Here is a 55,344-nt window from a genome sequence, read left to right as displayed (position 1 = left end):
GCGCCGCGGCCTGCGATTCCCGTATGTTTTAGTTACACAGACCTGTGTAGTTAGTCTATACATGGGGCAAGCTGTCAAGCGAAGAGGATCACGGCCGGCGCATGGCATCCCCGCCTCCCAAACAGACCATGAAAGAGCGGATCCTCGAGACCGCCGACATGCTGTTCTATCTGCAGGGTATTCGCGCTGTCGGCGTCGACACCATCGCGGCCGAGATCGGCATCAGCAAACGCACACTCTACAATCATTACCCGTCGAAGGACGCGCTGATCGCGGCCTATCTCGAACGCCGCTTCGTGCTGCCGCGCCCGTCCGACAAGCCGCCCGCCGAGCAGATCCTCGCCACCTTCGATTCGCTGGAGCGGCGCTTCGCGAGCAAAGATTTCCGCGGCTGCCCGTTCGTGAATGCGGTGGCCGAGCTCGCGCCCGAAGACCCGTCGGTCCGCAAGATCGCGATCCGCTTCAAGGAAAGCCGTCGCGTCTGGTTTCGCGACCTGTTGGAGCGGCTGAACGTCGCCGACGCGGACGGGCTTGCAACGCAGCTTGCGCTCTTGGTCGACGGTTCGATTGCGCAGGATCTGGTCCGCAACGACCCCGCAATGGCGCGCGCTGCCCGAGAAGCCGCGCGCGTGCTGCTTGCGAATGCCGGCGTGAAAGTCGGCGAAAGCGGCGGCGCGGACAAGCCACGGGACCCGGCCAGGAAGCGTGGCCGCTGAATCCGGTTGCGTCCCGATCTCACCTTTGGTTGTTAGCGTTGACGGCGCGGCGACGTCCCCAACGGGATATTCCGCCAGGCGAGATTTCCGACCGCAACACGGCGCGCAACGCAACGACGGAGCGACCATGGAAGATCTGAAGGTGACGGCCAGCGGCTATGACTTCGCGCCGGCGCGCGCGGCCATGCAGCGTTATATCGACAACGATCTCCTGTCGGGCATCTCGTCTGCGGTCATGGTCGGCCGCGAGCTCGTCGATGTCAGCTGCGTCGGGTGGGCCGACAAGGAAGCGCAGATTCCGCTGCGGACCGATCACATCTTCCGCGTCTTCTCCAACACCAAGCTGATCACCTCCTGCGCGGCGCTGTTGCTGTTCGAGGAAGGCCGTTTTCAGCTCGACGATCCCATCGAGAAATTCATCCCGCAGCTCCGCAACCGCAAGGTCCTGCTGAAGGGCGCGACGTCGATCGATCAAACCGAGCCAGCGAGAAGCTCGATCACCATCCGTCAATTGCTGAGCCACTGCTCCGGTCTGAGCTACGGGTTCTTTGACCCCGGCACCGTCATCTTCAACGCCCTCAACGAGCGCGGGGTTCACAATCCCAATACGACCTTGGCTGACATGGTGGATGTTTTGGCCGACCTGCCACTGATCTATCACCCGGGCACGTCGTGGGAGTATTCTCTCGCCATCGACGTGGTCGCGCGGCTGGTGGAAGTCATCAGCGGCCAGACATTCGACAAGTTCATCCAGGCGCGCATCCTCGATCCGCTCGGCATGGTCGATACCGGCTTTGTCGTTCCGGAAAAGGATCACGGCCGGCTCGTCGCCTATTACGCCGGCGCCGACCTGATGGAGCCGATGAAGCCGGGCCTCACCCGCACCGACAATGCACCCTTCCCCGGCGCCTATCTGCGCCCGATCGCCAGGCTCAATGGCGGCGGTGGCCTGGTTTCGACGCTGCCCGATATGGTCGCGCTGATCCGGAGCCTGCTGCCCGGCGGACCGACGCTGCTCAAGCCGGAGACGATTGCGTTGATGATGACCAACCAGTTGCCCGACGGACAATGGATCCGCTTCGCCATGATGGGCGAGCAGCCCGGCAAGGCGCACGGACTGGCCGGCGGCCTGATCCTCAACCCTTCGCCGATCGATCATCCCGACGCCGCCGGCGAGTTTTATTGGGGCGGCGTCGCCGGCACGCAATGGTGGATTTCGCCGAAGGCCAACGTCGCCGGCGTGATGATGGCGCAGCGCCAGATGGCGTTCGTCCATCCGTTCTCGTTCGAGTTCAAGCGGATGGCCTATGACGCGGTGAAGCGCGGGCGGTAGGAAGGTTTTGTAGCCCGGATGGAGCGAAGCGCAATCCGGGGCATCGGGCCGCTTGCATGGGCTTCCCGGATTGCGCTTCGCTCCATCCGGGCTACGCGATTCGATTACGCCGCGGCCGAAACCACCCGGTTGCGGCCGTCGTGCTTGGCGCGGTAGAGCGCGGTATCGGCGCGTTTGAGCACGTCGGTGACCGGCTCGCCCTTGCGCTCCAGCGTGGTGAGCCCGATCGAGATCGTGACCTCGATCCGCTTGGCGCCCTTGTTGATGGTGAAGGTCTCGCCCGCGATCGAACGGCGCAGCCGCTCGGCGACCATGCCGGCGACGCGGAGATCGGTTTCCGGCATCACGATCACGAACTCCTCGCCGCCGTAGCGGCAGGCGAGATCGATGCCACGGATCGACTTGCGGATGCGGACGGCGAATTCGCGGAGCACGTCGTCGCCGGCGTCGTGGCCATAGGTGTCGTTGATCGATTTGAAGTAGTCGATATCGAGGATCATCAGCGCCAGCGGCTTGCCGCGCACCGAAGCCTGCTCGGCAAGCGTCGCCAGATGGCTTTCCATGTAGCGGCGGTTATTTAGCCCGGTCAGCGCGTCCGTGATCGCCATTTCGATCGAGTTCTGCACGTTGTCGCGCAGGTGGTCGGTGTAGCGGCGGCGGCGGATCTGGGTGCGGGCGCGCGCCAGCAATTCGTTCTTGTCGACGGGCCGCAGCAGATAGTCGTTGACCCCGATCTCGAGCCCGCGCATCAGCCGCGTGTTGTTGTCGGCATCGGAGATCGCAAGGATCGGCACCTGCCGCGTCCGCTCCAGCGAGCGCGCCTGGCTGCACAGCCTTAAGCCGTCGTAATTGTCGAGGCTGAGCGAGACGATCAGGAGGTCGTAATTGCCCTCGGCGGCGTGGAACAGCGCTTCCGACGGATTGGTCTCGACGTCGACCGTGTGCTCGGCCGAGAGGATCGGCGCCAGCTTCTCGTAGGATGACGGCCGGTCGTCGACCAAGAGGATGCGGCCGCCTATGCCCTTGTCGGCGATCGCACTGCGCTCGGGCGCCTGCATGCCGATCTCGAGCGAGGTGATGGCGCGCATGCGCAGTTCGTCGGTCATCATCTTCAGCCGCGTCAGCGAGCGCACCCGCGCAATCAGCACGACGTCGGACACCGGCTTGGTCAGGAAATCATCGGCACCGGCCTCGAGACCGCGCACGCGGTCGGACGGGCTGTCGAGTGCCGTGACGATCACGACGGGGATGAAATGGGTGGCCGGATTGGACTTCAGGCGGCGGCAGACCTCGAAGCCGTCCATATCGGGCATCATCACATCGAGCAGGATGATGTCGCATTCGGCGCGCGCGCAAATCTCCAGCGCCTCGGTACCGTTGGAAGCGGTCAGCACGTCGAAATATTCGGCCGACAGGCGGGCTTCCAAAAGCTTGACGTTCGCCGGGACGTCATCGACGACGAGAATACGCGCGGACATCGAAACACTACTCCCCTATCCGATAAAGCGTCGGACAGTCTCAATGAATTTGCCGACCGAGATCGGCTTGGACAAATATGCTTCACACCCGCCCTCGCGGATGCGCTCTTCATCGCCCTTCATGGCGAAGGCCGTGACCGCGACCACCGGGATCGCGCGCAAATCGGGATCGTCCTTGATCCAGCGCGTGACTTCGAGGCCGGACACCTGGGGCAATTGGATGTCCATCAGGACGAGATCGGGACGCAGCTTGCGGACGAGATCGAGCGCCTCGAAACCGTTGCTGGTTCCAGAGGTCTGATAGCCATGCGCTTCCAAGAGATCGCGAAAGAGCTTCATGTTGAGCTCGTTGTCCTCCACGATCAGGACGGTTTTGGCCATCCCGTCCCTCCCAAATCCAGGAAACGGCCCGACTTGCGGTGCATCAGGCACCGCGCTCGGGGCGCGTCAAAATGTGAATTCAAACTAGCGCCAGAATCGCTCTAACCCGTTAAACCCGAACGCCAACTTCCCCAGTGTGGTTTCCGTTGCTTGAACACGCTTGGAAGACTCGGGCATGATGGGTTCTCAATAGAGACCATAAGTTAACGGAAAGGCAAACCGGCGCGTTGAAAAAGCCTGTTCACAACCCCCGGGAAGTCGCTGAAATCGTTGCGATTCAGGCGCTGAGGTTCATTGCCGGCGACCCTGAACGACTTGGCCTTTTCCTGGCCGAGACGGGAATCGGGCCGGAGACCTTGCGCACCGCCGCATCCGACCCTCAATTTCTCGCGAGCGTGCTCGATTTCGTGATGCGCGACGACGCCACGGTGAACGCATTCGCCGCCGCCTCCGAGCTGCATCCGACCAACATCGCCGCCGCCCATCAGGTGTTGGGCGACCGGAAATGGGAGCGCGACGTGCCGTGACGACGGCAGCGCCAGGTTTCGACGGCCCCCTCGGTTTCTGCCGGGACTGTCTCGGCGATCTCAACATCAACGCGAAGCGCTGCAGCCATTGCGGCTCGCCGCGGCTGGTGCGTCACCGCACCCTGCCCGCGCTTTCGCTGGCGCATATCGACTGCGACGCGTTCTACGCAACCGTCGAGAAGCGCGACAACCCCGATATCGCCGACCGGCCAGTGATCATCGGCGGCGGCAAGCGCGGCGTCGTGTCGGCGGCCTGCTACATCGCCCGCACCTATGGCGTCCGCTCGGCGATGCCGATGTTCAAGGCGCTGGAACTCTGTCCGCACGCGACCGTGATCGGCCCCGACATGGCGAAATATGTCCGGGTCGGGCGCGAGGTGCGCCACGCCATGCAGGCGCTGACGCCGCTGGTCGAGCCGCTGTCGATCGACGAGGCCTTCCTCGATCTTGCGGGCACCCAGCGCGTGCACGGCATGATCCCGGCCAAGGTGCTGGCGAAATTCGCGCAGGACGTCGAGCGCAACATCGGCATCACAGTGTCGGTCGGGCTGTCCTGCAACAAGTTCCTCGCCAAAATCGCCTCCGACCTCGACAAGCCGCGGGGATTTGCCGCGCTCGACCAGGACGAAGCCCGCGCGATGCTCGCCGACAAGCCGGTCGGCTTCATCTACGGTGTCGGCCCTGCGACCCAGGAGAAGCTCGTGCAGCGAGGCTTCCGCACCATCGCCGACTTGCAGCGCGCCGACGAAAACGAATTGATGAAGCAGTTCGGCGGCGAAGGTCGACGGCTGTGGCGGCTGGCGCGCGGTATCGACGATCGCCGCGTGGTGGCTGATCGCGGCGCCAAGACGATCTCGAGCGAGACCACATTCGAAACCGACATCCGCGATTTCGCAACTCTGGAAAAGCTGCTCTGGAAGCTGTCGGAAAAGGTCTCGGCGCGGCTGAAGACCAGCGAACTCTCGGGCTGCACCATCACGTTGAAGCTGAAGACCGCGGACTTCCGCCAGCGCACCCGCTCGCAGTCGATCCAGACGCCGACCCAGCTTGCGGCCAAGATATTCGCGGTATCGCGCGAAATGCTGGTGAAGGAGATCGACGGCACCGCCTTCCGCCTGATGGGGACCGGCGTCAGCGCATTGCGACCGGGCGCACAGGCCAATGATTCCGACATGCTCGACCGCCGCTCGGCCCACGCCGAGCGCGCGATGGACAATCTGCGAAAGAAGTTCGGCAATGCCGCGGTGATCCGGGGCATTGCCTATGAGGGGCCGGAGAAGCCAGAACAGCCTTGATCGTCATGGCCGGGCTTGACAGCCGAACAGACGTCAATCGACCACGGCCACCGCCTCGATCTCGATCAGCCATTCCGGAGCCGCGAGTGCAGTGACGCCGACCAGCGTGCTCGCCGGCGGCTCCACGCCCTCGAAGAAGGCCGAGCGTGCCTTGCCGACGATGGGACGCAGCTCCGGCTTGTAGCCGACAACGTAGGTGGTGATCTTCACGATATCGCGGTAGCTCGCACCTGCCGCCTTCAGCGCCAGGCCGATATTCTGCATCACCTGCGTCGTCTGCGCGGCGAGATCGCCGACGCCGACCACCCGGCCCTCCTCGTCGGTGGACACCTGTCCGGCGATGTAGATCGTGCGCGCGCCCTGGGCGACGACGACATGGGAATAAGCCGGATTATGGTGCAGGCCGCTTGGGCGAAGTTGTTGGAGCTTGCTCATCTTGGTGCCTCCCTGACATGCAGTATGGGCGGGAAGCGTAGCCGGGTCCGACGTTCGAACCAAGGGTTCCGTCATTGCGAGCCAACGGGTCGCGCGAATGCGCGCCCGATGACAGGCTCCGCGAAGCAATCCATGCTTCAGCGCATGCGGGGCGATGGATTGCTTCGTCGCTTCTGCGCAAAATTGCTTTGCAATTTTGTCGCGAGCTCCTCGCAATGACGGGGACAGAGTGGCGTCACCCTCACTTGCAGGGCTTGGAATCCTTGACGTCGAACTTGCCCATCGCGCCCGAGATCACAAAATCGTTGTAATCGAGCACCAGCGCGCGGGAGACGCCGTTTTCGTAGAGTTCGAACGACATCGCATAGACCGGGGTCTGCTCGCCGTCCTTGGCCTTGGCGTCGCGGTCGTAATAGCTGACCGTCACCGGCCAGCGCGTCATCGCCTTCATCACGTCGCTCGACGTCGACGGGTCGGGTAAAGTCGGCGTGCGGTCGCCCGGGATCGGCTGACCGATCACCGACAGCGTGTTGTAGACCTTCTCGCCATTGTCCGAGCCGTCATAGACCGTCAGCTCGAGCACCGATTTGCCCTCGCGGGCGGCTGCGATGATGTGCTGGATCTGCTCGGTCGGAAACACGACCTTGCCGTCGAGCTCGAAGGTCTTCTTCACCGGCTCCTTCAGCTTGACGGTGATGTGATCGCCGACCCGCTCGGCGAGGCCATCGACCGGCGCGGCGTCGCTGTCGTTCATCCGGGTGTCGATCTTGAACCGGTAGCTCTTGCCGGCGGCATCCTCCCAGGACGACGAGCGGAGGTCGGAGAGCGTGACCTTGCCCTCGCCGCTGTCGAGCTCCGACACCTGGCGGAATTCGGACGTATAGCCTTCGCAGGCATTGCCGGTGAAATTGTAGAGGATGCGCCCGCGTGCATTGCTGATCGAGTTGCCGCCGCGCGACTTGACAAGGCTGAGCTCGTAGAGCGCCTGGTGCGCGAGAAACGGCCCGCCAGCGGCCGCGAAGGCGGGGGCGCTGGCCAATCCGGATCCTGCGGCAACGGCAATCAACACCAGGGCACGCGACGGAATCCGGTACGGCAGGACCATATTTCTTCCTCAGCCAGGGGTCGATCCAGGGGGACGATTCGGCACAATAGTGACCGCTCTATTGCGCCGCAACTGGGGCAAGTTTCACAAAAAGGTAACGGACGCGTGCGGGAATGCCGCTCTTTTCGGCCGTTTTCCGCGCGCCCTAGCCGGAATCGCCGCGCCGACGCCCTCGCTTGCAACCGGCGACACGATGCGCGAAACAAAGCCTGGCCTGAGCGCGTTTCAGGCCTGACGTAAATCCAACGGGGACACGAACATGGCGGGTACGGTCGAACAGAAGCTGGCAGCACAGGGCATCACGCTGCCCGAACCCGCCTCCCCGGTCGCGAACTATGTCGGCTTCGTCCGTACCGGTAACCTCTTGTTCGTGTCCGGCCAGATCTGCTTCAACGCCGAAGGCAAGCTGATCGCCAAGGGCAAGCTCGGCGCCGGCGTCACCATCGAGCAAGGCACCGCGGCCGCGCGCGGCTGCGCGATCAATCTGCTGGCGCAGATCAAGGCCGCGCTCGGCGATCTCGACAAGGTGGTGCGCGTGGTCCGGCTCGGCGGCTTCATCAATTCGACGCCCGACTTCCTCGATGGGCCCAAGGTCCTGAACGGCGCCTCCGACCTGATGGTCGCAGCCTTCGGCGACAAGGGCCGCCACGCCCGCACCACCGTCGGCGTCGCTTCGCTGCCCGCGGATGCGGCGGTGGAAGTCGAAGGCGTGTTCGAAGTTTCCTGATCCAAGCGATGCGCGCCCCTGATTGGCTGACCAAGCGGCCGGTCGCCCACCGCGGCCTGCACGACGCCGCACGCGGCGTGATCGAGAACATGCCGGGTGCCGCCTACGCTGCGATCGCGGGCAATTTCGCGATCGAGTGCGATATCCAGCTCACCGCCGACGGCGAGGCCATGGTGCATCACGACGATGCGCTCGGCCGGCTCACCGAGGGCTCGGGCACGCTGCTCACCAAGACCGCGGCCGAGCTGAAAGCGGTGAAATTCAAGGACACGCCGGAGCAGATGATGACGCTCGGCGATCTCTGCACGCTGGTCGCCGGCCGCGTGCCGCTGGTCGTCGAGGTGAAGAGCCATTTCGACGGCGACCGCAAGCTGGTGCGGCGGATGGCGGAGGTGCTCGCCTCCTATTCCGGCCCCGTTGTCGGCATGTCCTTCGACCCCGACCAGGTGTTGGCGCTGCGCGAGGTCATGCCCAAGCTGCCGCGCGGCATCGTCGCCCAGCGCACCTATGACGACGGCCATTGGACCAAGCTGACGCAGGCGCAGCGCGACAGCATGCTGTATTTGCGCCACGGCTTCCGCACCGAGCCGCATTTCGTCGCCTATTGGGTCAACCAGTTGCCGGCGCCGGCGCCCTGGATCGCCCGCAACGTGTTCGGCTGCCCGCTTCTGACCTGGACCGTGCGCACCGCGGAACAGCGCGAGCGCGCGGCGCGCTACGCCGACCAGATGATTTTCGAGGGGTTTGTTCCGGGAACCTGACATGCCCCTTGCAGCCTTGAAGTCGTCGCTGCGATGCACGATCTTGGGTTGGTCGCCACGCGCGATGGCTGATCGCAAGGTGGGACTGGTTTCAATTCTCGATGGCGTCTTCCGAAATCACGCTCGAAGCTGTTCCTTCCATCAGCGACATTCCCGCCGCTGAATGGGATGCGTGCGCCAACCCGCAGGTCAATCCCGGCAGCCTGGACAACCTCGACACACTGGCAGGCGATTGTCAGACGATATCAAGATCGGACTATAACCCATTCGTTTCTCACGCCTTTTTCGCTGCGGCCGAAACCTCCAATTCTGCCTGCGCGCGGACCGGCTGGGGCGCACGACACTTGGTGGCGAAGGTCGAGACGCAGATCGTCGGGGTCGTGCCCTGCTATCTGAAATCGCACTCGCAGGGCGAATACGTGTTCGACCGCGGCTGGGCCGAGGCCTATCACCGCGCCGGCGGCAGCTACTATCCGAAGCTGCAGGTCTCGGTCCCCTTCACGCCCGCGACCGGGCCGCGCCTCCTGATCCGCGGCGGCGTCGACCGCGACCGGATCGGCTCGGCGCTGGCGAGCGGCCTGCGGGCGCTCTGCAACGCGACCGAGGCCTCCTCGGTGCATGTGACGTTCGCCCGCGAAGACGAAGCAAAATTCCTCGGCGAACATGGCTTCCTGCAACGGACCGACCAGCAGTTCCACTGGCGCAATGAGGGCTACACAACCTTCGACGACTTCCTCTCCACCCTGAACTCGCGCCACCGCAAGGCGATCAAGCGCGAGCGCCGCGAGGCCGTCTCAGACGGGGTCACCATCCATTGGCTGACCGGCGCCGATATCACCGAGGACGCCTGGGACGCGTTCTTCGAGTTTTACATGGAGACCGGCTCGCGCAAATGGGGCCGGCCGTATCTGACGCGAAAATTCTTCTCGCTGATCGGCGAGAGCATGAGCCGCGACGTGTTGCTGGTCATGGCCAAGCGCAACGGGCGCTGGATCGCCGGCGCGATCAACTTCATCGGCTCGGACACGCTGTTCGGCCGCAATTGGGGCGCGATCGAGCATCACCCGTTCCTGCATTTCGAGGTGTGCTACTACCAGGCGATCGATTTCGCGATCCAGCGCGGGCTCAAGGTGGTCGAGGCCGGCGCGCAGGGCGAGCACAAGCTCGCGCGCGGCTACCTGCCGCAGACCACCTATTCGGCGCACTTCATCGCCGATCCGGCGCTGCGCCGCGCGATCGACGACTACCTCAAGCGCGAACGCGCCTATGTCGCCGAGGTCGGCCGCGAGCTCACTGACGCCGGTCCGTTCCGCAAGAGCGCCGACGAGGCTTGACCTCTCGGACGCGAGCGAGGAATGAGAGTTACAGAACTGAGGGAGCCGACGTCATGCCCGCCGCCTACGACAAGAACAACATCTTCGCAAAGATCCTGCGCGGCGAGCTGCCTTGCCACAAGGTCTATGAGGACGAGCACGTCTTCGCCTTCCTCGACATCATGCCGCGCTCGCCCGGCCACACGCTGGTGATTCCAAAGGCCCCTGCCCGCAACATCCTCGACATCAAGCCCGACGATTACGCCCATGTCGCGCGCGGCGCCCACAAGATCGCTGCCGCTGCGATGAAGGCTTTTGAAGCCGACGGCATCACCGTGCAGCAGTTCAACGAGCACGCCGGCGGACAGGTCGTGTTCCACCTCCACATGCACGTGATGCCGCGCTTCGACGGAGTCATGCTGCTGCCGCCGGCCAGCCGCAAGGAAGACGGCAGAGTGCTGGAGGAGAATGCGGCAAAGCTGATGGCGGCGCTGCGGTAGGCGCATCACCTCGTAGCCCGGATGGAGCGAAGCGTAATCCGGGACTTGTGCCGCATGCGAGACCGGCCCCGGATTTCGCTTCGCTCCATCCGGGCTACTCTCAGTCTCACTCCGTCTCGAAATCCCCCGGCTGGGGCGCGGCGAGCGGGGTGAACTCGCAGCGGTCGGGCTTGACGTCGAGCAGCGGCGTCTCGTCGAGGCAGTCGAGGCCGCGCACCAGGATCACGTTGCCCTCGACGCCGACCAGCTTCACGATCGCGGTCCCGATCGGATTGGGCCGCACCGGCGAGCGCAGCGAGAAGGTGCCGCGGGTGTTGCCGTTGTTCTTCGGGCTTTGCAGCACGATGTCGCGGCGCGACTGGTGCAGCCAGTACAGCACTTCGAGATTTGAGTAGAAGTCCACACCCTTGATCGCGGCGACCCAGGGCTCGAAGATCTCGAGCCGGCACACCGGCCCGTCATGCCGTCCCTGCCGTGGCGTCGCCAGCCGCGAGGTCCAGGGCGTGCGGATGCGACCGATGAAAACGAGACCGGCGTCGCGCGCCGCCGGCATGTCGACGGCGACCTCGCCCTCGCGCAGTTCCATTTCACGTACCATGTGTCAGTCCAACGATATGTTCAGCGCCTTGATCACGTCGGCCCATCGCGCGCGATCGGCCGCAACGAATGTGTCGATCTCGGCCAGGCTCTTCGGACGCAGCGGCGGAAAGCCGATCCTCTCCAGCGAAGCGCGAAACGCCTGGTCGTTCAAGCCCCGGTCGAGGCTCGCCTTGATCTTGTCGGCGACGTCGTCGGGCACTCTCGACGGCGCTGCGATACCATACCAGACGCTGACCGCATAATCGGGATAACCGCTCTCGGCGATCGTCGGCAGGTCGGGCAGATCGGGGATGCGCTGCGCCGAGCTGACGCCGAGCGCGCGTAGCAGGCCCGACCTGACCGGCGGCAGCGCGGTGCCGAGCGTGTCGAACATCAGCTGGATATTGCCGGACAGCAAATCGCCGAGCGCGGGACCTGCGCCCTTGTAGGGCACATGGACCAGATCGACGCCGGCCATCTGCCTGAACATTTCGCCCGCGAGATGGGTGGTGCCGCCGGTGCCGGCCGATCCGAAATTCAGCTTGCCGGGATTGTTGCGGGCGTAGGCCACGAACTCGGCGATGGTCTTGGCCGGCACCGATGGGTGCACCTCCATGATCACGGGCGCATCGGTGATCAGCGCCAGCATCCGGAAATCCTTCGCCGGTTCGTAGGGCAACTTCTTGTAGAGCTGCGGATTAAGCACGAAGATCGAGGCCGCCGTCACGAACAGCGTGTAGCCGTCGGGTTCGGACCGCGCGACCGCCTCGGCGCCGATCGCGCCCTGCGCGCCGGCCTTGTTCTCGACGATGACCGGCTGCTTGAGGTCACGCCCGAGATATTCACCGACGAGCCGGCCGAGCACGTCGGTCGGGCCGCCGGCGGCATAGGGCACGACCAGCTTGATCGGGCGCGTCGGATAGTCGGCGGCGCGCGCTTGCGGCCCGACGGCCAGCATCGCGACAAGACCGACAATGAAAGCCGATAGCGCCCGCCAGTTCATGCCGTTTCCCCATTCTTGTTCTTGGAGAGCGAGAGTAGCGGATTAGACGGCGACCGCAATCAGCCGAGCCAGTATTTGCCCGCGATCATGACTATTTCGCCCGCGATCACCCCAGCGAAGATCGACTTCCTCGACAGCACGAAGACCGCAAAGCCCGCGACGACGGCGCCGTAGCGCAGCCAGTCCGGTACACTCGCGAGCGCCCCCGGCGGCTGCACCACGATCTGTGCGATGACGCCGGCGAGGATCGCGGTCGCGACCGCCCTCACCCAGACCAGGAGCTCGGAGCCCTCGTCGATGCCGCCGCCGAACCACAGGCCGAGCATGCGCCATATCTGATTGGGGATAACGCCTGCGACGAACAGGATGACGAGCGCGTGCCAATCGCCGATGAAGGTGCTCATGCAGCCGCCCTCACCCTGTGCACGCCGTAGGCGATGGTGCCGGCGACAACACCGCTGACCAGGATATCGACGCCGCTGTTCAGCATGGCCGCCACCGGGAACAGCAGCAGCCCGAGCACCAGCGCGATAACGTCGGCGAGCTCCCGGCAGTTGCGCGCGGTCGAGAGCAGGAAGGCCAGCGGCGTCAGCATCAGGATGCCCGCCGCCAGCAATTGCGAAAGGTTGGCAGCAAGCGTGTAGCCGATCGTATTGGCGACCAGGCACACCGACACCAACCCGCAGCCAAGCCCGTGGATGAAGGCGATCCGCCTATCGCGCGGCACATGCGGCAGGAAGCGGAAGCACTCGACCCACAGCGTTACGGCCGTCAAATGCGCCACCAGGATCAGTTGCCGCCGCTTGGTGGTCTCGGTGCGCATCATCGGCAGCACCGACACCACCATCGGAAACAACCTGATCGCGCTGACCGTGACCGCGATCGCCGATTGCAGGATGGTGGCGCCGGAGCCGAGCGTCGTGATCACGATGATCTGCGCCGGCCCGGCCCAGACGAACACGGTGCTCGCGAGCGTCCAGCCGAGCGAGAAGCCGGAATCATGCGCCAGCGCGCCGATGCCGAGATAGGTCGCAAAGAGCACCATCGTCAGCACGGTTGAGCCGACCGACCGCGCGCCCCACAGGAAGGCGCGGAAGGACGTCTGCCATTGCGGAGAATCGAGCGGAGGAAGCGCCACGGGATGCCGGGGTGAGTTTGAACGCTGGCGGCTTAGGGCGCGCGGAACGCAGGGTCAAGCAAGGTGGCGCACAGGACGGGTATGCGCCTTGGTAGCCCCATCGTCATTGCGAGCGAAGCGAAGCAATCCATTCCTCCGCTCGCGTGGGCAGATGGATTGCTTCGTCGCTTCAGCGCAAAATTGCTTTGCAATTTTGTCGCGAGCTCCTCGCAATGACGCGGAGATAATTGGTAGCCCGGATGGAGCGAAGCGCAATCCGGGGCAGCTCTCACCAGTTGCAAGAGTGGCCCCGGATTTCGCTTCGCTTCATCCGGGCTACGGGATCTACGAAGTCACACCCTGTTCTTCAGCACAAAGCACGCCCCACCCGCCTTGCGGATGCGGTTGCAGAGACCATCGGCCTCGGGGCGCGTGTCGGCGCCGATGCGCACCTGATAGAAGGTCGCGCTGCCGCGGCTGCGCAGCCGCGAGGACAGCAGGCTCGGATCCTGGTCGCCGATCACGGCCGAGAGGCGCTTGATGGCGCGGGCATACATTGCGAGCGCCTTGTCGCGGCTGAAGCCGGCGGCGAGCTGCACGCCCCAGAGCTTGGCCGCCGAGAGCGTGATGTGCTGCTCGAGCTGGGTGACGAACGGATTGGGCGCGCGCTTCAACAGCGCCATCAGCTCGCGGCAGCTCGAGGTCGGCGTGCGCGCAAGGCTCTTGCCGGTGCGGCCGGCGGCGGCCCAGTCGTCGACGCTCGAGCCGGTGATCGCAAACACGTACGCGCGGGTCTCCTGCGGCATGGTGCCGGTGCCGGCAAGCCACTCCTGGATCCGGCGCGGCCCGGCATTATAGGCCGCGGCGGCGAGGCCCAGATTGCCGAACTGGCTGCGCAGCTCGCTCAAGAACTCGGCCGATTTCGGCAGCGCCTGCACCGGATTGAAGGGATCGAGCAGCCCGCGCTCGCTGGCGGTATAGGGCATGAACTGCGCAATCCCCTGCGCGCGCTGGCCGCTGCGGGTGACGGGCCCGACCGCGTCGGCCTGGAAGCGGCTTTCCTGCCAGATCACGCGGGCAAAGAATTCGAGCGGCAGGTCGTTGGCCCGCGCCGCCGACTCGATCATCAGGCACATCGCCTCGCGGGTATCGCTCTCGCGGGCGCTGTCGGCGGGTTTCTCCTGTGATATCCAGAGCTCCTCGACGCTCGGACGGGCGATCCCGGTCCCCGCCGACGGCGCCTCCGCCGCGCCGACGCCTGATAGCGACGACAGCATCGCAAGCATGCCCAATCCGGCGCAAAGGCCTGTTCGCATTGCAAGTCTGTTCCCGCGCGGCGCGGCTTGACACCGCAGGCGCCTAGTCTAGCTATTGCTGATAATGATGGCGCGCATAAGGGAGCGCAAAATGGCCGCACCGTCCGACGATCAACTCGGCTTCGCGCCCGACGACGACGCGCCGATCGGCTACATGAAGCGCACCCGCGACTACTATGCGGCGATCGGCTACACCACGCCCTACCGCTGGGCGCACCACACCTCGGCGCCGTTCCAGCCGCTGAAGAAGCCGCTCGCCCAATCCCGGATCGCGATCATCACGACCGCGGCCCCGTTCGATCCCGCCAAGGGTGACCAGGGCCCGGGTGCGAAATATAACGGCGGCGCCAAGTTCTATTCGGTCTATGACGGCGACACGTCAAAGCCGCACGATTTGCGGATTTCCCACATCGCCTATGACCGCGTGCACACCTCGGCGACCGACAGCGGCACCTGGTTCCCGCTGGCGCAGCTCAAACGGCTCGCCGCGGAGGGCCGGATCGGCGACGTCGCGCCGCACTTCTTCGGCGCACCGACCAACCGCAGCCACCGCGTCACCATCGAGACCGATGCGCCTGACATCCTCGCGCGATGTCGCGCCGACAATGTCGATGCCGCGGTGCTGGTTCCGAACTGCCCGGTGTGTCACCAGACCGTCAGCCTGGTGGCGCGGCATCTCGAGGCGAACGGCATCCCCAACGTCGTGATGGGCTGCGCCAAGGACATCGTCGAGCACGCCGCCGTGCCGCGCTTCCTGTTCTCCGATTTCCCGCTGGGCAATTCCGCAGGCAAGCCGCACGACGTCGCCTCGCAGGCCTTGACGCTGGAGCTCGCGCTGCGCGTTCTGGAATCGGCACCGGGACCGCAAACCACGGTGCACTCGCCGCTGCGCTGGAGTGACGATCATTCCTGGAAGCGCGACTACAGCAACGCCGAGGCACTCAGCGCCGACGAGCTGGCGCGGCTGCGCCGCGAGTTCGACGCCCAGAAGGAGATCGCCAAGGGCTTGCGCGTCGCCTAGGGAGCACTCGGCGTCGCGACGGCGGCGAGCATGCCGGTCTGCGGGTGACAGTTGAGATATTCGAAGAACTGCTCGTCCGCGGCGGCGACCGTGACCTCGTGATACAGCCTTAGCTTGGCGCTCGGCCCGAGCGTCGACAGATATTTCATCGCCGCGCCGAAGATTCTGACATGGGTCGGATGCGATTCCGCCCAGCGCTCGAGCGCAGCGAGGCTCCTCCACCAGCTCTGGCCGTAGGATTTTTCGATGTCGCGGCCGTCGGCGTCGACGACGCGCATGTAGCGGTTGGCGTAGCAGCCGATCGGCCCGCCGTCGTCGCGCAGGAAGTCCATGCCCTCGCGCAGCACCGGCTCGACATCGTCGAGATACATCTTGCGCTCCGACGCCTCGGTGTCGCTCCAGTCCTGCCCGGAGCGGATCAGGCAGAGATTGTCATGCGCGACGACACGGATGCGCGCGCCGTCTCTGACAGCGCGCGGCTCGCCGCTTGGTGCCATGTCACTGGTTTGCGACAGCGGAATCCGGTCGCGCATGCCGCCCCAATAGGCGTGCTCCTGCACCTCCCCGCTCATCGCTTCGGCGAGGATGGCGACGCCTTCCGGCCGGTCGAGCGAGGAGAACAGCGTCTCATAGCGCTCGACATGCGGCCGCAGCACCTCGATGAAGCAACCGACGCCACTCCCCTCTCCGCCGCCGGTCCAGGCCTCGCGCGCCTGATCAAACCAGGCATCGAAGCGCGACGCACTGTCCCAATAGGCAACCGACACCACGTTGGTAAAGCCGGCCTGATCGACATATCGCGCCCGGTCCCAATGCAAGGGGCCATTGTCGGCCGCAAAGCGCGCGGCGATCTGCGCCAGCGCCTCGGCCACTGCCGCGGTCGGCTCGCCGCGATACTGCACCCCGAAATAGGCCATGATCACGCGGGTGACCGCGGGCTTATGGCGCGCGACGAACGACGGATAAGGCGGTTTGTAATCGTCCGGCACGCGCCGATGACGGGACCGCGCGGTCTGCAAATGGGCTGGGATGGCGGATTCCATGGCAGTCGCCTCCGGTTGGATGTCGTCTGTTGCTGATCAGCTTGCGGCCGCATCGACCTCCTCGCCCGCGAACGTGTCGAGCGGCAGCGCAAAATGCTCGACGCGCTTCGAGGGCTTCTTGTTGAGCAGGAGCCGCGTGACGTCGGGCCGCGAATAGTGCCCGGCCGGATCGGCGGCATTCTTCGCGATCCCGATCGCGCCGAGATCAATGTCGGCGACCAGGAGGCCCTCCTGGTCGGGCGGAAGCTTTTCCGCGATCGAGCTGCCGTCGGGGCCGAAGATCGCGGCATGGCCGCCGCCGACATGCAGCAGCGCGTGCTTGTCGTCGCGGTCGCAGAGCTCGTCGATCATTGCCTGCGAGACGGTGGCGCAGGGCGCGAGCACGAAGCACGAGCCCTCGACGGCATAGACGCGCGAGGCCGCATTGTTGACCTCCCAGCCGAGCGCCGGCGCGAACGGATCGTACAGCGAGAAGCTCGGCCAGGCCGCGACATGCACCTGCTCGTTCTGGGCGTACATCGCGTATTTCGACAGCGGCTGCAGATGCTCCCAGCAGCACAGCGCGCCGAGCCGGCCGATGCCGGGACGGTCATGCACCGCAAGGTCGCTGCCATCGCCCTCGCCATAGACGGTGCGCTCCGCATGGGTCGGCCGCAGCTTGCGCCGCTTCGCAATGGTCTCGCCGTCGGGGCTAACAAGCCATTGCGCGAGGTAGAGGCTGCCACCGTCGCGCTCGGACAGGCCGAGCACCGCGGTGATGCCGGCCTTCTTCACCGCGAGCCGCAAGCGTTCCGCCTGCGCGCTGTCATAGCTGAGCGAATTGTCGAAATAGCGTTGCACGAAGCCGCGGCCGATCGCCCAGGCCGGCGAATCCAGCCAGATGTACCAGGGATAGCCGGGGATGAAGGCCTCGGGGAAGGCGATCAGCTTGGCGCCCTTGGCGGCGGCCTCCTCGATCAGCGCGATGGTCTTGCTGACCGACGCCTCGAGGTCGAGCCAGGCCGGCGCCGCCTGCACCACCGCGACGCGATATTTCGGATGTTGAATGCCCATGATGTTCCCTCCTCGCCGCCGGCCGCGCGGCCGTTTCAGCACTTGATCGGCCCGGTCGGCCTCTGACATCATGCTGCCCCGGAACCGGCGGCGCCGTTCGACCAGGACGGAAGGAAAATTCGACTGCCGGACCACACGCGCCCGCTGCCATCCGGTACGAACCTTGCTTTTGGCTTCAGTCGCTCAATGACCCGCGTGGCTCACGTTTTGACCCGTGGAGGGAGGAAGTCATGCCGGCCCTGTTCACAACGGACAACGCGCCCACGCATCGGCGCCTCGCGCTCTGGCAAGACATCGTCTGCGACGTCTTTGTGCAGCTCGACTGCAGGTCCGACCTCGGCTCCGCCTTCCACGGCGCCATCACCTCGTCGCAACTTGGCCCGGCGAAGTGCTCGACCGTCTCGTCGAGCCGGCAGCGCGTGTTCCGCACGCCGTCGCGGATTTCACGTGCGAGCGAGGACTTCATCCTGATCGCGCTCGGCCGGCAGGGCGTCGGCGCCGTGCTGCAGGACGGCCGCGAGACCGTGATCCAGCCGGGCGAGTTCGCGTTCTACGACACGACGCGGCCCTATGAGCTGCGCTTCAACGACGACTTCGCCCAGACCATCTTCCAGGTGCCGCGCGAGGTGCTGCACCGGCGCTTTGCCGGCACCCAGAGCCTCACAGCGACAGCGTTCACGCCGGACCGCCCGGTGGAGCGGCTCGCCTGGCAGTTCATCGCGGGGCTCGCCGACATTGCCGACCGGCTCGATCAGGACACGGCGATCCGCCTCACCGATCAGGCCGCCGACCTCGTCGCGATGGCCATGAGCGAACGGCTCGGCACCAGCGCCCTGCCGTCCTCGACCCACCGCTCGGCGCTGTTGTACCGGCTGAAGGCGCATGTCGCGGCGCATCTCGCCAATCCCGACCTCGGCCTGGCCGAGACCGCCGCCGCGCTCGGCATCTCGCCGCGCTACGTCAACAGCCTGTTCGCCGACGAAGCGACCTCGTTCCAGCGCTTCGTGCTGGCGCAGCGGCTCGAGCACTGCAAGCGCGACCTCGCCTCGCCCGCGCACGCCCACCGCCATATCGGTGAAATCGCCTTCGCCTGGGGCTTCAACGATCTGTCGCATTTCGGCCGGGTGTTCCGCGAGCATTACGGCCTGTCGCCGCGGGATTGGCGGCACAGCCGGCTGCCGAACTGATTGCGGCGCTTGCGCACTGCGAAAACTGACCGGAAATCCGCACCGTCCCGACGGCGATCGGTTTACGTTAACGGCAACAGCCTCTGCCGGTGACCTTCTTTTCGCGCCACATCCCGATACAGTCGGTTCCGTTCATTTGGAGGAATTTCCGATGCAGGACCGGCGCCACGACGCGCGCGACAAGGTGCTCTATGGCGGCGTCGCCGAGATCAAGGAGCGCGGCTCGACGATGGATTGCGTCGTGCGCAACATCAGCGAGCACGGCGCCTGCGTGGAAATCGCCCCGACGGCAAAGCTGCCTCCCGAGATGAACCTGACCATCGCGCGCAAGGGCCGCTCGTTCCTCGCGCGGCTGATCTGGCGCCAAGCTAACAAGGTCGGGCTCGCCTTCCGCATCATGACCTCGGACACGCCGGTCAGCGACCTCGACGAGCGGCTGCGCCAGAGCGAGATCAAGAAGCGCCAGCTGCAGCGCCGGATCAAGGAATTGCTCGGCGAAGGCTGAACGCTACCTCGCCGCCGTCAGGCATGGGTCGCCGTCCAGGCCTCGGACTCGCGCGCGAGCACGAAGCCCTCGATCTGAGGGGCGCCCAAGCGCGCTTCGATCCGCCTGATGTCGGGTTTGCGCGCGAGCAGCGCAGCCAGCAAGCCGCCGGTTTCCCGCAACGCCCCCGCTATTCCGCGCTCCGCCAATGGCGACGCCCTGACGTAGCGCCTCGCGATGGTGAGAAAGTCCTCCGGCATCACCCCGGCGACGTCCTCGACGACGCCGGTCGGCGCACCGACGCCGAACGCGTTGGCCTGATAGTCCTGCAGAAACCAGTACAATTGGGAGATCACGAACTCGGATAGCCCGAGCGATACGGCAGCCTTCAGAAACATTGCCAGCGGCACGTCCTGGTACCTCACGGCACGGCCGAGTGCCGCGCCCATCAGTTCGGCGATGTCGCCGGGCGCCAGCAGCCGGGGGCCGGTCGGCCGGTACGCCTTGCCGATATGCGGCGCCGGCTCGGCCAGGCAAGCCACAATGACCCGCGCGATGTCCTCGTTGGACGGCGGCGCGTTCGAGCCGTGCCCCAGCGGCAGGCCGAACAGCCCGAACTGGGCCGCCTGCCCGATCACGGCGAAGTAATTGTCCGCGAACCAGCCCGGTTGCACTGTGACGATGCCGATATCCGGCATCCACGACAGCATATGGTTGGTCAGCCATTTCTCGCGTGCATGCACCGCGGGATGGCTTGCATCGGCCACCCATTGGCTGAGCTGCACCACGGCCTCGAGCCGGGCCTCCCGCGCAGCCGCCGCAAACAGCACCGCGCGCCGCAGCGTGCCGGGTTCGAGCGGTGGACAGAAATAGGCGCGCTTTACGCCCGTCATGGCCTGTTCGAGGTCGCGCAGACTCTCCAGCGAGCCCACGACGATTTCGACGCCCCTGCCCCGCAACAGCGCCGCGCGCGCGTCGTCCCGGCGGACCAGCGCACGCACCGGAAAGCCCTTCTCCGCGAGCCCGAGCGCGGTCGGCATGCCGGTCTTGCCCGTCGCTCCGGTGACCAGGATCTTCGGCTTCAGCATTGCATCGCTCCGGACTATCTGGGGCGCCTTTCTCATTCACTATTGCTGCTCACGTAACTCGTGCAATTACCCGGCGGGTAATTGGACCCGCCCGCCGGCAGGAACAGGATCGCGGGCATGACGGAACGCAAGCGACGGCAACCGCTGCAGGCAGATCACGTCGGCGCACGCTTGAGCGAATGGCGGGCGCGGCGACGAGAGAGCCAGCTCAGCCTCGCGATCAGCGCCAATATTTCGCAGCGCCATCTCAGCTTTGTGGAGTCCGGCCGCACGCTGCCGAGCCGCGACATGTTGATCCGGCTCTGCGATGCGCTGGATATCCCCTTACGCGCGCGCAACGAGCTGCTGGCGTCGGCCGGCTATGCTGCGCTTTATCCGGAACGATCGCTCGATGTTGCGGAAATGGCGAGCGTGCGCGAGGCGCTCACGCGCATCATCACCCACCACGAGCCCTATCCATCGTTCGTGGTCGATCGGCAATGGCGCGTCGTCATGCACAATGACGGCGCGGCGCGGCTGGTCGCCGCCTGCTTCGACGAAGCCACGCTGGGCGCGCTGTCGGCTGACGGCGCGCTCAACTTCATGCGCATGATGTTCGAGCCGTCGCAGATGCGCCCGAGAATCCTGAACTGGCCGGCGGTGGCGTCGCGCCTGCTGGTCCGACTTCGCAACGAAGCACGCGGCGATCCGCGGTCGCCCTCCGCGTCGCTGCTCAGGGAGTTCGGACCATCCGCGGGCTGCGACCTCGCGGCTGACGATCACGAGCGCGCCGAACTTCCGATCATCCCGCTGCAGCTCAAGGTCCATGGAACCGTTCTGCACCTGTTCAATACGATCACGACGTTCGGCACGCCGCAGGACGTCGGGCTGCAGGAACTGCGGATCGAGCTGTCCTATCCGATGAATCCGCAAACGCGGGATTTCCTGGCCGGCCGCGTCTGACGCCGGCGCCAACGAAAAAGGCCGGCTCTTCAGCCGGCCTTTTCCATTTCGGTAATTCGTCAGCCCGTCAGGCCTTCACCAGCGGCCCGCGCGACGCGGGGCCCTTGGAGCCGCCGCCGTTCGAGCCACCGGATTTCGGCGGCTTGCGCTTGCGGGCGCCGGGCAGCTTCTCCGGCTTCGGCGTGACCGGCCCCTCGACGAACTCGAAGCCGATCTTGTCCTTGCCGGTCGCCTCGTCCTTGACCAGCACGACGCGGACGTGGCCGCCGCCCTTGAGCTGGCCGAACAGCACCTCATCCGCCAGCGGCTTCTTGATGTGCTCCTGGATGATGCGCGCCATCGGACGCGCGCCCATCTGCTCGTCATAGCCGTGCTCGATCAGCCAGGCCTTGGCGGGCTCGGACAGCTCGATCGTGACGTCGCGGTCGGCGAGTTGCGCCTCGAGCTGCAGCACGAACTTCTCGACCACCATGCCGATCACGTCGGCATTGAGGTGGGCGAAGGAGACGATCGCGTCCAGCCGGTTGCGGAACTCCGGCGCGAACTGCCGGTTGATCGCCTCGTGGTCGTCGCCTTCCCGCTTCGAGCGGGTGAAGCCGAACGCCTGGCGCGCAAGATCGGCGGCGCCCGCATTCGTGGTCATGATCAGGATCACGTTGCGGAAGTTGACCTGCTTGCCGTTGTGGTCGGTGAGCCGGCCGTGATCCATGATCTGCAGCAGCACGTTGTAGAGATCCGGATGCGCCTTCTCGATCTCGTCGAGCAGCACAACGCAATGCGGATGCTGGTCCACGCCATCGGTGAGCAGGCCGCCCTGGTCGAAGCCGACATAGCCGGGAGGCGCGCCGATCAGGCGCGACACGGTGTGCCGCTCCATGTATTCGGACATGTCGAAGCGCAGCAGCTCGACGCCGAGCGATGCGGCAAGCTGCTTGGCGACCTCGGTCTTGCCGACGCCGGTCGGACCCGAGAACAGATAGCTGCCGATCGGCTTCTCCGGCTCGCGCAAGCCGGCCCGCGAGAGCTTGATCGATGCAGCCAGCGCTTCGATCGCCTTGTCCTGGCCGAACACCGTGCGCTTGAGGGTCTGCTCGAGATGCTTCAGCACCTCGGCATCGTCCTTCGACACGCTCTTCGGCGGGATCCGCGCCATGGTCGCGATCGTGGTCTCGATCTCCTTGATGCCGATCGTCTTCTTGCGCTTGCTCTCGGCGACGAGCATCTGCGCCGCGCCGGACTCGTCGATCACGTCGATCGCCTTGTCGGGCAGCTTGCGGTCGTGGATGTAGCGCGAGGAGAGCTGCACGGCAGCCTCGATCGCCTCATTGGTGTATTTCAGGCGATGGTAGTCCTCGAAATAGGGCTTCAGGCCCTTGAGGATCGCGATCGCGTCTTCCACCGTCGGCTCGTTGATGTCGATCTTCTGGAAGCGCCGCACCAAAGCGCGGTCCTTCTCGAAATGCTGGCGATATTCCTTGTAGGTCGTCGAGCCCATGCAGCGGATGTTGCCTGCGGCGAGCGCGGGCTTCAGCAGATTGGACGCGTCCATCGCGCCGCCGGAGGTGGCGCCCGCCCCGATCACGGTGTGGATCTCGTCGATGAACAGGATGGCGTTGGGATGCGCCTCCAACTCCTTCAGCACCTGCTTCAACCGCTCTTCGAAATCGCCGCGATAGCGGGTGCCCGCAAGCAGCGTGCCCATGTCGAGCGAGAACACGGTCGCCGCGGCCAGAACTTCCGGCACCTCGCTGTCGACGATGCGCTTGGCGAGGCCCTCGGCGATCGCGGTCTTGCCGACACCGGCGTCGCCGACGAACAGCGGGTTGTTCTTCTGCCGGCGGCACAGCACCTGGATCGCGCGGTTGATCTCGGCGTTGCGGCCGATCACCGGATCGATCTTGCCGTCACGCGCCTTCTTGTTGAGGTTGACGCAATAGGTCTCGAGCGCCTCGCCCTTCTTCTTGGAGTCCTCGTTGCCCTTGGTCTCGGTCTCCTCGTCGACGCCGCGCACCGGCCGCGCCTCGGAGACGCCGGGGCGCTTGGCGATGCCATGGCTGATGTAGTTGACGGCGTCGTAACGCGTCATGTCCTGCTCCTGCAAGAAATACGCGGCGTGGCTCTCGCGCTCGGCGAAGATCGCGATCAGCACATTGGCACCGGTCACCTCCTCGCGACCGGACGATTGCACATGGATCACCGCGCGCTGGATCACGCGCTGGAACCCGGCCGTCGGCTTCGCGTCGTCGGCGCCGTCGGTCACCAGGTTTTCGAATTCGGTCTCGAGATAGTTGACGAGGCTGGTCCTCAGCTTGTCGAGATCGACGCTGCAGGCCCGCATCACCGCCGCCGCATCCGAGTCATCGATCAGCGACAGCAGAAGGTGTTCAAGCGTCGCGTATTGATGGTGGCGCTCGTTAGCAATCGCCAGCGCACGATGCAGGGATTGTTCAAGGCTTTGGGAAAAAGTTGGCATTCGCGTCCTCTATGGCCCCCGGCCATCATGATCGCCATTACCCGGTCAGGCAACAGCAACCTTCGTCATCCCCTGTCATATAGTGACGTCGGATCGTGGCGAAAGACCGGCCCTTAAATGCTGGTTTTCCTCTAAATTTCCGGCGCCACGCCGCGACGTCACGCAACCCTCCCCGCAATCATGCGGGGATGCCGTTCGTCTCCGTCGCGAACATCGATGCAAGACCCGTTCCGCGGATACGCCGGGCCGACCGTGACTTGCGAACTACTTCTTTTCCATCACGCATTGCAGCGGATGCTGGTGCTTGCGGGCGAAATCCATCACCTGCGTCACCTTGGTCTCGGCGATCTCGTAGGTGAACACGCCGCACTCCCCGATCCCATGATGGTGGACGTGGAGCATGATCTTGGTCGCCGCCTCGGCGTCCTTGTTGAAGAACTTCTCCAGCACGTGAACGACGAACTCCATCGGGGTGTAGTCGTCGTTCAGGATCAGGACCCGGTAGAGGTTCGGACGCTTGGTCTTCGGCTTGACCTTGGTGATGACTGAGGTCGACGGGCCGCCGGTCCCGCCATTGCGGTTCTCGTCGTTGCTCAGTCGGGGAGCTGGGGCGGTCGAACCCGCCGGCTTGGAGGAAACCGGCTCGGACGAAAGTGATGTGGACGTGGATCGCAACATGGCTCAGGCGTTCAAATTCCCCAGGGGAAACCGGTTGGCGCATCAGGGCCGTTTCGCGATTGCCACAGCAGTCATCGCGGAACTTCCAGCAACGCTCTCCAGATTGCCGCTCCCGGACCGATCCAGCGGCTGGATCGGCCACCCAAATATGGGCCCGACCAAGGCCTGCCGCAAGCGCAGAAGCCTCGCGCGGAGCTGGCCCCGCCTCACCCCGAATCCCGGCGCGGCAACCTCGGCAAGGTTAATCATTTCTGCCTGATTTGACAAAGGACAGGGGCATTCAATTTAGAGGGCATTCAGGATAGCGCGCGCTTTGCCTTCCTTTTGATCCCTTGCCCGGGTTTTTGCGGGGGTTTCCGCAGACCGATTCATCGTCTGTTTAGTCGCCCTCGTCGAGATGGCCGCGCAATCCATCTCGCCGAGAGCGCAAATGCTTGGCTCAGCCATTTCCAATCGCATCCGCACGGCTGTCCGCCGGTTTTCCAGGGCGACCGACGGCAATGTCGCGGTGATCTACACCCTCGCTATCCTGCCGATCCTCGCCTTCATGGGTGCGGCGGTCGACTATACCCGCGCCAACAGCGCCCGCTCCTCGATGCAGGCGGCCCTCGATTCCGCCGCGCTGATGCTGTCCAAGGACCTAACCATGGGCAACATCACGTCCTCGCAGATCCCGGCCAAGGCACAGGCCTATTTCAACGGGCTGTTCACCAACAAGGACGGCCAGGGCATTACCGTCACGGCCACCTACACGACCCCCACCGCGAGCACCGCGGCGACCATTCTCCTGAGCGGGTCCGGCTACATCAACACCTATTTCATGAAGTTTGCCAATTTCCTGCCGTCTGGCGGCAATTTCGACACGCTGAATTTCGGCACCTCGACGACCACCACCTGGGGCAATGTCAAGATGCGCGTCGCCCTCGCTCACGACAACACGGGATCGATGGCCCAGGACGGCAAGATTACCGCGCTGCGAAACGCGGTGGCCGGGAGCGGCGGCCTGATCGACCAGCTCAGCGCGCTCAGCAAGAACAACGGTGACGTCTATATTTCCGTCATCCCGTTCGCAAAGGACGTCAATGTCGGCTCCAGCAACTCCGGCCAGAGCTGGATCGACTGGACCGACTGGCTAAATCCGCCCACGACCCAGCCCAACAACGGCCAGAGTCAGGCGACGCTTCCCATCAACTGGCATGCCGTGGGACCTGGCGCGAAGTGCCCGTTCAACAACAGCATTGGCAACACCAATGGTAGCGCAAACGGTGGCTTCGTTTGCAAAACCGGTCCCACCGCAAGCAACAGTTCGACCACCTCAACGATTCCGTCGACGACGATTACGGTCAACGGCGCAACCGTCAAAAATCCCATTTGCCCGACCGCCGATTACAACACCCAGGCAAAGTACAACGGCTGCTGGAGCAGCGAACCGACCGGTCTGACGGAGACATTCTGCAGCGGAAGCTCGAACTGTAGTTGCCCAAAGAACTCCTCGGGTTCCAACGTCTCGGGTTGCAGTTGCAGTGGCAGCGGCACCGGCAGGTCCTGTACCGGATTGACCTACGTTCACAACTGGACACAGCCTGGTCCCAACGACCTGACAGACAATCCGGGTCAACCCAGGGTGTCCGCCGTCGTCGGATTCAAGGACAACAGTAGCGCAACTAACAAGGACCACATCTGGACTCCCAACGCCGTCGGGGTCGCAAATGACTGGCGCCAGCCTTCCACCAACCCGATCAGCACCTGGACCGGCTGCGTCGCGGACCGCACCCAGCCCAACGATGCGACGGGCGTGCTGCCGGCGTTATCCGACGTCACGACGTTGTTTCCGGCCAACGAGTATTACGACACCTGGGGTAACAACGCCTTTTGCAGCAGCAGCGCCTCGACACCGCTCGAGCCGATCATCCCCCTGAGCTACAACTGGAGCGCCCTCAAGACTGCCGTCAACGCGATGCAGCCGACCGGCGGCACCGACCAGTCGGTCGGATTGGCCTGGGCATGGCAGTCTCTCCTGGTGGGCGGCCCCCTGAACACACCGGCCGAGGACGCCAACACCACCTACAACCGTGTTATTATCCTGCTGTCCGACGGTCTGAATACCCAAGACCGCTGGCCCGACTACGGCGACGGCGGTTCGCAGGCCTCTGGCAATCCGATCGATGCCCGGCAGACCCTGCAGTGCCAAAATCTGAAGAACGCGAAGGATTCCAAAGGCGCGTCGATGTACACGATCTACACGATCCAGGTGAACACGAGTTCGCCCGCCGATCCGACCTCGACTGTCTTGCAGAACTGCGCGAGCAGCCCCGATAAGTTCTACATGCTGACGAGCTCAACCCAGATCCTCACGACGTTCAACTCGATCGGAACTGCTCTCAGCAAGCTCCGCCTGTCGAGGTAGTCGCCCCGTTTCACGGAAAAAAAGCGCAAGCAAAAAAAGCCCGGCCGATGCGGCCGGGCTTTTTCATTTCAGTATTCGAAGCCGGTTACTGGGCCGGCGTGAACTTCGCGACCAGGCCCTCGAACGGCTTGAAGGTCTGCTTGGCGCAATCGCTGTAGAGGCCGGCGATCTTCTGCGACTCCGAGACGAAGGTCTCGTAGGCGGAACGCACGAACTCGGTCTGCGCCTCGAGCGCCTTGTCGAGCGACTTCACGCCGGACAGCGTCTCGACGAACGACTTGGTGTCCTCGAACGACTTCTTGGCATAGTCGCCATAGGCGGCGGCGATCGCCTGGACGCCGCTCTGCAGGTTGCTGGCGGACGCCGCGACCGATTCAAAGTGCTCTTTGCCGTAGCTCTGAATGTCTTCAATCTTGACCATGATGGGGGTTCCTTTTTCCCAGACGCGAATATGCAATTCATTCTGCCGGGAAGCTCCCGGCCCCCTGACGGTAGCGAGCATAGTGCACTGCACAATAAAGTCAAGAAATATGGTGCGACGCACAAGTGGCGTGCCCCAATTCCGGGCATTTGCGATAAACCCCGGGGTCCTACGCAACGGTTGCTTAATCTTTTGGAAACTCGCGCCGCCTAACCTGATTCCCGGACTTTGTTCGCCTTCCGACAGACGGCATGAAAACCGTTTGTGAACAGCATCTTAGCTAGAACAGCGACCTGAGCGGCCGCCGGGGTGTCAGAACCAGCCCGGATTGGATGTTGCGCAGGCAAGGATCGGCGGCCGTCGGGCACAATTTCGCCTCACGAGCCGGTGATCTAGATAGAAATTGGGACGGGGAAGTAAATGCTTCGCACAACCTTGGCTTCCTCGCGCGCGCTGCGAGTTGGCGTTCTCGGGCTCGTTACCTTTACCAGCGCGATCCTGATCACCAGCGACAGCGCCGAAGCGCGCCGTCACCGGCATCGCCACTACGCCCGCCATCACCACAGCCAGGAGGCGCGCGAGAGCTACAGCCCGCAGTTCGCCTCGATCATCGTTGACGGCAATTCCGGCGCAGTGCTGACCGCCAACAGCCCCGACGGCCTCCGCCACCCCGCCTCGCTGACCAAAATCATGACGCTCTATCTGCTGTTCGAGCGTCTCGATGCCGGCAAGATCAAGCTCGACTCGGAGATGGACGTGTCGGAGCACGCCTCCGAACAGGCGCCGACCAAGCTTGGCCTGCGGCCCGGCCACACCATCAGGGTCGAGGACGCCATCAAGGGCCTCGTCACCCGCTCGGCCAACGACGCCGCCGTCGTGATCGCGGAGACGATTGGCGGCAGCGAAGACGATTTCGCCAAGATGATGACGCGCAAGGCGCGCGCGCTCGGCATGAGCAAGACGGTCTATCGCAACGCCTCGGGCCTGCCGAACGACGAGCAGGTGACGACGGCGCGGGACCAGGCGACGCTGGGCCGCGCGATCCAGGATCGGTTCCCGCGCTACTATCGCTACTTCGCGACCTCGGTGTTCAATTATCGCGGCCAGGCGATCCGCAACCACAACCGCCTGCTCGGCAACGTCGAGGGCATCGACGGCATCAAGACCGGCTATACCCACGCTTCCGGCTTCAACCTCGTGAGCTCGATGCATCGCGGCAATCGTCACCTGGTCGGAGTGGTGCTTGGCGGCCGCAGCGGCGGCTCGCGCGATGCCATCATGCGCAACCTGCTCGCCGAGAACCTCGAAAAGGCCGCAACCACGCGCACCGCTGCCGCCATCACCGAGCGTAACGGCGACGCGAGCATCGAGGTCGCGGATGCCGCGACCCGTAGCGTCGAAGCCGCACCGGCCGGCAGCCCCATGGCCACGTCCGAACCCGCTGCGGTCGCGATGCAGGCGCCGCGCTCGGCCCAGAAGGCCTCGTTGATGGCGGCTGCGGCCGCCTCCCTGCCGCCGCTGCCCGCCAGACCCGAGCCGCAGGCCAAACCCGAGCCCGCGCCGCTGACCAGCGGTGTGATCCAGACCCAGCCGATCGCGGCGATCCCCGGCTCGGCGGAGCCGATGAAGCCGGTGAAGGTGAAGACCGTGCAGGTCAAGGCCGGCCAGATCAAGCTCGCCGCCGCCGGTCCGGCCCAGCCCGCTCCCCCGATCACCGCCACGATCCCGCCCCGCGCCGAAGTCGCAGAGACCTCCAACGCGGTGATGGCGCGGGCCGCAGAGACCAGCAAGCCCGAGATGCCGCCGCAGCCGGCCAATTTTGGCACCGGCAACGGCATCCTCGGCGTGCTGCCGGCCTCGAGCGTGCAGGCGCCCGCCCCGGCCGCGCCGCAGGCCATGGCAGCGATCGAACCCACGCGCAGCCAGGCGCCTGCCCCGACCAGCGCCGCCAAGCCTGCTGCGGCAGTGACCCACTCCGGCTGGATCATCCAGGTCGGCGCACTGGAAACCGAAGGCGAAGCCAAGCAGCGCATCGACCTCGCCCGCAATTCGGCCCGCGGCATGCTCAGCAAGGCCGATCCGTTCACCGAAGTCGTGGCCAAGGACAATCGCAAGCTCTACCGGGCCCGCTTCGCCGGCCTCGAGCGCGATCAGGCCGAAGCCGTGTGCCGCACGCTGAAGCGCGCCGAGATCTCCTGCATCACCGTTCGCAACTGATCGATCGGATCATCCGACATCGCGAGGGCCGTCGCCGCAAGCGCCGGCCCTGTTGCTTTTGGCGCACAGTCAAAGGCCCTGATGGATCGGGACATCGCGCACGATCCTGCGAAAACTTCTCGTCAAGAATTTACGGTTAAGTTTTGGACAATGAAGGATCGACCACGCCGGGCAACGGCGGGCGACCAGAGCATGATCCGGAAGAGTGGGACACCGGTCTTCCGCCGCGACAAGCACGAAGCGTTTGCGCGGAGATCATGCACAAACAGACGGATGCGATCATTGCGCGATCTCGATCGCAAATGATCTGGGGGCATCGACCAGAGATAACGGGAAGCAGCTCTCGGCTTGTGGCGTTTGGTAGCGTTGCCGGAGTCAGCTAGAGATGCGTGCGAAGCAGAGTATCCTTGGCCTCGTTTACACGGGCAGCGAGGTACGTCGACCCCCCTTGGTCGGGATGCAGTTTCTTCATGAGGGTGCGATGGGCCCGGCTGATGTCGTCGCGCGTCGCTCCCGGCTGCAAGCCAAGGATCTGATAGGCCTCCTCGTCCGTCATTTTTCCGCTCGGCGGCGCGCGACGCTGCCCCCCTGCCCGGTCGCCCTGCGCGTCCTGACGCCACGCGGGAAACCGGCGGTCCAGATAGCTTTCAAGTAACGCGACGCTCTCGGCGTCGAAGCTGGGGACCATCGCCAGGAGCTGCGGCAGGTCGAACTCGTCGAGCATGCGGCCGGCATGCGGCCCGTCAACGATCTGACCTCGCAGCATGCCGCTGTCGTGATCGAGGCTCATGTCGAGATACTGCGAGCGGACCCGCGAGCTCTGTCCGGACGAGCGCTGCGCACCGCCGAAGATATTGCCGAAATTGGGAAAGCCCGTGGTCCCGAACGGCGACCATCCAAGCAATCCGGCGCCGAAAATACCGAGCGGGATCGCGACCGCGAGCTCGCCTCGGACGCCGGTAAAGGCCGCAACCGCCAACGCAAGCACGCCGCCCGCGATCTTGATCACCCGCGCAAGCACCGCGGGATTAGCCGCGCGAAACATCTGCAGCAGCGAGTAAAGAAGGATAACGGCGACGACGCCGGCGATCAGGGTTGGCATGGGCGTAATATATGCGCTTCGGCAGCAAAAAGCATGATGGCGCCTCGCCTCACCGCAGCGTGAAGCGCCGTGCCACCGCGCCGCGGCGCTGACGCGGCTGGTCGGCCCGGAAGGATGGTTATTTCATCTGGCCGATCAGCTTGGCCGCGCCGCCGCCGCTCTTGGCGAGTTGCAGCAGCGCGTTGCGACCGCCGGCGGCGTAGGCTGCGGCGGCGCGCAGCAGCTCGCGCAGTTGCGCCGCAGCACCGGGATCGAACTTGCACCAGGCGCCGCCGGTCAGGCGCGCGATCTCGCGGAACGCATGTTCGGCGACCGCATCGTGGCCCTCCTGGAACATGAACACCGGCACCTTGAGCAGGCCGAGCTCGCCGGCCTTGGCGCAGAGATCGTCAACGTGCTCTTCCATCGCGTCGCCGACGAACACAACCGCACGCACGCCGGCGGCAACCGCCTCGCGTCGCGCCTCCGACAGCACCTTGCCGATCTGGGTATTGCCGCCCTGGCAATCGATCTTGCTCATGAGCTTGGCGAGCTGCGTGCTGTCGGAAATCCACCCGGTGGCGCGGCACTCGTTGAAGCCGCGATAGTAGACGAGCCGGATATCCAAGCTGCCGAGGGACGCCGCCTCGCGGAACATGTCCGCCTGCAGCGTACAGGCCATGTCCCAAGTGGGCTGCCGGCTCATTGTGGCGTCGAGCGCGAACACCAGCCTGCCACGCGCGCCGGTGCGATGCGGCGACATCGCTTGTGCCTTGGCGACGAAGGCCGCAATGTCGTCGGCTGTCGACGTCCGCGCATCCGGCAACGAGCCCGACTTGCGCGTCTCGGCCGAACGAGCCGATGGCACGTCGCTACCGGATTTCGGTGTGGTTGGTTCGCCGGCCATGAGGGCTCGCTGTCGTCAGCAAGCACTATGTGGGCCGGGAGGCCGCATTGGTCAATGTCGTGGGGGTCACCCGCCCGACCGAGCGCCGGACGGAGCCGATCAGTTCGTCGAGGCGGACGACGCCTTCTCGGTCTTCTTCATGGTCGCGGCGTTCTTGGCCTTCTCGACCGGGACATAGAGCGACACGGGGCCCGGCTCGAGAATCGTCGCCGGCGCGTTCCGGGTGTCGACCGGGGCGACATCGCTGTCGGTGTCGGTCAGGAATTTATCGAGCATCGCCTGGATCGAGTTCTTGGCTGCATCCGGGCCGGTGTCGCGCATATCGTTATGCTGGAACCCGGTGTCCACAACTGTGATACCCGCCTTCTCACACTGATCGGGATCGGGAACGACGCCCGGATCAGGCTTGAACTGCGTGTCACGGGAGCGGAACGACAGGATCTTGAACTTGCCGTCGGTCATGAACGGCACGCGCAGATTGTCCAGCGTCACGACTTTCTTGATCTCGTCCGGATACTGCTTGGCGAAATACATCGAGATGTCGCCGCCCATCGAATGTCCGACCACGGTCAGCTTGTCGTAGTCCGCGTTCGGTTGGACTTTTCGCATCTGCTCCACGGCAAATTTGATGTTGGTGACGCCGCGCAGGATTTGCGGCAGACGACCGACATAGAGTTCGCCGACCTTGGTCACCATCGGCGCGTCCGACGGCAGATCGTGCTGAATGCTGACGGTCAGATAGCCGCGCGCGGCGAACACGTTCGCGAGGAAGGAATATTCCGTGAATTTGACGGTATTGCCATGATTGAGGATCGCAACCGGCAAGGTGATCATGCCAGCGTTGGCCTGCATCTCCTTGTCGAAGCGCACAGCGACGTCGACCTCGACCGGGCGATCGTTGCGCGTCGGATCCTTGAACATGATGGTTTCGTGACGGATAGCCCACTTGCTCGCGGTGAAATACGCCGCCGTGACAACCACGGAGAGAGAAAGCAGAACGAGAATTCCACGTTTCATGACGTCCTCGAGGTGCCGCCTGAAGGGCTATTTTTGGCCGGAGACTCTTCGGTCTCCGTGTCCCTAATATATGTCACAGCGACGTGACAGGAAGTCCAAAAGTTGTGATTCAGCCGCCCTAACGTTGTGCGACGCACCCATACTTTGTGCAGTTGCACAAACAACCGGGACGGCTCGATACCTGTTGCGCGAGTTCCCAATCTCCGTTCGACAGTGGAACAGAAGTCCAGGACAACCGGCAGCGGTTCGCTTTGTTCCGGATCAATGGCAATGCTATGACCAAAATCACAGCGAAACTACGGGATTTCGAGCTATTTTCGCCAGAAAAGAGCTGTTTGGTCACAAATCGTCACACTCCGGAAACTCGCCTTCGCACGTACGGGCTAGCTGTCCAAGCGTACCAAAATACCACAAACTGCGACCGACCTAGAGCCCGATGATGTCGTGGACTTCGAGCGGTTTGTCGACCTGGCTGAACCATTCGGCACGGTTGGCGGCCCGTCTCCGGCCGCGCTCGTCGAGCGGCAGCTTGAGCTGCCGCAACAGGCTCGTCACCTCCTCCCGCGCCGTGACATGGCCCATGCTCGGACGGGTGCCGAGGGTGGCCTCGTCGATGTCGTCGAGCGCGGTCAGCCCGCGCGGAAAGAACTCCCGATAGACCACCCGCTCGGCGAAGCCGTCGACCGAGCGGAACCCGAGCCGCAGCGACAATTGCTTCAGCCCGTCGGCGACGAGCTGCTTGTTGCGCGAGCCGAGCATCGACAGCCGGTTGCGGACCACGATCCAGTCGGTGGTGGCGCCGTCGAGCTGGCGCCGCTTGCGCCTGACGTCGCGCACCATCTCGGCGTAGTGGCTCTCGCCGGTCACCGCGTAGGTCGCGGCGTCGACCGTGCCGAGCACGTCGAAATCGAGGAAGCTGTCGTTGATCGGCGTCACCAGCGTGTCGGCCATCGAATGGGCGAGCCGCATCAGGTAGCTGTCAGAGCCTGGCGTATCGATGACGATGAAATCGTAGTCGCGCTCGACCGCGCTCACCGCTTCCATGAACTGCTGGAACTCGGCGTTCTCATTGTCGGCGATCTGCATCGTCTCGCCGTACTTGATGCAGTAATGCACGGGGATCTCGAGATCGAGCCCGGTGCGCCGTGCCCAGGCGCGGCGATTATTGATGTAGCGGGTGAAGCTCTGCTGGCGGCAATCGAGGTCGATCGAGGCGACGCGCTGCCCGGCTTTCATCAGCGCGACGGCGATATGCAGGGCGGTCGTGGACTTGCCCGAACCACCCTTCTCGTTGCCCAGCACAACGACGTGCGCAGAGCCGGACTGACCCTGACTAGCCTGCACTAACATGACTGAACCCCCGCAATATCTTCAAATCGCGCGCGGCTGCGGTCAAGTGAAATGCATGACAGAAAGCAGAAATCGATCGCTGCTTCGTTGCACCATGAATCGCGCGCACGAAATTGCTGACGCGATCGGCAGCATGGTGCCGCCGAACTCGTCCGCGATCGGATTAAAGTAACTGATGTCGCGCCGCGCCGGTTTGGCGACGGCCGCGGTCTTGGTAATGTCCACCACCCGCCGCGAGGCCAAGGACCACAGCGCCTCACCCAAGAACCATTCGAAGAGATCGAGCCCAGATGCCGCGAAATCCCCCCGTCGTCCGCACCGTTCCCGCCTTGCGTCGCGCCGTCGACGCCCTGCGCGCCCGAAAGGCGACGGTGGCGCTGGTCCCAACCATGGGAGCTCTCCATGACGGCCATGTGTCGCTAGTCCGGCTCGCCAAGCGCCGTGCCCGACGGGTCGTCGTCTCGATCTTCGTCAATCCGACCCAGTTCGCGCCGACCGAGGACTTCGGCTCCTATCCACGGACTTGGAAGGAAGACCTCGCCAAGCTCGCCGCCGAGGACGTCGACCTGATCTGGCATCCCGAGGTGAAGGCGATGTATCCGGACGGCTTTGCGACCCGGATCGTGCCGGAGGGACCGGCGACCGCCGGACTTGAGGATCGCTTCCGGCCGCACTTCTTCGGCGGCGTCGCCACCGTGGTCGGCAAGCTGTTCACGCAAGTCCGGCCGGACATGGCGATCTTCGGCGAGAAGGATTTCCAGCAGCTCCGCGTCGTGACCCAGATGGCCGCCGACCTCGACCTCGGCGTCAAGGTGATCGGCTCCAAGACGGTGCGCGAGCGCGATGGGCTCGCGATGTCGTCGCGCAACGTCTACCTCTCGGCGGAGGAGCGGCGAGTGGCGCCCGTGCTGCATCGCGTGATGAAGGCGACCGCAGGCCGCCTGCGCGCCGGCGAGGACACGGCCAAAGCGATGGCGGCCGGCGCCGCGGATATCACCGCGGCCGGCTTCAAGCTCGACTATCTCGAGGTCCGCCACGCCGCGACGCTGGCGCCGATCGCTTCGCTGAAGGACGGTCCGATGCGGATGCTGGTGGCGGCGAAGCTCGGGACCACCCGCCTGATCGACAATATCGCGGTCTAGGCTGCGGCTGTCCGCGGGCCGTGCTTGCGCTCCCCCACCCGCCCGTGGATGATCACGGCCGGCGGGGAGCAATCGGCATGATCAGTTTTTCCGGACGCGGCGTCATTCTCGGCGGCCTGCTGATGCTGGCCGCCGGCATCGCGCAGGCCCAGACACGGCCGCCGATCCAGGCCCAGACGCGGCCGCCGATCGGCGGCTTCGGGTCGCCGCAGGGCGCGATGATCTTCTACGTCGCCCATGGCGCGACTGATGCCTGCGGCCCGGGCTGCTCCGACTGGATCGCCGCCGAAGGCACCGTCCAGTGGGACACCTACAAGCGCCTGCTTGCGATCCTCGACCGGCAGAGCGGACGCAAGCTGCCGATCGTGATCAACAGTTGGGGCGAGTCCAACCTCAACGTCGCCGTCAGCATCGGCCGGATCCTGCGCGATCGCGGCATCGACGCCACGGTGGCGGCGACGGAGGTCGACGCCTGCAACGGCAAGGCCGAGGCGGACTGCTTTGCGCTGAAGCGTCCCGGCGGCCCGCTGGACGCCAAGGAGAGGCTTGCCGACGTCACCTGCGATCTTGCCTGCGTGCTGATGCTGGCCGGCGGCGTGCGTCGCAGCCTGCCCGCCGGCGGCCGCGTGATCCTGAGCGGCATGTCGATCCACAATCGCCTCGCGCCCAACGTCAGTGCCGAGCAGCGCGAGAGCCTGACGGTCAAGTTCACCGAGCAGTTCCGCAAATACCTCGCCGACATGGGGGTCGAGCCGGGGCTGATCGACCTGGTGGAGAGCAACTCAACCGCCGGACGTCACGTCGAAATCCCGGCGTCCGAATGGAGCAAGCTGCATCTGGTCACGCCGTCGCTGTAATCCGCGCCGGCGACACGGTCGCTCGCGGCAATTCGATTGCTTACAGCAATCCGAGATCACGCAACTCGCGGCGCATCGGCTCCGGCATCGAGGCCACGCTGGCGGCGCTCGATTTGGTGAGGTCGGGCGGGGCTGCGTCCGGGTTGAGGTAGCGCCAGCCCTGGAACGGCCGCATCGGCCGCGGCAACACCGCGATCACCTTGGGCTGCATCACCAGGCGGCAGCGCCCGATGCCGTCCTTGTCGCGGAACGGCTCGATCGCGATGATCTTCTCGCGCGCGGCGATCTCGCCGCGGATCACCCAATAGAGCGAGCCGCCGGCGAGGATCTCCTCGTCGCGCTTCGGCGTCATGCGCGTGATGTGGACGTGGCGGAGCGGCAGGCCCTTTTTCTTCGCGGTCGCCATCCGTTCGGCGACCCAGGCCTTGAGTTCCTTGACCGACTCGCAGCCGACGGCAAGCTTGATGAGATGAAGCGGCATGCGTGGGATTTAGCGGTCGGCGTCGGCTTTGAAAAGGGCGCGCGATCCCGGAACGGTGGATACCGGATTGCTCCCGCCAGCGATCATGACGCGCCGCCGGCCGGCGCGTCATGATCTGGAGTTTGATCCGGAAAACCGTGGTGCGGTTTGCCCCGAAGCGCGATGACGCGCTCTAGTTCTCGCTCGCGGCAGCCGGTGCGCTCGCGGCAGGCGCGGCAGGCGCCGCTGGCGCGATCTGCACCGGAGCCGGGCGCTTCGCCGGCGGCGGCTTCTTCGCCGCCGCGACCGCTGCCGGCGCAGCCGGCGCCGGACGCGCTGCCGGTGGCGGCGCAGCAGCGGCGGCCGGCGGCTTGGCCGGCTCGGGCGTCATGATGTTGACCGGAGGCGTCGATGACGAGCTCGGAAAATCGATCGTGGTCGGCTTGCCCGTGGGCACCGACGGCGGCAGCGCCGCGACGAGGCCGGCCGGTCCCGCAGCCTGGGCGCCGGGCGCGTTCCAGGACGCCGCATAACGCGTGACCAGGTTCTCGTAAGTGCGCTCGTTCATGTTGGCGGCAATCTGGCGGTTGTCGCCCAGCGAGCGGAACGCCGGGCACGCGGTCGGCGTGCAGTGATCGCGCGCCATCAGCGCATAGGCCATCAGCCCGTAGCGGTCGCGCTCGACCGCGCGGCGCAGCGCCTGCACTTCGGTCGTCGTGTTGCGCTCGGCGGTCGCGAGGTCGCCGAACCCGGTCAGCCGCGAGATCTGCGCGGCCGCATAGCCGACGGCAGCGGCCGCGGCGTCAGCTGAGCCGAACAACGCCTTCTCGCAGGCATTGAGGACGGCGTCACCGGCGAGATCATCGATGCAGGAAAGCGCCGGCAAGGCCGGCCCGGTCGCCTGCGCCGTGCGCGCGTCGGACGATCCCGCCTGCCCGGCCGGACCGAAGCCGCGGATGGTCGCGGCGACCGCAACGGCGATCGACAGCAGCGTAATCACGGTCAGAGCGCCGTTGGCGACGGATTTCTCCGCGCGCAGCAGCGTCACTAGAACGACGATTCCAAAGAAGCCCGCTGCGGCCAGCGTCAGCCACATCGGAAAGGTCGGCGAGGCCCAGATCTGCCCCAGCGAGGAAGCCCAATTCATGCGCGATGTCCCTCAACGCAGCACAAGCACAATCAGCGATGGTGAACGCCCGCCACCCCGGCATTCAACCTTCAGCAGAATGGTTCTGCGAACGGGGCCTTTTGACGGCAACTGGGGCGCAATCGCCCTCATTGCCGGCTTGCACACAATACCTTCAGGACAGCGCGAGCTGGCTCTCCTTGGCGACCCGTTCGAACGCCTCAGTCGAGCTCTTGATGCGGTACTGGCAATCGTCGCCATCGGTCGGCAGCAGGCGGATCACCTGATAGGTGCCGCTCGCGGCGGGGCGCGCGACGTTGCTGGCCGTAAAATAGACAGTCTCTCCAACGGTGAACTTATGCTTCAACGCCCATCTCCATTTTTTAGAGATGCTGGCGACGCCCGTGGTCCCGACGGCAGCGGCCAGCTTTTTGAAAACCCTGCGTCAACCTAGCACACCGCACCGCCCAAAATCCAGCAAGATCGGGCATGGCAAATAGGTGATTTTTGCAGCTTTTTCAGCGCGGTAGGCGGCCAAATCCGGGCCCAGCGGAATTCCCCCGCCAAGGCACCCCAAAACCGGGTTCCGAGGGGTCAGGCGGTGTGCGGCAGCTTGCCGTCGGGGCTGGCGTGGTCGACCACGGTCGGCAGCTGCTGGGCCAGGACCTTGGAGAGCTGATCGACCGGGATGTTGAACCGGGCGGCGAGCTGCTTGACGAGGTCGCTGCCCAGCACCTGCTGGAGCTGGTCGGCCGTGATCGGCAGGTTCTGTCCGGTGCCGATCCAGGATTTGACCTGCTCGCCGAGCCCGGCCTGCTCGAGCTTGGCGACGATCGCCGACAATCCGCCCTGGCCGCCGTTGCCCAGAACCTCGCCCAGCACCGCCGGGATCACGGTCGCCCCGAGCTGGCCGAGCAACCCCTTCAGCTCCGGTGAGTTTTCCAAGGAATCGAGAATGCCCATGGGTCGAAACTTTCCTGCGAAGGGTGAGGCCAGCGCCGGATTGAGACCCCTCCGGTCGGCCGGCGTCAAGCCGTGATGTTTGCCGCCGCTGTCACAATTCGGACTTAACGCCCTCGGTCAGATTTGCTCGACACGGTCGATCAGGAGCGTCTCGGCGAGGCCGTCGCGGGTCCACTCCTGAAACGCCGGAAGCGCCATCATCGCGTCGACATAGTGCTGCGCTTCCGGTCTAACCGGGATCGCATAGGTGTGGAACCGGTACACCACCGGCGCATACATCGCATCCGCGCCAGAGAATGCGCCGAACAGGAACGGTCCCTGCTTGCCGTAGCGGGCGTGGCAATCGGCCCAGATGTCCTGGATGCGCGCGACATTGGCACGGGCATCGTCCGACAGCGCCACCGCGCGGATCGGCCGGTGCAGGTTCATGGCACATTCGTTGCGCAGCGCCATGAAGCCGGAATGCATCTCCGCCGAGATCGCGCGCGCATGTGCCCGCGCGGCGCGATCAGCCGGCCACAGCTTTGCGTCCGGAAATGTCTCGGCGAGATATTCGATGATCGCAAGCGAGTCCCAGACCGTGATGTCACCATCGACCAGCGCCGGCACCTTGCCGGACACGCTGAAGCTGAGGATGCGGTCCTTGTCGGCCTGGTCCCGATAGAGCGGGATGAAGACCTCCTCGAACGGGATGTCATTGGCGCGCAGCGCGAGCCAAGGCCGCATCGACCATGACGAATAGTTCTTGTTGCCGATGATGAGCTTCAACATTTTGCGGAGAATCCTGTTGCGGCCGGTATCTTGCCATAGTGCCTTGCACGCGTTCAACCTGTACATCAACCGGGATGGCCGCCGCGCGCGGCCACGTGCCGCGCGAGGCCGCGTTCTCTAGGGGGGAAAGGCAACATGACAGGCTATTGGGTCGATGTCGCCGCAGTCGGATTCTTCGCGCTGGAATGGCTGGTCTATGCCATCACGCTCGAGCACAGCGCCTACGGACGCGACAGCCTGTCGGCCCGCATGCATGTCTATCGCGAGATCTGGGTCAGGAACCTGTTGAACCGCGACGCGCGGATGGTCGACATGCAGATCATGGCGTCGTTGCAGAACGGCACCGCCTTCTTTGCCTCCACCAGCTTGATCGCAATCGGCGGCGCGCTGGCGCTGTTGCGCGCGACGAACGATGCGCTGACGGTGCTGAGCGCACTACCGTTCAATCTCAGCCCCTCGCCCGCGCTGTGGGAAGTCAAATGCGTCGGGCTGATCCTGATCTTCATCTACTCGTTCTTCAAATTCGCCTGGGCCTATCGCCTGTTCAACTATGTGGCGATCCTGTTCGGTGCGATGCCGCCGGCGACCCAGCGCGACGCGCCGGAGGCGGAAGCCCATGTGATCCGCACCACCAAATTGTTCGAGGCCGCTGGCCGGCACTTCAATCGCGGCCAGCGCGCGTTCTTCTTCGCGCTCGGTTATCTCGGCTGGTTCGTCAGTCCCTGGGTGCTGTTCATCACCACGGCGGCGGTCGTGATCGTGACCTGGCGCCGGCAGTTCGCGTCCAATGCCTGGCAGGCGATGGGGAGCTAAAGCGCGATGAGATTAGGTTGAATCGTCATCGCGCTTTAGCTTCTTGTTTGAGCATGATCTTTTCGGAAAACCGCTTCACACTTTTCCGGATCATGCTTTCCCTACGACGCGAAATCGCGCGGCGTGAAATCGAGATCGAGCACCTTCCATTCGCCGTAGCGATCACGCGGCAGCATCGCATAGGGCTGGCAGGCCTGCAGCGCGCTGGTCGCGCTCCGCATCAACACCGGCCCCTTCGCCGAGGCACTGGCTTCGATCAAGAGCGGCTCGGAGGCGAGCTTGCCGTCCGGTTTCATGAACACCCGCAGCTTGACCCTGACATCGTCACCGCTGCTCAGCGTCGCGGGAAGTTTCAGGCACGTCTTCAGGTGGCGGCGGAATTCGGCGACCACGCTGGAGCCGACATTGGCCGCTTCGGTCGCCGCCGCGTCGAAATTGTCCTTGCCCTCCTCGCCGGCCGAACGCGCTGGAGCTGATACGGCCGGCACCGGCAATTCGGGCGGCAGGCCGAGCATCACGTGGTATTTGACCGACAGGTCCGGCTGGGGTTGCGCATAGGCCGGCGGCTGTGGTGGTGGCGGGTCCGGCTGCGGCTGCGGCTGGGCGGTCGCCGTTCGTTGCGGAGCGGGGCTCGGCTGCGGCGCCGGTGGAGTTGCCTGCTTTTGGGGCTGCGGCGGCGCGGCCGACGTCTGCGCGGCGGGCTCGGGCGGGACTGGTTGCGCCGGCTTGTCGAGCGCCGACAGGTCGGGCTCGGGCGTTGGCGTCGGTGACGGCTCGGCCTTGATCTCGGCGATATCCTGCGGCGTCACGATCTCGACCGCGACCGTATCAGCGGCGACAGGACCGAACTGATGCACTTCGGAGTACAGAACGATCAATGCGACCAGCAACAGGTGTGCGATCACCGACGCGGTCATATCTGTCGTTGGTCGGAACTTCATCGCACTCGATCAAATCGTGAGATCTCCCTTGCCCGTCAACATACCTGTTGGGACGGGCCCGCCTCAATCCCATTTCGGCGCAAAACCGAAATCGGTCAACCGGCCGCGGGCGCTGCCCATCGCGGAAATCTCGCGCATATCCTCGTCGGACAACTCGAAATCGAAGATACCGATGTTTTCCTGAAGGCGCTCGAGCTTCGAGGTGCGCGGGATCGCGGAAACATCCTGTTGCACGAGCCAGCGCAGGCAGACCTGGGCTGCGGTCTTGCGATAGCGGTCGCCGATCCGCGCCAGCGCACGATCGCCCTTGATGCGCCCCCTCGCGATCGGACTGTAGGCGACAAGTGCCATGCCATGGCGCGCACAGGCCTGCATCACCCTGGCCTGGTCGAGATAGGGATGATACTCGACCTGATTGCAGGCGAGCGGCTCCGGGCACGCCGCCACCGCCTCCTCGATCAACGCCACCGTGAAGTTGGAGACGCCGATATAGCGCGCCAGCCCCTGCTGCCTGACGCGCGCCAGCGCACCGAGCGTCTCCGACAGCGGCACCTGCGGATTGGGCCAATGCAGCAGCAACAGGTCGACCTCGGTGAGGCGGAGTCTTGCGAGACTCTCCTTGGCCGATCGCTCCAGATCGTTGGGTGCGAAATGGCTGGTCCAGACCTTGGTGGTGACGAAGACATCGTCGCGCTTGACGCCGGAGGCCCGCAGGCCGTCGCCGACCTCGCGTTCATTGTCGTAGATCTGGGCGGTGTCGATATGGCGATAGCCGAGCCGCAGCGCCTGCTCGACGATGCGCGCACAGGTGCGGCCGCGCAATTCCCATGTGCCGAGCCCGATTGCGGGGATTGTGGCGCCGTTGCCTTCGACGGAGTTCATGCGCCCATTATGCGCGCGCGAGCCCGTGCTGCCAACTCACGCCGGCGTGGGCGGTTGGGGAGATTGCCGGAGAGACACCTCCGGCCGCGCGACGAGACCGCGCGTCACTCGGGAAGTCCTGCTTTGCGCAGCCCCTCAATATACACCTGAAGCCGCGATACGTCGGCGCGCGGCACCCGTTCAGAAATGCGAAAGTCGGGGTCGAGGTCGAGCAGACCGGCCACGGCCTCCTTCACCTCGGCATCGCGCCCCAAATGAGCCAGCGCCGACGCCAGGCAGCGATAAGCGAAGGGATAATTCGGGTTCTGATGCAGCGCTTTCCTGGCGTCGAGACTGCCTCACTGAAACGACGAAGACCGATGAATGCGACGCCCATGCCTGCAAGCGTTGAAAAAAGCACAGGGTCAAACGGGCTCAACCTTATGCGGCGCTCAAAGCTCCGGATCGCCTCTTCGGGCTGCCCCGCCATCAGATAGGCGAACCCCCGCTGGTCCCAGACGCGAGATGCATTGGGATTCAAGGCGACCGCGCGGTCCACCATCTCCCTTGCGGTATCGTAGTCGTCGGAGAAGGTAGCGATTGCGTTGCCAAGCAGGCTCAATGCCAAAGTGGCATTGCCGTCCAGACTGAGCGCCAGCCGCAGAAGCCGCAGTCCCTCCGCAAGTTCCGACTTCGGATCGGCCGCCCAACCGAGACGCACGTTTCGAAGATGGCATTCCCCAGCAAGGGTGGCAGCAAAGCTGCTTCGTGGATCGATCTCCAATGCGCGAGAGGCAAGCCGAAGGCTCTCGGCCGATCCGTCCCGAGTCCATGACTGGAGGTGTTGCGCGCGAAGACAAAGGTCATAGGCACTGAGGTCGTTCGGCCGCCGCGCCGCCAGATCTATTTCGGTCTGAAGCAATTTCGGCTGAATGGCAGAGACAACATTCACCGTCACCTCGTCCTGCAGCGCAAACACATCGCCGAGGTCACCTTCGAATCGATCAGCCCAAAGGTGCGCGCCGCTCACAGTATCAATCAATTGGCCGGTGATGCGAACCTTTCCCGCGGCCCTGCGCACGCTGCCCTCAAGCACGTAGCGGACGCCGAGTTCGCGCCCGACCTGCTTGATATCGACGGCCCTCCCCTTGTAAGTGAAGCTCGAATTGCGCGCGATCACGAATAGAGACTTGAACCGTGACAATGCGGTGGTGATTTCATCCACCATGCCGTCGGCGAAGTAATCCTGATCGGCATCGCCGCTCATGTTTTGGAACGGCAACACCGCTATGGAAGGTTTGTCGGGGAGCGCCAGGGCCGATCTCGGCGATTCCAAAGGAGCGTCGGGGACCACCGTGCCCCCCCGCCCCTCCGCTTCCAGCACTGTTCCGACGAAACGGAAGCCCTTTCGCGGCAGTGTTTTGATCAGGCGCTGCGCCTCGCCGCTGTCGCCGATCACGCTCCGGGCGACGTTCAGACGCGTCGTGAGCGCGGCATCGGACACACTGCGTCCATTCCAAATGGCGTTGATGAGGTCGTCCTTACTGACGACGCGCTCCCTGTTGCGGATCAGGTAATCCAGCAGGTCGAAGACCTGTGGCGCGACGGAAACCATGTCGGCCCCGCGATGCAACTCGCGCCGGTCGGTATCGAATGCGTACTCCTCGAACAGATAGCGCAAGCGACCAATCCTTTGGGCGGCCTCAGGGTGTCGAAGCTCCAGCACCGGCTGCAACGCGAAGAGTAAGCCGCCCGTGAGGAAAATGTAAGCCGAAGGTCAAGCGCGCACGCTCGTGCCTTGGCACCCTCGTCTCGGTAGGGCCACACCCGGAAGATTTCGCCATGACCACGACCTATGACGCAACGAGGTTGATGCAGACGGCCGTATCGACCCGACGTGTTTCCAGCCTCTTCAAGACATATCGGGATGCATTTCAGGAACGGCGCCAACGCCAGAAATTGCGAGCTACCCTTTCGGAGCTAAGCGACAGGGAGCTGATGGACATCGGTACAACGCGCGGCGAAATCGACTATGTCGCCTCGCACCGTTCTACCGACCCGCGAATGGTCTGATCCGCCGGACGTACGTCTGATGCCAGGTCCGGCGATGACGGGGGTTGAACCCGACCAGCCCGTGCTGCCAACTCACGCCGGCGTGGGTGGTGGCGATGATGGGACATGGTCGCCTATCGTCGCCGCGTGGTAGTCTTCGGTCGCTGTTGATCTATTTCGGGAAGATAGCTCCATGATTGGCAGGTCTGACGTTATTGTCATCGGTTCCGGTGGCCTGGGCGCTGCGACAGCATATTACTTGACCAAGCACAAAGGTCTCGGCGTCACCCTCGTCGACAAGCATGATATCGGATCGCAAACCTCGCCCCGCGCTGCGGGCATGGTAAGCGGGCTTTCAATTTCGCCAGCCGTCGGAGAGGCACTTGCGACCTGGATTGTCGATGGCAAGCCGTCCATCGATCTATCGCCTATGTCCGTCACGCGCTTCAAGGACCAGTTGTGGTCTGAACCTCAATTGCAGCGGGAGGCCGCTTGGCAATATCGGCACTTTTACGGCGCGGTCTAACCGTCGGTGCGACAAACGGCCCCGACGGGCTGGAGACGCACATTTCGGGACGACAGGCTAACAGGCATCCCAACGCTCCTACCTGCCATCCACATGGGAAAGTGATATAGTCTCCGCAGGCCGCACAGAGACCATTCGGGGCCCGCCATGCAGCAGATTGCGGAATGGCTCAACGCACTTGGCCTCGGGCAATACGCGCAGCGCTTTGCCGAGAACGACGTCGATCCAAGCGTTCTGCGCGATCTGACTGACCAAGACCTCGAGAAAATCGGTGTTTCGCTCGGCCATCGCAGGAAGATCTTGCGCGCGATTGCCGAGCTTGAACAGGCCGGAGCGAAACCAGCGGCTGCTCCCTGGGTCGCAGCCGAGAAACGTCAGCTCACGGTGATGTTCGCTGATCTTGTCGGATCGACCGCACTCTCGACAAGGCTCGACCCTGAGGACTTCCGGGAAATCATTGGCACATACCACCGCTGCTGTGCCGAGCAAATCGAGAAATCCGGCGGATTCGTCGCAAGGTACATGGGCGACGGCGTCCTCGCATATTTCGGCTATCCGCGCGCGGATGAAGACGATGCTGAGCGCGCGGTCTGTGCTGGGCTCGCATTGGTCGCGGCGGTCGCAGCACTCGACATTCGCCCGGAGGCCAGGCTTCAAGTGCGGGTCGGCATCGCCACTGGTTTGGTGATCGTTGGAGATCTCATTGGAAAGGGCATCTCGCAGGAACATGGGGTGCTGGGCGAGACCCCCAATCTGGCCTCGCGGCTTCAAGCGCGGGCGGAGCCGGATACGGTGGTCGTCGACAACAGCACCCGCCGCCTCGTTGGTGGACTCTTCGAGTATCTCGCGCTCGGGAGCGTGTCGATCAGAGGCTTCAGCGACCCGGTGCCCGCGTGGCGAGTGACCGGAGCGAGCACGGTCGATAGCCGCTTCGAGGCCCTGCGCGTCGGCAGAACGCCACTGCTTGGCCGCGAGGAGGAGATCGAGCTGCTGATGCGCCGCTGGCAGCAGATCAAACGCGGCGATGGCGCGGTCGTGCTGGTATCGGGTGAGCCTGGTATCGGCAAATCGCGCCTCGCCGAGACCGTGCTGGAGCGGCTGAGCGACGACCCCCACATCCGCTTGCGCCGTTTCTGCTCGCCGCAGCATCAGGACAGCGCGCTTTTCCCGACCATATCGCAGCTTGAGCGGGCAGCGGGCTTCCGGCGTGACGATACGGACCAGCAACGGTTGGACAAGCTTGAAGCGTTGCTCGCGGAGGCCAACGCTGACCTCAGCGAGGCCGTCCCTCTGATCGCGGACCTCTTGTCCGTGCCGACAGGCAATCGCTACCCACCGCTCGACCTCACGGCGCCGAAGCGCAAGGAGAAGACGCTCCAGGCCCTTTTGGCCCAGCTCGAAGGACTGGCGGCGCGCCGACCCGTGCTGATGGTGTTCGAGGATGTGCACTGGATCGACCCCACCTCACTCGACCTGTTGGACCGCATCGTCGACCGGGTTGCCACCCTCCGGGTCTTGCTGATCATCACATTCCGACCCGAGTTCGCACCGGCCTGGATCGGGCGCTCACACGTGACATTGATCAGCCTCAGTCGTCTGCCGCGTCAACTTCGCGCCGAGATGATCATGCGGGTGACGGGCGGCAAGGCGCTGCCCCGCGAGATTGCCGAACGGATCATCGATCGGACTGACGGCGTGCCGCTATTCATCGAGGAATTGACCAAGACGGTGATCGAGAGCGGCATGCTGGCGGACGCTGGCGACCGCTTCGATGCGCGGGGGCCGTTGCCTCAGCTTGCCATCCCGACCTCGCTCCAGGCCTCGCTCCTGGCACGGCTCGATCGCTTGGCGCCGGTGCGTGAGATGGCGCAGATCGGAGCGGCCCTCGGGCGATCGTTCTCGCATGAGCTGATCAGCGCCGTCGCGGCCATGCCGCAGCAGCAGGTGGACGATGCCCTGGCTCAGCTCGTGCGGGCCGAATTGGTGTTCCAGCGAGGCACCCCGCCCGATGCTGAATACACCTTCAAGCATGCGCTGGTGCAGGACGCAGCCTATAGCACCCTGCTGCGCGGTCGACGCCAGCAGATCCATGCTCGCGTTGCGACGACGCTGGAGAGCGAGTTTCCTCAAATCGTCGCCGCTCAACCGCAACTCATGGCTCACCATTGTGCCGAAGCCGGTTTCAACGAGAAGGCGGTCGGCTACCGGCTCAAGGCCGGTCAGATGGCCGTCGCGCGCTCGGCGATGATGGAAGCGGTGGCGCAGTTGCAGAGGGGACTGGACCTGGTGGCGAGCATGCCGGAGGAATCGCGGCCGGTGCAGCACGAGCTCGACCTGCAGATCGCCCTCGGGCGGGCCCTGATGGCAGCCAGGGGGTATTCGGCGCCGGTGGTGGCAGATACCCTCGCCAAGGCGCGATCACTCGCTGAGCGGTGCGATCGCGCGGATCGTCTGGCCCCGTTGCTTTATTCCCAATGGGGTTTCCGCATGGTTCGGGCCGAGCACGATCTGGCGGTGTCGCTTGCCGAGCAGTTGGAGAATTTGGGCGAAACAAGAAGCGATCACGTCACGCTGCTGCTGGGTCACTATATCCACGGCGCCAGTTGCTACTTTCGCGGCGAGTTTGCGACAGCGCGCAGCCTTCTGGAGCTGTGCGATGGCTTGAGAGAACCGGCCGCACGCGCGATTGGCGCTGCGATAGCGGTGGCCGATCCGCACGCAGCGAGCCTGGGCCACCTGGCGTCGACATTGGCGCTTCTGGGCCACATCGATCAGGCACGCGCACGCGTCGACGAGGCATTGTCGGAGGCCCGCCGGCTCGACCATCCGTTCACGGTGGCCTTTGTGTTGAGCAAGGTGTGTGCAGTGGAGGCCGCCGCCGGCTTGCCGCATGACACACGGCGGCATGCAGAGGAACTGGTTGATCTCTCGAACGAGCACGGCTTTCCGCTCTGGTTGGGCTTCGGACTTCTCCAGCACGGGTGGTCATTGACGGCGCTTGGACGGGCGCCGGATGGCCTCGAAATGCTCACGAGGGGGCTCTCCGTACTTCGCACTGCCGGAGCGGTCGTGCATACGCCGCGCGCGCTCTGCTTTCTCGCCGAGGCGCACGCCGAGCTCGGGCATCCGCAGGAAGAGCGGAATTGCCTCGACGAGGCCGCGCAGCTGATCGAGACGACCCACGAGCGTTCGAGTGAGGTCGAGTTGCATCGACTTCGAGGCGATATGATGAATGCGCGAGGCGACCAAGCCACTGCGGAACGGAATTATCGTCGAGCGCTCGCCGTGGCCGAGCGCCAGAGCGCGAGAACGCTTGGGCTCAGCGCTGCGACCAGCCTTGCCCGTCTCTGGCGTGACCAGGGCAATTGCGCAGGGGCGCGCGACCTCCTTGCGCGCGAGTATGGTTGGTTCAGCGAAGGCCTGGACACGCCGCTGCTGCGGGAAGCCAAGGCGCTGCTCCACGAGCTGGCTTGATGCAATTCACCGCTGGCGTGGCGAGAGAGATGCTCGTCGCTGACGCAAGGCCTGACGCACTTGGTCGACGATCTCATCGGGTGCCGTCTGCGGTTCGGCACGGCCCGCCGCGCAGAGATTCGGACACGCGCGACGATCGTCATCTCCGGGTGCGACAAACGGCCCCGACGAGCAACTCAGTGTGTAGGATGGGTAGAGCGAAGCGAAACCCATCAATTCATGTCCGCGGCGCGAATGATTGACATCGCTGCGCTCTACCCATCCTACAGGGCTACGGACCTGCGGCAGGCGTCGGCCCCTGCCACTGATTTGCCCGACGGCGCAAGCCCTACTGAGAAAAATATTTCGGTTTTTCGGAAAGCAAAATCAGTGTATGAATCCGCCCGTCTCACCCGCTTGAGGGGCGCTTCGCGATCGTCACGAGTGTTGGGTTGGGATGCGGTGGACGCGGAGCGCGCAACTGACGAGTGCGCGCTGACAGCGGACGGTGAAGTCGTGTGGTCCTGACGCCCCAGTGGCTGGTGTCTCATCAGCAATGCTTTTGCTGGCGACGGTGACAAAAAAGCCCGTCTCGCCGGGGAGAGCACGAAGGAAGCCGTAAAACCATCGCGCAGGGAAAGCCGGAGTTTCCGGTTAGTAAAACCATCGCGCAGGGAAAGCCGGCGTGTTTTCCGGTTTCACCTGTGGTCCTACCCCTGTGCTTCTTGTTGCACAGGGCCCATGGGTGCAATCGGCACCCGGCTTTCCCGGCGCCCTCTGTTCTTCAGGAGGGACAACGAAGTAGCAAGACTCGGGCAGAACGTGCCGCGAGAACGACGATGTACGTCTTGCGTCATTGCGAGCGAAGCGAAGCAATCCATCTCGCCGCACGCGGAGAGATGGATTGCTTCGTCGCTTCGCTCCTCGCAATGACGGTGGAGAGGGTTGCGTCCCCGCTCACGCCGGCGTGGCCTCGCTCGACAGCGCCGCGAACACCGTGTCGGGAGAATGGGCGATGACGGCAAGCAGCGCGCGCGCCGGGCCGCGCGGGGCGCGCTTGCCCTGCTCCCAGTTGCGGATGGTCTCGACGGGCACGCCGAGCCTAGCGGCGAATTCGAGCTGGGTCAGTTGCGCGCGGCGGCGCAGGTCGCGGACCGCAGGCGGCTGCGACATGCCTGACGCGACCGGCGCGGGATCAGGCATCGCCGGCGCGAGCGGGAACTCCTGCCCGTCGCGCAATTCGACGATCCGTCCATCCGCCTTGAGCCGCAAGCGCTGCATGATGTGCCCCTTGGGAATAGGCACATCATCCACGACGCCGATTAAGGGCCGATTAATGATAAGGATCGGGCTACTTCAGGCCGAACCACAACGTCGCGATGCCGAGGAAGGAGAAGAATCCGACCACGTCGGTGACGGTCGTCACAAAGGTCCCGGAGGCGACCGCGGGATCGGCGCGCACCCGCTCCAGCACCATCGGGATCAGGATGCCGCCGAGCGCGCCGGCAACGAGGTTGCAGATGATGGCGAGCCCGATCACGACGCCGAGGCCGGGAATCTTGAACCAGGCCACCGCGGCGACGCCGGTGATGATCGCAAAGGCGATGCCGTTGACGAGGCCTACCATGGCCTCACGGATCACCACGCGCAGCGCATTGCCCGAGCCGAGCTCGCGGGTCGCGAGCGCGCGCACCGCGACCGTCATGGTCTGGGTCGCGGCATTGCCGCCCTGGCTCGCCACGATCGGCGCAAGCACCGCGAGCGCCACCATCTTCTCGAGCTGGCCCTCGAACAGGCCGAGCACCGACGATGCAAGGAACGCGGTCGCGAGATTGACCAGCAGCCAGTTGAAGCGGCCGCGGGCGATGGTCCAGACCGTGTCGGACAGCTCTTCGTCGCTGGTGACGCCACCGAGCGCTTTCAGGTCTTCGTCGGCCTCTTCCTCGATCACGTCGACGACGTCGTCGATGGTGATGACGCCGACCAGCCGGTCGGTGGTATCGACGACGGGTGCGGCGACCAGATTGTACTTGCCGAACATCCGCGCGACCGCTTCCTGGTCCTCCAGCACGGAGACGCGGCGGCGGTCCTCGTCGATCAGGTCCTTGATCGGCACCGGGCGGCGCGAGCGCAACAGCACGTCGAGCGGCACCGCGCCGAGCCAGTGCCTGTCGGCACCGACCACATAGATTTCGTAGAAGCGATCCGGCAGGTCGGGCGTATCCCGCATGTAGTCGATCGCCTGCCCGACCGTCCAATCCAGCGGCACCGAAATGAATTCGGTCTGCATCCGCCGGCCGGCCGAATTTTCCGGATAAAGCAGGCTGCGCTCGATGTCCTCGCGCTCGGAGGGCGGCAGCTTCTCCAGGATCTCTTCCTGGTCCTTCTCGTCGAGGCTTTCCAGGAGCTCGACGGCATCGTCGGATTCAAGCTCGCGGACGCCCTCGGCCACCGTCTCCGGCTCGAGCTCCTCGAGGATCTCCTCGCGGACGGTCTCGTCGACCTCGTTGAGCGCGGAGAAGTCGAAGTCGGTGGCGGTGATCTCGACGAGGTTGACGCGGTCCTCGGGCGCGAGTGCCGCGATCAGGTCGCCGAGGTCGGCCTCGTGCAGTTCCGCGACCACCGCGCACAGCAAGGGCCGGTCGGCGGCATGGATGGCGCGCGTGATCTCTTCGACGAATTCGTGGCGGAGCTGGCCCTCCTCGTCCCGCATCGGAATGCGGTCGAGCACGTCGGCCTCGGCGCGTTGGGCAACGTCGATATTCTCGGCCATGCCGCGTCTCGCCGGTTTGACAGGAATGGAGAAATTGGTCTGAGTAGTGTGGACGGATACCCAATCGGCAGGGCCCTGCGCAATGAGAAATATGTCCAATCGATGCCCAATATCGAACGGAAGCACGATGCTCGCCACGCTCGCGCTTGCGGTGGTCGCTCTCGCCAAGCCGGCACTGGCCGCGCCGGCGCAGACCGCCGAGTGCCCGCGCCAGGATGCCCTCGGCACCTCGCGCGTGCTCACGGTGGATCCCGCGACCTACCAGCGCGTCGGCACCAAGAGCTTTCCGCAGACGCTGCCGCTCGAGGACCACGAAGTCGTGCTGACCTTCGACGACGGGCCCTCGCCTCCGGCGACCCGGACGATCCTCGCAGCCCTATCAGCCGAATGCGTGCGTGCGACATTCTTCATGGTCGGCCGCTCCGCGTCCGAGCATCCGGAGCTGGTGCGCAGGATCGCGAGCCTCGGCCACACCGTCGGCCATCACAGCTGGTCCCATCCCAACCTTGCACATCTGACGCCGGACAAGGCCGAGGCCGACATCGACAAGGGGATCTCGGCCGTCGAAGCGGCGCTGCACGGAACCGCGGGCACGACGCCCGGCACACCCTTCTTCCGTTTCCCCTATTTCGAGTCGACGCCGCATCTGCTGGAGCGCATGGAAAAGCGCGACATCGCGGTGTTCGGCGCCGATTTCTGGGCCAGCGACTGGGAACCGATGACGCCCGAGCAGCAATTGAAGCTGCTCACCGACCGGCTCGAGATTGCCCGCAAGGGGATTATTTTGCTACACGACCCCAAGGCGCAGACGGCGGCCATGCTGCCGCCATTTCTGCGCTATTTGCGCGAACATCACTATCGCGTGGTCCATATCGTGCCGCCCGCGGCCAGGACCGTGTCCGACCGGTCACATTGAACCCAGGGTCGCGGCTCGATTACAGACTGTTAAGGCGGCATTCATGGCGCCGCCGTTAAGGATTCTTAAGTGCGTTTGGAATGCATCCGGGGTGTTATGAGCGCTGGCATTTTGGTGGGCGAGCGAAAGCGGTCGTGGACCGCTGTATGCCTGGCGTTGTTGGGTTGCATCGCTGCACAAACGGCGCTTGCCGCGGATTGCCCGGGCAATCCCAACGCGCTCGGCACATCGCGCACCCTCGTTGTCGATCCCACGGAGCATCCGCGGATCGGCACCATGCAATATGCGCAGACGCTGCCGCTGGCGGATCACGAGGTGGTGCTGACCTTCGACGACGGCCCGCTGCCGAAATACAGCAACCAGGTGCTATCGATCCTCGCCAGCCAATGCGTCAAGGCGACGTTCTTCATCATTGGCGGCCAGGCCAACGCCAATCCGGAGGGCGTGCGCAAGCTCGTTGCGGCCGGGCACACCGTCGGCACGCATAGCCAGCATCACCCGCTCACCTTCGACAAGATGTCGGCGGAGAAGGCCAAGCAGGAGATCGATGACGGCATCGCCTCGACGCTGGCCGCGCTCAACGGCGACAAGAGCAAGCTTGCGCCGTTCTTCCGGATTCCCGGCCTGCTGCGCGCCGAAATCCCCGAGGCCTATGCGGCCTCGCAGGGCATCCAGGTCTGGAGTGCGGATTTTCCGGCCGATGACTGGCGCCACATCTCGCCGCAAAGGGTCTACGACCTCGCCATCCAGCGCATCGAGGCCAAGCGCAAGGGCATACTGCTGCTGCATGACATTCAGCCGCGCACGGTCGCCGCCCTGCCGCGCATCCTCAACGAGCTGAAGGCGCGCGGCTATCGCATCGTCCATGTCGTGCCCGCGACGCCTGATCGTCCGGCAACGCCGACCGAGCCGCAGCAATGGTACCTGCGCCCGCCAACCGAGACGGTTGCGATCGCGCGCTGGCCGACGGTGCCGAATTTCGTGTTCAGCGAGGCGCGGATGTTGCCGGCGCCGGCGTTCACCGACATGGATTGGCGCGAAGCGGATGCGATCGATCACGCGCCGCGCATGCGAATCGCCTTCCCCCGCCAGACGCTCGGCCCGCTGCCGCAGGTCGCGCAGGTGACCTCGGCCTCGACGCTGCCGATTCCGGCCGCCGACGTTTTCAGGCTTCCCGAAGGACCGGGCCTGACGCTGCTCGCCGCGCGATCACGGGCCGATCGCCGCGAGCGGATCGCGCAGCGCGCGCCCGACGCCAGCCCCGCCGCGCATCAGGTCGCGCCTGCGGGTCGCGGCAAGGGCAAGGATCCCTCCAAGCATGCCCGTCAGCCCAGGGCGGACGGTGGCCCGGTGCGAATCGCCAGCGCGAAGAAGAGAGCGCCGCGCGCCGAAGCGACCGCGATCGTCAGGCGCGTGCCGGATTAGTTCGTCACGATCTTGGCGATGCAAAGCAGAATCACCAGCGCGAGGAACAAGAGATCGATATAAGCCTTGATCTCGCCGGCGTGCCGGAGCGCGGTGACGTCGCCCACGATCTGCTTGCGCGAGGCCGCCGAATTCGGCCCTTCCGCGGCCGCCGCGGCCAGCCGGCGCGTCTCCCCTTCCAGCCGCTCGATGCGTTGGAAGAAATAGAACGAACGCAGCGCGGATGCCGCATGCATCGCGGCGTAGACCAGCACGAGAATCGCGACGATCGCGCGCTGCTCGTATTTTTCGAGGAAGTTCAGACTGAAATAAACCAGCCCCAGGAACACGAAGTTGGAAAGGGTACGGTAGGCGTAGCTCAGAAACGTCATCAGGGGCTCCGGGCGCAGCTGGCGGCAGCCCGCGCTTTTCTTGCAGAATCAGGCGCGCCGGCCGGCAAGTGCCGTCCCAACAGGCCAGGGATCTGTGAAAATACGCGAACGGTATTACAGACAGGGCATCGGCCGGCACTGCCGCCCCAAAAATTGCCGATGCGCCAAGGCGGGCATCATGCAGTCTGGTCGCGGGAGCGGTCAGGCGTGCCAAATTGGGCTGAAAGTCCTTGGTGCGCTCGGAGGGACTCGAACCCCCACGATGTTACTCACTGCCACCTCAAGGCAGCGCGTCTACCAATTCCGCCACGAGCGCTTGGGATACCGGCTGGAACCCATCGGGCACCGCCGGATCGACGGCGCCATGTAACAAATCAGAGATGGGGGGACAAGGAGATAAGTGACCGAATTAACTACCTAACACCAGGCGATTTCGGCAGCATTTGCTTGACCTCGACCGCAATGCGGTTGCGGTCGACCAAAACGACGCCGCTGGCGATCGGCAGGTTGTTGGCGAGGATCTTGACCTCGTCGGCCTCGGTGGCGTCCAGTTCGATGATGGCGCCGCGGGACAGCCGCATCACCTGGTGGATGGGCATGGTGGTGGTGCCGAGGACCACCATGAGATCGACGCTGACTTTATCGAGGGTGGCCACTTCTGAACCGCCAAAGGGGAACTAAATTGTGGTTTCACCTGACCACGTTAGGGTTAGCCAATGGTTAACGACCGCCAAAGCCTTGATTTGACGACTTTTGCGCTGGCTTCGGGCGCCGGCGAGGTCGAATGGCGGATTTCGGATCGCGAGGTCGCCTACCCCGATTCCCTTGCCGAGATGGACGCCCGCGTGGCCGCGATCGCCGCAGGCTCCGCGCCCGAGCTGGTGTGGCTGCTGGAGCACCCGCCGCTTTATACGTCCGGCACCAGCGGCAAGGCCGCCGACCTGCTCGATCCGCGTTTTCCGATGTTCCAGACCGGCCGTGGCGGCCAAGTCACCTATCACGGCCCCGGCCAGCGGGTGGCCTATGTGATGCTCGACCTGAAACGGCGCCGGCCGGACGTGCGCGCCTATGTCGCTTCGCTGGAGGAATGGATCATCCGCACCCTTGCGGCCTTCAACGTCCGTGGCGAGCGCCGCGAGGATCGTGTCGGGGTCTGGGTGAGGCGCCCGGACAAGGGTCCGGGCTGCGAGGACAAGATCGCCGCGATCGGCGTGCGGCTGCGCCGCTGGGTGTCGTTTCACGGCATCGCCATCAATGTCGAACCCGACCTCTCCCACTTCCGGGCGATCGTACCGTGCGGGGTGATCGATCCCCGCTACGGCGTCACCTCGCTGGTCGATCTCGGGCTGCCCGTCACCCTGGCCGACGTCGACATCGCGCTCCGGCAGGTGTTTACCGAGGTGTTCGGCGGCGCCGCGGCGCGCCTGCCGGAAGCGACGGCATAGTCGACCGCCTTACGCTGCCTTCTGCGGCGAGACCTCGAGCTTGCCGGCGATGTAGCGGCGCTCCTGGGTCAGGCCGCCGAAACCGTAGGCATCGCCCTTCACTTCGTCGACATGGGCGTAGGTTTCGTTGTGAAGCGGGCCGAGCAGCTCTCCCATGCGCTGGAACAGGGCGGCAAGATAGGCGGCCTTCTCGTCCTTGGTGTTGGTGCCTTCGCTGACATGAATGTCGAGCCAGTAGCTGGCGAGCTTCTGCTCGGCCAGCGACTTGCCGCCCGCGAACCAGTCGGCGGCATCGGCCGACTTGACGATGATCGCGGTGACCTTGGGATCCTTGTGCAGGATGCTAAAGCGGGATGAAGTTAGCTTGAATCGATTTGGGATTGAACGAAGCCGCTGGCGCGGCAATTGAGGAGGGATCGCAAGAGCAGGCTCCTGTCTGAGAGGATTGCGGGTTTTCGAAGCCCAACCCTTCAGACAGGAGTTTTCCAATGGCT

The 55,344-nt window shown here is 64.7% G+C and carries 57 protein-coding genes and 1 tRNA gene; 23 read left to right on the top strand and 35 right to left on the bottom strand.

Translation table 11 applies throughout. The annotated features are described in order from the left end of the window. Positions 1-101 precede the first annotated feature (101 nt). Together ACFFWD_RS21420 and ACFFWD_RS21415 are read left to right on the top strand one after the other, a co-directional pair. On the top strand, positions 102-716 hold the full coding sequence (locus ACFFWD_RS21420; protein ID WP_376968471.1) for a TetR/AcrR family transcriptional regulator: 615 nt from the start codon (positions 102-104) through the stop codon (positions 714-716). A gap of 127 nt (positions 717-843) precedes the next feature. Next, positions 844-2,049, top strand: coding sequence for a serine hydrolase domain-containing protein (locus tag ACFFWD_RS21415; protein WP_376968470.1), 1,206 nt, complete (start codon positions 844-846; stop codon positions 2,047-2,049). Between the two features lie 104 nt (positions 2,050-2,153). On the opposite strand, the gene ACFFWD_RS21410 is transcribed toward ACFFWD_RS21415, so the two are convergent. Then, a complete protein-coding gene (locus ACFFWD_RS21410; protein WP_376968469.1) occupies positions 2,154-3,527 on the bottom strand; it encodes a PleD family two-component system response regulator in 1,374 nt (457 codons plus the stop codon). A 15-nt stretch (positions 3,528-3,542) separates the two neighbouring features. Further along, the gene (locus tag ACFFWD_RS21405) at positions 3,543-3,908 is read right to left on the bottom strand and encodes a response regulator (RefSeq protein WP_376968468.1); all 366 of its coding nucleotides are present in this window, start codon (positions 3,906-3,908) and stop codon (positions 3,543-3,545) included. 227 nt (positions 3,909-4,135) lie between these two features. On the opposite strand from ACFFWD_RS21405, the gene ACFFWD_RS21400 reads away from it, so the two are divergent. Beyond that, on the top strand, positions 4,136-4,435 hold the full coding sequence (locus tag ACFFWD_RS21400) for a DUF3572 domain-containing protein (protein WP_376968467.1): 300 nt from the start codon (positions 4,136-4,138) through the stop codon (positions 4,433-4,435). Further along, positions 4,414-5,730 carry a DNA polymerase IV gene (locus tag ACFFWD_RS21395; protein WP_376968466.1) on the top strand — a complete coding sequence of 439 codons (1,317 nt, stop codon included), beginning with the start codon at positions 4,414-4,416 and terminating at the stop codon, positions 5,728-5,730. Before ACFFWD_RS21400 ends, ACFFWD_RS21395 begins: the two co-directional genes overlap by 22 nt. Positions 5,731-5,763: 33 nt before the next feature. Here the strand turns inward: ACFFWD_RS21395 and ACFFWD_RS21390 are convergent, their stop codons facing one another. Together ACFFWD_RS21390 and ACFFWD_RS21385 are read right to left on the bottom strand one after the other, a co-directional pair. Next, positions 5,764-6,165: a RidA family protein gene (locus tag ACFFWD_RS21390; protein WP_376968465.1), complete on the bottom strand. Its 402-nt coding sequence runs from the start codon at positions 6,163-6,165 to the stop codon at positions 5,764-5,766. A 241-nt stretch (positions 6,166-6,406) separates the two neighbouring features. Beyond that, positions 6,407-7,270 carry a cell envelope integrity EipB family protein gene (locus ACFFWD_RS21385; RefSeq protein WP_376968464.1) on the bottom strand — a complete coding sequence of 288 codons (864 nt, stop codon included), beginning with the start codon at positions 7,268-7,270 and terminating at the stop codon, positions 6,407-6,409. 259 nt (positions 7,271-7,529) lie between these two features. Here ACFFWD_RS21385 and ACFFWD_RS21380 point away from each other — a divergent pair, with 259 nt between their 5' ends. The 4 genes from ACFFWD_RS21380 (at position 7,530) to ACFFWD_RS21365 (ending at position 10,571) form a co-directional block, all read left to right on the top strand. Next, positions 7,530-7,997 (top strand): RidA family protein, encoded by a 468-nt coding sequence (locus ACFFWD_RS21380; protein WP_376968463.1) that lies wholly within the window; start codon positions 7,530-7,532, stop codon positions 7,995-7,997. Positions 7,998-8,005: 8 nt separating this feature from the next. Further along, positions 8,006-8,758: a glycerophosphodiester phosphodiesterase gene (locus ACFFWD_RS21375; protein ID WP_376968462.1), complete on the top strand. Its 753-nt coding sequence runs from the start codon at positions 8,006-8,008 to the stop codon at positions 8,756-8,758. 101 nt (positions 8,759-8,859) lie between these two features. Then, the gene (locus ACFFWD_RS21370; protein WP_376968461.1) at positions 8,860-10,092 is read left to right on the top strand and encodes a GNAT family N-acetyltransferase; all 1,233 of its coding nucleotides are present in this window, start codon (positions 8,860-8,862) and stop codon (positions 10,090-10,092) included. A 53-nt stretch (positions 10,093-10,145) separates the two neighbouring features. Then, positions 10,146-10,571 carry an HIT family protein gene (locus tag ACFFWD_RS21365; protein WP_376968460.1) on the top strand — a complete coding sequence of 142 codons (426 nt, stop codon included), beginning with the start codon at positions 10,146-10,148 and terminating at the stop codon, positions 10,569-10,571. A gap of 106 nt (positions 10,572-10,677) precedes the next feature. Here the strand turns inward: ACFFWD_RS21365 and tsaA are convergent, their stop codons facing one another. The 5 genes from tsaA to ACFFWD_RS21340 all read right to left on the bottom strand — a co-directional run bounded on the left by tsaA (position 10,678) and on the right by ACFFWD_RS21340 (position 14,556). Further along, positions 10,678-11,169 (bottom strand): tRNA (N6-threonylcarbamoyladenosine(37)-N6)-methyltransferase TrmO, encoded by a 492-nt coding sequence (gene tsaA, locus ACFFWD_RS21360; RefSeq protein ID WP_376968459.1) that lies wholly within the window; start codon positions 11,167-11,169, stop codon positions 10,678-10,680. A gap of 3 nt (positions 11,170-11,172) precedes the next feature. Beyond that, entirely contained in the window at positions 11,173-12,153 is a 981-nt protein-coding gene (locus ACFFWD_RS21355) for a Bug family tripartite tricarboxylate transporter substrate binding protein (RefSeq protein ID WP_376968458.1), read from the bottom strand. A 59-nt stretch (positions 12,154-12,212) separates the two neighbouring features. Continuing rightward, complete coding sequence (locus tag ACFFWD_RS21350) at positions 12,213-12,557, bottom strand: branched-chain amino acid transport AzlD family protein (RefSeq protein ID WP_376968457.1); 345 nt, start codon at positions 12,555-12,557, stop codon at positions 12,213-12,215. Next, positions 12,554-13,291, bottom strand: coding sequence for an AzlC family ABC transporter permease (locus ACFFWD_RS21345; RefSeq protein WP_376968456.1), 738 nt, complete (start codon positions 13,289-13,291; stop codon positions 12,554-12,556). Before ACFFWD_RS21345 ends, ACFFWD_RS21350 begins: the two co-directional genes overlap by 4 nt. A 332-nt stretch (positions 13,292-13,623) precedes the next feature. Next, positions 13,624-14,556 carry a transglycosylase SLT domain-containing protein gene (locus ACFFWD_RS21340; protein ID WP_376968496.1) on the bottom strand — a complete coding sequence of 311 codons (933 nt, stop codon included), beginning with the start codon at positions 14,554-14,556 and terminating at the stop codon, positions 13,624-13,626. A gap of 121 nt (positions 14,557-14,677) precedes the next feature. Here ACFFWD_RS21340 and ACFFWD_RS21335 point away from each other — a divergent pair, with 121 nt between their 5' ends. Then, a complete protein-coding gene (locus tag ACFFWD_RS21335; RefSeq protein ID WP_376968455.1) occupies positions 14,678-15,607 on the top strand; it encodes a glycine/sarcosine/betaine reductase selenoprotein B family protein in 930 nt (309 codons plus the stop codon). On the opposite strand, the gene ACFFWD_RS21330 is transcribed toward ACFFWD_RS21335, so the two are convergent. Together ACFFWD_RS21330 and ACFFWD_RS21325 are read right to left on the bottom strand one after the other, a co-directional pair. After that, a complete protein-coding gene (locus tag ACFFWD_RS21330) occupies positions 15,604-16,650 on the bottom strand; it encodes a phenylacetaldoxime dehydratase family protein (RefSeq protein ID WP_376968454.1) in 1,047 nt (348 codons plus the stop codon). The genes ACFFWD_RS21335 and ACFFWD_RS21330 overlap by 4 nt on opposite strands. Before the next feature lie 36 nt (positions 16,651-16,686). Then, positions 16,687-17,703 (bottom strand): carbon-nitrogen hydrolase family protein, encoded by a 1,017-nt coding sequence (locus tag ACFFWD_RS21325; protein WP_376968453.1) that lies wholly within the window; start codon positions 17,701-17,703, stop codon positions 16,687-16,689. A gap of 230 nt (positions 17,704-17,933) precedes the next feature. On the opposite strand from ACFFWD_RS21325, the gene ACFFWD_RS21320 reads away from it, so the two are divergent. Both ACFFWD_RS21320 and ACFFWD_RS21315 read left to right on the top strand, forming a co-directional pair. Further along, entirely contained in the window at positions 17,934-18,890 is a 957-nt protein-coding gene (locus tag ACFFWD_RS21320; RefSeq protein ID WP_376968452.1) for an AraC-like ligand-binding domain-containing protein, read from the top strand. Between the two features lie 151 nt (positions 18,891-19,041). After that, entirely contained in the window at positions 19,042-19,395 is a 354-nt protein-coding gene (locus ACFFWD_RS21315) for a PilZ domain-containing protein (RefSeq protein WP_376968451.1), read from the top strand. 17 nt (positions 19,396-19,412) lie between these two features. On the opposite strand, the gene ACFFWD_RS21310 is transcribed toward ACFFWD_RS21315, so the two are convergent. Further along, positions 19,413-20,462, bottom strand: coding sequence for an NmrA family NAD(P)-binding protein (locus ACFFWD_RS21310; RefSeq protein ID WP_376968450.1), 1,050 nt, complete (start codon positions 20,460-20,462; stop codon positions 19,413-19,415). 117 nt (positions 20,463-20,579) lie between these two features. Between ACFFWD_RS21310 and ACFFWD_RS21305 the strand changes: the two genes are divergently transcribed. Continuing rightward, entirely contained in the window at positions 20,580-21,404 is an 825-nt protein-coding gene (locus ACFFWD_RS21305) for a helix-turn-helix domain-containing protein (protein WP_376968449.1), read from the top strand. 67 nt (positions 21,405-21,471) lie between these two features. Here the strand turns inward: ACFFWD_RS21305 and clpA are convergent, their stop codons facing one another. Next, the gene (gene clpA / locus ACFFWD_RS21300) at positions 21,472-23,877 is read right to left on the bottom strand and encodes an ATP-dependent Clp protease ATP-binding subunit ClpA (protein ID WP_376968448.1); all 2,406 of its coding nucleotides are present in this window, start codon (positions 23,875-23,877) and stop codon (positions 21,472-21,474) included. Positions 23,878-24,141: 264 nt separating this feature from the next. Next, positions 24,142-24,474, bottom strand: a complete 333-nt coding sequence (clpS, locus tag ACFFWD_RS21295) for an ATP-dependent Clp protease adapter ClpS (protein ID WP_376968495.1) — start codon at positions 24,472-24,474, stop codon at positions 24,142-24,144. Positions 24,475-24,985: 511 nt separating this feature from the next. Between clpS and ACFFWD_RS21290 the strand changes: the two genes are divergently transcribed. Next, positions 24,986-26,962: a TadE/TadG family type IV pilus assembly protein gene (locus tag ACFFWD_RS21290; protein ID WP_376968447.1), complete on the top strand. Its 1,977-nt coding sequence runs from the start codon at positions 24,986-24,988 to the stop codon at positions 26,960-26,962. Positions 26,963-27,047: 85 nt separating this feature from the next. Here ACFFWD_RS21290 and ACFFWD_RS21285 read toward each other — a convergent pair whose 3' ends face one another. Then, positions 27,048-27,383 carry a phasin family protein gene (locus ACFFWD_RS21285; protein ID WP_376968446.1) on the bottom strand — a complete coding sequence of 112 codons (336 nt, stop codon included), beginning with the start codon at positions 27,381-27,383 and terminating at the stop codon, positions 27,048-27,050. 420 nt (positions 27,384-27,803) lie between these two features. On the opposite strand from ACFFWD_RS21285, the gene ACFFWD_RS21280 reads away from it, so the two are divergent. After that, positions 27,804-29,600, top strand: coding sequence for a serine hydrolase (locus tag ACFFWD_RS21280; RefSeq protein ID WP_376968445.1), 1,797 nt, complete (start codon positions 27,804-27,806; stop codon positions 29,598-29,600). A 379-nt stretch (positions 29,601-29,979) separates the two neighbouring features. On the opposite strand, the gene ACFFWD_RS21275 is transcribed toward ACFFWD_RS21280, so the two are convergent. From ACFFWD_RS21275 to ACFFWD_RS21255, 5 genes are all read right to left on the bottom strand, one after another. Further along, positions 29,980-30,702 (bottom strand): DnaJ domain-containing protein, encoded by a 723-nt coding sequence (locus ACFFWD_RS21275; protein ID WP_376968444.1) that lies wholly within the window; start codon positions 30,700-30,702, stop codon positions 29,980-29,982. A 118-nt stretch (positions 30,703-30,820) separates the two neighbouring features. Next, positions 30,821-31,588, bottom strand: coding sequence for a VWA domain-containing protein (locus tag ACFFWD_RS21270; RefSeq protein WP_376968443.1), 768 nt, complete (start codon positions 31,586-31,588; stop codon positions 30,821-30,823). A 99-nt stretch (positions 31,589-31,687) separates the two neighbouring features. Then, entirely contained in the window at positions 31,688-32,605 is a 918-nt protein-coding gene (locus ACFFWD_RS21265; protein ID WP_376968442.1) for an alpha/beta fold hydrolase, read from the bottom strand. 426 nt (positions 32,606-33,031) lie between these two features. Then, positions 33,032-33,955, bottom strand: a complete 924-nt coding sequence (locus ACFFWD_RS21260) for a division plane positioning ATPase MipZ (RefSeq protein ID WP_376968441.1) — start codon at positions 33,953-33,955, stop codon at positions 33,032-33,034. 42 nt (positions 33,956-33,997) lie between these two features. Further along, complete coding sequence (locus tag ACFFWD_RS21255) at positions 33,998-34,219, bottom strand: hypothetical protein (protein ID WP_376968440.1); 222 nt, start codon at positions 34,217-34,219, stop codon at positions 33,998-34,000. A 26-nt stretch (positions 34,220-34,245) separates the two neighbouring features. Between ACFFWD_RS21255 and panC the strand changes: the two genes are divergently transcribed. Both panC and ACFFWD_RS21245 read left to right on the top strand, forming a co-directional pair. Continuing rightward, positions 34,246-35,097 (top strand): pantoate--beta-alanine ligase, encoded by an 852-nt coding sequence (gene panC, locus ACFFWD_RS21250; RefSeq protein WP_376968439.1) that lies wholly within the window; start codon positions 34,246-34,248, stop codon positions 35,095-35,097. Positions 35,098-35,174: 77 nt separating this feature from the next. Next, positions 35,175-35,954, top strand: a complete 780-nt coding sequence (locus tag ACFFWD_RS21245) for a COG3904 family protein (protein WP_376968438.1) — start codon at positions 35,175-35,177, stop codon at positions 35,952-35,954. Between the two features lie 40 nt (positions 35,955-35,994). Here ACFFWD_RS21245 and ACFFWD_RS21240 read toward each other — a convergent pair whose 3' ends face one another. The 5 genes from ACFFWD_RS21240 to ACFFWD_RS21220 all read right to left on the bottom strand — a co-directional run bounded on the left by ACFFWD_RS21240 (position 35,995) and on the right by ACFFWD_RS21220 (position 39,274). Next, positions 35,995-36,435 carry a DUF1489 family protein gene (locus ACFFWD_RS21240; protein ID WP_376968437.1) on the bottom strand — a complete coding sequence of 147 codons (441 nt, stop codon included), beginning with the start codon at positions 36,433-36,435 and terminating at the stop codon, positions 35,995-35,997. A gap of 172 nt (positions 36,436-36,607) precedes the next feature. Next, on the bottom strand, positions 36,608-37,561 hold the full coding sequence (locus ACFFWD_RS21235) for a hypothetical protein (RefSeq protein ID WP_376968436.1): 954 nt from the start codon (positions 37,559-37,561) through the stop codon (positions 36,608-36,610). 154 nt (positions 37,562-37,715) lie between these two features. Continuing rightward, complete coding sequence (locus ACFFWD_RS21230; RefSeq protein ID WP_066514114.1) at positions 37,716-37,907, bottom strand: hypothetical protein; 192 nt, start codon at positions 37,905-37,907, stop codon at positions 37,716-37,718. 227 nt (positions 37,908-38,134) lie between these two features. Further along, a complete protein-coding gene (locus tag ACFFWD_RS21225; protein WP_376968435.1) occupies positions 38,135-38,503 on the bottom strand; it encodes a YidB family protein in 369 nt (122 codons plus the stop codon). Between the two features lie 117 nt (positions 38,504-38,620). Then, positions 38,621-39,274: a glutathione S-transferase N-terminal domain-containing protein gene (locus tag ACFFWD_RS21220; protein ID WP_376968434.1), complete on the bottom strand. Its 654-nt coding sequence runs from the start codon at positions 39,272-39,274 to the stop codon at positions 38,621-38,623. Positions 39,275-39,409: 135 nt separating this feature from the next. On the opposite strand from ACFFWD_RS21220, the gene ACFFWD_RS21215 reads away from it, so the two are divergent. Beyond that, positions 39,410-40,087, top strand: coding sequence for a DUF599 domain-containing protein (locus tag ACFFWD_RS21215; RefSeq protein WP_376968433.1), 678 nt, complete (start codon positions 39,410-39,412; stop codon positions 40,085-40,087). Between the two features lie 101 nt (positions 40,088-40,188). Here the strand turns inward: ACFFWD_RS21215 and tolA are convergent, their stop codons facing one another. The 4 genes from tolA to ACFFWD_RS21195 form a co-directional block, all read right to left on the bottom strand. Then, the gene (gene tolA / locus ACFFWD_RS21210; RefSeq protein ID WP_376968432.1) at positions 40,189-41,028 is read right to left on the bottom strand and encodes a cell envelope integrity protein TolA; all 840 of its coding nucleotides are present in this window, start codon (positions 41,026-41,028) and stop codon (positions 40,189-40,191) included. Between the two features lie 63 nt (positions 41,029-41,091). Further along, positions 41,092-41,910, bottom strand: a complete 819-nt coding sequence (locus ACFFWD_RS21205) for an aldo/keto reductase (RefSeq protein ID WP_376968431.1) — start codon at positions 41,908-41,910, stop codon at positions 41,092-41,094. A 104-nt stretch (positions 41,911-42,014) separates the two neighbouring features. Then, entirely contained in the window at positions 42,015-42,146 is a 132-nt protein-coding gene (locus ACFFWD_RS21200; RefSeq protein WP_376968430.1) for a hypothetical protein, read from the bottom strand. Beyond that, complete coding sequence (locus ACFFWD_RS21195; protein WP_376968429.1) at positions 42,143-43,570, bottom strand: winged helix-turn-helix domain-containing tetratricopeptide repeat protein; 1,428 nt, start codon at positions 43,568-43,570, stop codon at positions 42,143-42,145. The genes ACFFWD_RS21200 and ACFFWD_RS21195 overlap by 4 nt, the downstream gene beginning before the upstream one ends. Positions 43,571-43,731: 161 nt before the next feature. On the opposite strand from ACFFWD_RS21195, the gene ACFFWD_RS21190 reads away from it, so the two are divergent. The 3 genes from ACFFWD_RS21190 (at position 43,732) to ACFFWD_RS21180 (ending at position 47,941) form a co-directional block, all read left to right on the top strand. Next, entirely contained in the window at positions 43,732-43,962 is a 231-nt protein-coding gene (locus ACFFWD_RS21190) for a DUF1127 domain-containing protein (RefSeq protein WP_376968428.1), read from the top strand. A gap of 172 nt (positions 43,963-44,134) precedes the next feature. Continuing rightward, complete coding sequence (locus ACFFWD_RS21185; protein ID WP_376968427.1) at positions 44,135-44,467, top strand: FAD-dependent oxidoreductase; 333 nt, start codon at positions 44,135-44,137, stop codon at positions 44,465-44,467. Positions 44,468-44,614: 147 nt separating this feature from the next. Then, entirely contained in the window at positions 44,615-47,941 is a 3,327-nt protein-coding gene (locus ACFFWD_RS21180; protein WP_376968426.1) for an adenylate/guanylate cyclase domain-containing protein, read from the top strand. A gap of 936 nt (positions 47,942-48,877) precedes the next feature. Here the strand turns inward: ACFFWD_RS21180 and ACFFWD_RS21175 are convergent. Then, on the bottom strand, positions 48,878-49,201 hold the full coding sequence (locus ACFFWD_RS21175) for a helix-turn-helix domain-containing protein (protein WP_376968425.1): 324 nt from the start codon (positions 49,199-49,201) through the stop codon (positions 48,878-48,880). Positions 49,202-49,271: 70 nt separating this feature from the next. Beyond that, complete coding sequence (gene mgtE / locus ACFFWD_RS21170; RefSeq protein WP_376968424.1) at positions 49,272-50,693, bottom strand: magnesium transporter; 1,422 nt, start codon at positions 50,691-50,693, stop codon at positions 49,272-49,274. Between the two features lie 127 nt (positions 50,694-50,820). Here mgtE and ACFFWD_RS21165 point away from each other — a divergent pair, with 127 nt between their 5' ends. Together ACFFWD_RS21165 and ACFFWD_RS21160 are read left to right on the top strand one after the other, a co-directional pair. Further along, positions 50,821-51,609, top strand: a complete 789-nt coding sequence (locus ACFFWD_RS21165; RefSeq protein ID WP_376968423.1) for a polysaccharide deacetylase family protein — start codon at positions 50,821-50,823, stop codon at positions 51,607-51,609. Positions 51,610-51,705: 96 nt separating this feature from the next. Then, entirely contained in the window at positions 51,706-53,034 is a 1,329-nt protein-coding gene (locus ACFFWD_RS21160; protein WP_376968422.1) for a polysaccharide deacetylase family protein, read from the top strand. Here the strand turns inward: ACFFWD_RS21160 and ACFFWD_RS21155 are convergent. The 3 genes from ACFFWD_RS21155 to ACFFWD_RS21145 form a co-directional block, all read right to left on the bottom strand. Then, positions 53,031-53,405 (bottom strand): hypothetical protein, encoded by a 375-nt coding sequence (locus ACFFWD_RS21155; protein WP_376968421.1) that lies wholly within the window; start codon positions 53,403-53,405, stop codon positions 53,031-53,033. The genes ACFFWD_RS21160 and ACFFWD_RS21155 overlap by 4 nt on opposite strands. A gap of 231 nt (positions 53,406-53,636) precedes the next feature. After that, positions 53,637-53,721: transfer RNA gene (locus tag ACFFWD_RS21150), tRNA-Leu, on the bottom strand. Between the two features lie 97 nt (positions 53,722-53,818). After that, positions 53,819-54,061 (bottom strand): FliM/FliN family flagellar motor switch protein, encoded by a 243-nt coding sequence (locus ACFFWD_RS21145; protein WP_376968420.1) that lies wholly within the window; start codon positions 54,059-54,061, stop codon positions 53,819-53,821. Between the two features lie 60 nt (positions 54,062-54,121). On the opposite strand from ACFFWD_RS21145, the gene lipB reads away from it, so the two are divergent. Continuing rightward, a complete protein-coding gene (lipB, locus tag ACFFWD_RS21140; RefSeq protein WP_376968419.1) occupies positions 54,122-54,850 on the top strand; it encodes a lipoyl(octanoyl) transferase LipB in 729 nt (242 codons plus the stop codon). Between the two features lie 9 nt (positions 54,851-54,859). Here the strand turns inward: lipB and ACFFWD_RS21135 are convergent, their stop codons facing one another. Continuing rightward, positions 54,860-55,231 (bottom strand): tautomerase family protein, encoded by a 372-nt coding sequence (locus tag ACFFWD_RS21135; RefSeq protein WP_376968494.1) that lies wholly within the window; start codon positions 55,229-55,231, stop codon positions 54,860-54,862. Positions 55,232-55,344: the final 113 nt, after the last annotated feature.

This window comes from Bradyrhizobium erythrophlei, assembly GCF_042430365.1.
Lineage (GTDB): Bacteria > Pseudomonadota > Alphaproteobacteria > Rhizobiales > Xanthobacteraceae > Bradyrhizobium > Bradyrhizobium erythrophlei.
Note: the sequence above shows the minus strand (reverse complement) of the source record. Positions and strands in the feature narration are given on the sequence as shown.

Bases quoted from the DNA above. Each gene is read 5' to 3' on its own strand.
- ACFFWD_RS21420 (WP_376968471.1), top strand. From the start codon at position 102: ATGGCATCCCCGCCTCCCAAACAGACCATGAAAGAGCGGATCCTCGAG.
- ACFFWD_RS21415 (WP_376968470.1), top strand. From the start codon at position 844: ATGGAAGATCTGAAGGTGACGGCCAGCGGCTATGACTTCGCGCCGGCG.
- ACFFWD_RS21410 (WP_376968469.1), bottom strand. From the start codon at position 3,527: ATGTCCGCGCGTATTCTCGTCGTCGATGACGTCCCGGCGAACGTCAAG.
- ACFFWD_RS21405 (WP_376968468.1), bottom strand. From the start codon at position 3,908: ATGGCCAAAACCGTCCTGATCGTGGAGGACAACGAGCTCAACATGAAG.
- ACFFWD_RS21395 (WP_376968466.1), top strand. From the start codon at position 4,414: ATGGGAGCGCGACGTGCCGTGACGACGGCAGCGCCAGGTTTCGACGGC.
- ACFFWD_RS21390 (WP_376968465.1), bottom strand. From the start codon at position 6,165: ATGAGCAAGCTCCAACAACTTCGCCCAAGCGGCCTGCACCATAATCCG.
- ACFFWD_RS21385 (WP_376968464.1), bottom strand. From the start codon at position 7,270: ATGGTCCTGCCGTACCGGATTCCGTCGCGTGCCCTGGTGTTGATTGCC.
- ACFFWD_RS21380 (WP_376968463.1), top strand. From the start codon at position 7,530: ATGGCGGGTACGGTCGAACAGAAGCTGGCAGCACAGGGCATCACGCTG.
- ACFFWD_RS21375 (WP_376968462.1), top strand. From the start codon at position 8,006: ATGCGCGCCCCTGATTGGCTGACCAAGCGGCCGGTCGCCCACCGCGGC.
- ACFFWD_RS21370 (WP_376968461.1), top strand. From the start codon at position 8,860: ATGGCGTCTTCCGAAATCACGCTCGAAGCTGTTCCTTCCATCAGCGAC.
- ACFFWD_RS21365 (WP_376968460.1), top strand. From the start codon at position 10,146: ATGCCCGCCGCCTACGACAAGAACAACATCTTCGCAAAGATCCTGCGC.
- tsaA (WP_376968459.1), bottom strand. From the start codon at position 11,169: ATGGTACGTGAAATGGAACTGCGCGAGGGCGAGGTCGCCGTCGACATG.
- ACFFWD_RS21355 (WP_376968458.1), bottom strand. From the start codon at position 12,153: ATGAACTGGCGGGCGCTATCGGCTTTCATTGTCGGTCTTGTCGCGATG.
- ACFFWD_RS21350 (WP_376968457.1), bottom strand. From the start codon at position 12,557: ATGAGCACCTTCATCGGCGATTGGCACGCGCTCGTCATCCTGTTCGTC.
- ACFFWD_RS21340 (WP_376968496.1), bottom strand. From the start codon at position 14,556: ATGCTTGCGATGCTGTCGTCGCTATCAGGCGTCGGCGCGGCGGAGGCG.
- ACFFWD_RS21335 (WP_376968455.1), top strand. From the start codon at position 14,678: ATGGCCGCACCGTCCGACGATCAACTCGGCTTCGCGCCCGACGACGAC.
- ACFFWD_RS21330 (WP_376968454.1), bottom strand. From the start codon at position 16,650: ATGGAATCCGCCATCCCAGCCCATTTGCAGACCGCGCGGTCCCGTCAT.
- ACFFWD_RS21325 (WP_376968453.1), bottom strand. From the start codon at position 17,703: ATGGGCATTCAACATCCGAAATATCGCGTCGCGGTGGTGCAGGCGGCG.
- ACFFWD_RS21320 (WP_376968452.1), top strand. From the start codon at position 17,934: ATGCCGGCCCTGTTCACAACGGACAACGCGCCCACGCATCGGCGCCTC.
- ACFFWD_RS21315 (WP_376968451.1), top strand. From the start codon at position 19,042: ATGCAGGACCGGCGCCACGACGCGCGCGACAAGGTGCTCTATGGCGGC.
- ACFFWD_RS21310 (WP_376968450.1), bottom strand. From the start codon at position 20,462: ATGCTGAAGCCGAAGATCCTGGTCACCGGAGCGACGGGCAAGACCGGC.
- ACFFWD_RS21305 (WP_376968449.1), top strand. From the start codon at position 20,580: ATGACGGAACGCAAGCGACGGCAACCGCTGCAGGCAGATCACGTCGGC.
- clpA (WP_376968448.1), bottom strand. From the start codon at position 23,877: ATGCCAACTTTTTCCCAAAGCCTTGAACAATCCCTGCATCGTGCGCTG.
- ACFFWD_RS21290 (WP_376968447.1), top strand. From the start codon at position 24,986: ATGCTTGGCTCAGCCATTTCCAATCGCATCCGCACGGCTGTCCGCCGG.
- ACFFWD_RS21285 (WP_376968446.1), bottom strand. From the start codon at position 27,383: ATGGTCAAGATTGAAGACATTCAGAGCTACGGCAAAGAGCACTTTGAA.
- ACFFWD_RS21280 (WP_376968445.1), top strand. From the start codon at position 27,804: ATGCTTCGCACAACCTTGGCTTCCTCGCGCGCGCTGCGAGTTGGCGTT.
- ACFFWD_RS21275 (WP_376968444.1), bottom strand. From the start codon at position 30,702: ATGCCAACCCTGATCGCCGGCGTCGTCGCCGTTATCCTTCTTTACTCG.
- ACFFWD_RS21270 (WP_376968443.1), bottom strand. From the start codon at position 31,588: ATGGCCGGCGAACCAACCACACCGAAATCCGGTAGCGACGTGCCATCG.
- ACFFWD_RS21265 (WP_376968442.1), bottom strand. From the start codon at position 32,605: ATGAAACGTGGAATTCTCGTTCTGCTTTCTCTCTCCGTGGTTGTCACG.
- ACFFWD_RS21260 (WP_376968441.1), bottom strand. From the start codon at position 33,955: ATGTTAGTGCAGGCTAGTCAGGGTCAGTCCGGCTCTGCGCACGTCGTT.
- panC (WP_376968439.1), top strand. From the start codon at position 34,246: ATGCCGCGAAATCCCCCCGTCGTCCGCACCGTTCCCGCCTTGCGTCGC.
- ACFFWD_RS21245 (WP_376968438.1), top strand. From the start codon at position 35,175: ATGATCAGTTTTTCCGGACGCGGCGTCATTCTCGGCGGCCTGCTGATG.
- ACFFWD_RS21240 (WP_376968437.1), bottom strand. From the start codon at position 36,435: ATGCCGCTTCATCTCATCAAGCTTGCCGTCGGCTGCGAGTCGGTCAAG.
- ACFFWD_RS21235 (WP_376968436.1), bottom strand. From the start codon at position 37,561: ATGAATTGGGCTTCCTCGCTGGGGCAGATCTGGGCCTCGCCGACCTTT.
- ACFFWD_RS21225 (WP_376968435.1), bottom strand. From the start codon at position 38,503: ATGGGCATTCTCGATTCCTTGGAAAACTCACCGGAGCTGAAGGGGTTG.
- ACFFWD_RS21220 (WP_376968434.1), bottom strand. From the start codon at position 39,274: ATGTTGAAGCTCATCATCGGCAACAAGAACTATTCGTCATGGTCGATG.
- ACFFWD_RS21215 (WP_376968433.1), top strand. From the start codon at position 39,410: ATGACAGGCTATTGGGTCGATGTCGCCGCAGTCGGATTCTTCGCGCTG.
- tolA (WP_376968432.1), bottom strand. From the start codon at position 41,028: ATGAAGTTCCGACCAACGACAGATATGACCGCGTCGGTGATCGCACAC.
- ACFFWD_RS21205 (WP_376968431.1), bottom strand. From the start codon at position 41,910: ATGAACTCCGTCGAAGGCAACGGCGCCACAATCCCCGCAATCGGGCTC.
- ACFFWD_RS21190 (WP_376968428.1), top strand. From the start codon at position 43,732: ATGACCACGACCTATGACGCAACGAGGTTGATGCAGACGGCCGTATCG.
- ACFFWD_RS21185 (WP_376968427.1), top strand. From the start codon at position 44,135: ATGATTGGCAGGTCTGACGTTATTGTCATCGGTTCCGGTGGCCTGGGC.
- ACFFWD_RS21180 (WP_376968426.1), top strand. From the start codon at position 44,615: ATGCAGCAGATTGCGGAATGGCTCAACGCACTTGGCCTCGGGCAATAC.
- ACFFWD_RS21175 (WP_376968425.1), bottom strand. From the start codon at position 49,201: ATGCAGCGCTTGCGGCTCAAGGCGGATGGACGGATCGTCGAATTGCGC.
- mgtE (WP_376968424.1), bottom strand. From the start codon at position 50,693: ATGGCCGAGAATATCGACGTTGCCCAACGCGCCGAGGCCGACGTGCTC.
- ACFFWD_RS21165 (WP_376968423.1), top strand. From the start codon at position 50,821: ATGCTCGCCACGCTCGCGCTTGCGGTGGTCGCTCTCGCCAAGCCGGCA.
- ACFFWD_RS21160 (WP_376968422.1), top strand. From the start codon at position 51,706: ATGAGCGCTGGCATTTTGGTGGGCGAGCGAAAGCGGTCGTGGACCGCT.
- ACFFWD_RS21155 (WP_376968421.1), bottom strand. From the start codon at position 53,405: ATGACGTTTCTGAGCTACGCCTACCGTACCCTTTCCAACTTCGTGTTC.
- lipB (WP_376968419.1), top strand. From the start codon at position 54,122: ATGGTTAACGACCGCCAAAGCCTTGATTTGACGACTTTTGCGCTGGCT.